This window comes from Roseinatronobacter monicus (assembly GCF_006716865.1).
In the GTDB taxonomy this organism is placed as follows: Bacteria; Pseudomonadota; Alphaproteobacteria; order Rhodobacterales; family Rhodobacteraceae; genus Roseinatronobacter; species Roseinatronobacter monicus.
Genome location: NZ_VFPT01000001.1, coordinates 2,659,417 through 2,717,087, shown reverse-complemented (window position 1 = coordinate 2,717,087; position 57,671 = coordinate 2,659,417). Strand labels below are relative to the sequence as shown.

49 protein-coding genes and 1 pseudogene (2 of these 50 only partly in view) are annotated in these 57,671 nt (G+C 62.6%); 35 read left to right on the top strand and 15 right to left on the bottom strand.

Annotation, left to right across the window (positions count from 1 at the left end):
• The 3 genes and pseudogenes from BD293_RS12940 to BD293_RS12930 form a co-directional block, all read left to right on the top strand.
• Positions 1 to 676 (top strand): annotated as a pseudogene (locus BD293_RS12940) (response regulator) (its annotated part extends 50 nt beyond the left edge of the window); the annotation flags it as partial.
• A 156-nt stretch (positions 677 to 832) separates the two neighbouring features.
• Positions 833 to 1,006 carry a DUF1328 domain-containing protein gene (locus BD293_RS12935; protein WP_142084574.1) on the top strand — a complete coding sequence of 58 codons (174 nt, stop codon included), beginning with the start codon at positions 833 to 835 and terminating at the stop codon, positions 1,004 to 1,006.
• 63 nt (positions 1,007 to 1,069) lie between these two features.
• The gene (locus tag BD293_RS12930) at positions 1,070 to 1,576 is read left to right on the top strand and encodes a DUF2383 domain-containing protein (protein ID WP_142082379.1); all 507 of its coding nucleotides are present in this window, start codon (positions 1,070 to 1,072) and stop codon (positions 1,574 to 1,576) included.
• Between the two features lie 32 nt (positions 1,577 to 1,608).
• Here BD293_RS12930 and copM read toward each other — a convergent pair whose 3' ends face one another.
• The gene (gene copM / locus BD293_RS12925) at positions 1,609 to 2,016 is read right to left on the bottom strand and encodes a CopM family metallochaperone (RefSeq protein ID WP_170207134.1); all 408 of its coding nucleotides are present in this window, start codon (positions 2,014 to 2,016) and stop codon (positions 1,609 to 1,611) included.
• A 212-nt stretch (positions 2,017 to 2,228) separates the two neighbouring features.
• Here copM and BD293_RS12920 point away from each other — a divergent pair, with 212 nt between their 5' ends.
• Positions 2,229 to 2,435, top strand: a complete 207-nt coding sequence (locus BD293_RS12920; protein ID WP_142082377.1) for a YgaP family membrane protein — start codon at positions 2,229 to 2,231, stop codon at positions 2,433 to 2,435.
• A gap of 88 nt (positions 2,436 to 2,523) precedes the next feature.
• Here BD293_RS12920 and metK read toward each other — a convergent pair whose 3' ends face one another.
• Together metK and BD293_RS12910 are read right to left on the bottom strand one after the other, a co-directional pair.
• Positions 2,524 to 3,690, bottom strand: a complete 1,167-nt coding sequence (gene metK, locus BD293_RS12915; RefSeq protein ID WP_142082374.1) for a methionine adenosyltransferase — start codon at positions 3,688 to 3,690, stop codon at positions 2,524 to 2,526.
• A gap of 125 nt (positions 3,691 to 3,815) precedes the next feature.
• Positions 3,816 to 4,454: an arylesterase gene (locus tag BD293_RS12910; protein WP_142082371.1), complete on the bottom strand. Its 639-nt coding sequence runs from the start codon at positions 4,452 to 4,454 to the stop codon at positions 3,816 to 3,818.
• 79 nt (positions 4,455 to 4,533) lie between these two features.
• Between BD293_RS12910 and BD293_RS12905 the strand changes: the two genes are divergently transcribed.
• Genes BD293_RS12905 through mnmH form a run of 3 tightly spaced genes read left to right on the top strand, consistent with a single transcriptional unit; the run spans position 4,534 to position 8,891 of the window.
• Positions 4,534 to 5,235 (top strand): ABC transporter ATP-binding protein, encoded by a 702-nt coding sequence (locus tag BD293_RS12905; protein ID WP_142082369.1) that lies wholly within the window; start codon positions 4,534 to 4,536, stop codon positions 5,233 to 5,235.
• A complete protein-coding gene (locus BD293_RS12900) occupies positions 5,235 to 7,763 on the top strand; it encodes an ABC transporter permease (protein WP_142084570.1) in 2,529 nt (842 codons plus the stop codon). Before BD293_RS12905 ends, BD293_RS12900 begins: the two co-directional genes overlap by 1 nt.
• Before the next feature lie 42 nt (positions 7,764 to 7,805).
• Entirely contained in the window at positions 7,806 to 8,891 is a 1,086-nt protein-coding gene (gene mnmH, locus BD293_RS12895; RefSeq protein ID WP_142082366.1) for a tRNA 2-selenouridine(34) synthase MnmH, read from the top strand.
• On the opposite strand, the gene selD is transcribed toward mnmH, so the two are convergent.
• The gene (gene selD / locus BD293_RS12890; protein WP_211841025.1) at positions 8,878 to 11,046 is read right to left on the bottom strand and encodes a selenide, water dikinase SelD; all 2,169 of its coding nucleotides are present in this window, start codon (positions 11,044 to 11,046) and stop codon (positions 8,878 to 8,880) included. The two genes, mnmH and selD, sit on opposite strands and share 14 nt — an antisense overlap.
• Before the next feature lie 205 nt (positions 11,047 to 11,251).
• Here selD and BD293_RS12885 point away from each other — a divergent pair, with 205 nt between their 5' ends.
• The 11 genes from BD293_RS12885 (at position 11,252) to tpiA (ending at position 24,271) form a co-directional block, all read left to right on the top strand.
• Positions 11,252 to 12,904: a cytochrome-c peroxidase gene (locus BD293_RS12885; RefSeq protein WP_246086293.1), complete on the top strand. Its 1,653-nt coding sequence runs from the start codon at positions 11,252 to 11,254 to the stop codon at positions 12,902 to 12,904.
• Positions 12,905 to 12,959: 55 nt separating this feature from the next.
• Positions 12,960 to 13,463, top strand: coding sequence for a tRNA (adenosine(37)-N6)-threonylcarbamoyltransferase complex ATPase subunit type 1 TsaE (gene tsaE, locus BD293_RS12880; RefSeq protein WP_142082363.1), 504 nt, complete (start codon positions 12,960 to 12,962; stop codon positions 13,461 to 13,463).
• 11 nt (positions 13,464 to 13,474) lie between these two features.
• Positions 13,475 to 16,405, top strand: a complete 2,931-nt coding sequence (gene addB, locus BD293_RS12875) for a double-strand break repair protein AddB (RefSeq protein ID WP_142082360.1) — start codon at positions 13,475 to 13,477, stop codon at positions 16,403 to 16,405.
• Positions 16,389 to 19,748 carry a double-strand break repair helicase AddA gene (addA, locus tag BD293_RS12870; protein WP_425467931.1) on the top strand — a complete coding sequence of 1,120 codons (3,360 nt, stop codon included), beginning with the start codon at positions 16,389 to 16,391 and terminating at the stop codon, positions 19,746 to 19,748. The genes addB and addA overlap by 17 nt, the downstream gene beginning before the upstream one ends.
• A gap of 36 nt (positions 19,749 to 19,784) precedes the next feature.
• Positions 19,785 to 20,105, top strand: coding sequence for a thioredoxin (trxA, locus tag BD293_RS12865; RefSeq protein WP_142082353.1), 321 nt, complete (start codon positions 19,785 to 19,787; stop codon positions 20,103 to 20,105).
• A 104-nt stretch (positions 20,106 to 20,209) separates the two neighbouring features.
• Positions 20,210 to 20,761 (top strand): ATP-dependent protease subunit HslV, encoded by a 552-nt coding sequence (gene hslV / locus BD293_RS12860; protein ID WP_142082349.1) that lies wholly within the window; start codon positions 20,210 to 20,212, stop codon positions 20,759 to 20,761.
• Positions 20,758 to 22,062 carry an ATP-dependent protease ATPase subunit HslU gene (hslU, locus tag BD293_RS12855; protein WP_142082346.1) on the top strand — a complete coding sequence of 435 codons (1,305 nt, stop codon included), beginning with the start codon at positions 20,758 to 20,760 and terminating at the stop codon, positions 22,060 to 22,062. The genes hslV and hslU overlap by 4 nt, the downstream gene beginning before the upstream one ends.
• Positions 22,063 to 22,162: 100 nt before the next feature.
• Complete coding sequence (locus BD293_RS12850) at positions 22,163 to 22,519, top strand: SUF system Fe-S cluster assembly protein (RefSeq protein WP_142082342.1); 357 nt, start codon at positions 22,163 to 22,165, stop codon at positions 22,517 to 22,519.
• A gap of 29 nt (positions 22,520 to 22,548) precedes the next feature.
• Entirely contained in the window at positions 22,549 to 23,088 is a 540-nt protein-coding gene (locus tag BD293_RS12845; protein WP_142084564.1) for a sugar O-acetyltransferase, read from the top strand.
• A 4-nt stretch (positions 23,089 to 23,092) separates the two neighbouring features.
• The gene (locus BD293_RS12840) at positions 23,093 to 23,485 is read left to right on the top strand and encodes a HesB/IscA family protein (protein WP_142082338.1); all 393 of its coding nucleotides are present in this window, start codon (positions 23,093 to 23,095) and stop codon (positions 23,483 to 23,485) included.
• Positions 23,486 to 23,536: 51 nt separating this feature from the next.
• A complete protein-coding gene (tpiA, locus tag BD293_RS12835; RefSeq protein ID WP_142082335.1) occupies positions 23,537 to 24,271 on the top strand; it encodes a triose-phosphate isomerase in 735 nt (244 codons plus the stop codon).
• A 2-nt stretch (positions 24,272 to 24,273) separates the two neighbouring features.
• Here the strand turns inward: tpiA and BD293_RS12830 are convergent, their stop codons facing one another.
• On the bottom strand, positions 24,274 to 25,011 hold the full coding sequence (locus BD293_RS12830; RefSeq protein ID WP_170207133.1) for a rhomboid family intramembrane serine protease: 738 nt from the start codon (positions 25,009 to 25,011) through the stop codon (positions 24,274 to 24,276).
• 350 nt (positions 25,012 to 25,361) lie between these two features.
• The gene (locus BD293_RS12825) at positions 25,362 to 25,790 is read right to left on the bottom strand and encodes a VOC family protein (RefSeq protein WP_142082330.1); all 429 of its coding nucleotides are present in this window, start codon (positions 25,788 to 25,790) and stop codon (positions 25,362 to 25,364) included.
• Positions 25,791 to 25,903: 113 nt separating this feature from the next.
• On the opposite strand from BD293_RS12825, the gene BD293_RS12820 reads away from it, so the two are divergent.
• The 12 genes from BD293_RS12820 (at position 25,904) to BD293_RS12765 (ending at position 39,471) form a co-directional block, all read left to right on the top strand.
• Entirely contained in the window at positions 25,904 to 26,683 is a 780-nt protein-coding gene (locus tag BD293_RS12820; RefSeq protein WP_142082328.1) for a thymidylate synthase, read from the top strand.
• A 4-nt stretch (positions 26,684 to 26,687) separates the two neighbouring features.
• Positions 26,688 to 27,170, top strand: coding sequence for a dihydrofolate reductase (locus BD293_RS12815; protein ID WP_142082324.1), 483 nt, complete (start codon positions 26,688 to 26,690; stop codon positions 27,168 to 27,170).
• A gap of 70 nt (positions 27,171 to 27,240) precedes the next feature.
• Positions 27,241 to 27,558 (top strand): HPF/RaiA family ribosome-associated protein, encoded by a 318-nt coding sequence (locus BD293_RS12810; RefSeq protein WP_142082322.1) that lies wholly within the window; start codon positions 27,241 to 27,243, stop codon positions 27,556 to 27,558.
• A gap of 556 nt (positions 27,559 to 28,114) precedes the next feature.
• Entirely contained in the window at positions 28,115 to 28,660 is a 546-nt protein-coding gene (locus BD293_RS12805; RefSeq protein ID WP_142082319.1) for a hypothetical protein, read from the top strand.
• 18 nt (positions 28,661 to 28,678) lie between these two features.
• On the top strand, positions 28,679 to 31,111 hold the full coding sequence (bcsA, locus tag BD293_RS12800; RefSeq protein WP_142082316.1) for a UDP-forming cellulose synthase catalytic subunit: 2,433 nt from the start codon (positions 28,679 to 28,681) through the stop codon (positions 31,109 to 31,111).
• Positions 31,108 to 33,405 (top strand): cellulose biosynthesis cyclic di-GMP-binding regulatory protein BcsB, encoded by a 2,298-nt coding sequence (locus BD293_RS12795; RefSeq protein ID WP_142082314.1) that lies wholly within the window; start codon positions 31,108 to 31,110, stop codon positions 33,403 to 33,405. The genes bcsA and BD293_RS12795 overlap by 4 nt, the downstream gene beginning before the upstream one ends.
• Positions 33,402 to 34,478: a family 8 glycosyl hydrolase gene (locus BD293_RS12790; RefSeq protein ID WP_142082311.1), complete on the top strand. Its 1,077-nt coding sequence runs from the start codon at positions 33,402 to 33,404 to the stop codon at positions 34,476 to 34,478. Before BD293_RS12795 ends, BD293_RS12790 begins: the two co-directional genes overlap by 4 nt.
• Positions 34,475 to 35,905 (top strand): outer membrane protein assembly factor BamD, encoded by a 1,431-nt coding sequence (locus BD293_RS12785; protein ID WP_142082309.1) that lies wholly within the window; start codon positions 34,475 to 34,477, stop codon positions 35,903 to 35,905. Before BD293_RS12790 ends, BD293_RS12785 begins: the two co-directional genes overlap by 4 nt.
• A gap of 347 nt (positions 35,906 to 36,252) precedes the next feature.
• Positions 36,253 to 36,696, top strand: a complete 444-nt coding sequence (locus tag BD293_RS12780; protein WP_142082307.1) for a curlin-associated protein — start codon at positions 36,253 to 36,255, stop codon at positions 36,694 to 36,696.
• A 59-nt stretch (positions 36,697 to 36,755) separates the two neighbouring features.
• The gene (csgH, locus tag BD293_RS12775) at positions 36,756 to 37,142 is read left to right on the top strand and encodes a curli-like amyloid fiber formation chaperone CsgH (RefSeq protein ID WP_142082304.1); all 387 of its coding nucleotides are present in this window, start codon (positions 36,756 to 36,758) and stop codon (positions 37,140 to 37,142) included.
• A 38-nt stretch (positions 37,143 to 37,180) separates the two neighbouring features.
• Positions 37,181 to 37,600 carry a hypothetical protein gene (locus tag BD293_RS12770; RefSeq protein WP_142082301.1) on the top strand — a complete coding sequence of 140 codons (420 nt, stop codon included), beginning with the start codon at positions 37,181 to 37,183 and terminating at the stop codon, positions 37,598 to 37,600.
• 74 nt (positions 37,601 to 37,674) lie between these two features.
• Complete coding sequence (locus BD293_RS12765; protein WP_246086292.1) at positions 37,675 to 39,471, top strand: ABC transporter ATP-binding protein; 1,797 nt, start codon at positions 37,675 to 37,677, stop codon at positions 39,469 to 39,471.
• Here the strand turns inward: BD293_RS12765 and BD293_RS12760 are convergent.
• The gene (locus BD293_RS12760) at positions 39,453 to 40,925 is read right to left on the bottom strand and encodes a Y-family DNA polymerase (protein WP_142082299.1); all 1,473 of its coding nucleotides are present in this window, start codon (positions 40,923 to 40,925) and stop codon (positions 39,453 to 39,455) included. The genes BD293_RS12765 and BD293_RS12760 overlap by 19 nt on opposite strands.
• A gap of 128 nt (positions 40,926 to 41,053) precedes the next feature.
• On the opposite strand from BD293_RS12760, the gene BD293_RS12755 reads away from it, so the two are divergent.
• Both BD293_RS12755 and BD293_RS12750 read left to right on the top strand, forming a co-directional pair.
• On the top strand, positions 41,054 to 42,013 hold the full coding sequence (locus BD293_RS12755) for an acetyl-CoA carboxylase carboxyltransferase subunit alpha (RefSeq protein ID WP_142082298.1): 960 nt from the start codon (positions 41,054 to 41,056) through the stop codon (positions 42,011 to 42,013).
• Between the two features lie 88 nt (positions 42,014 to 42,101).
• Positions 42,102 to 42,443 carry a hypothetical protein gene (locus BD293_RS12750; RefSeq protein ID WP_142082296.1) on the top strand — a complete coding sequence of 114 codons (342 nt, stop codon included), beginning with the start codon at positions 42,102 to 42,104 and terminating at the stop codon, positions 42,441 to 42,443.
• A gap of 480 nt (positions 42,444 to 42,923) precedes the next feature.
• Here the strand turns inward: BD293_RS12750 and acuI are convergent, their stop codons facing one another.
• Complete coding sequence (gene acuI / locus BD293_RS12745) at positions 42,924 to 43,916, bottom strand: acryloyl-CoA reductase (protein WP_142082293.1); 993 nt, start codon at positions 43,914 to 43,916, stop codon at positions 42,924 to 42,926.
• Between the two features lie 135 nt (positions 43,917 to 44,051).
• Between acuI and BD293_RS12740 the strand changes: the two genes are divergently transcribed.
• The 3 genes from BD293_RS12740 to BD293_RS12730 are packed head-to-tail and all read left to right on the top strand — an operon-like array spanning position 44,052 to position 47,448.
• Entirely contained in the window at positions 44,052 to 44,804 is a 753-nt protein-coding gene (locus BD293_RS12740; RefSeq protein WP_142082292.1) for a FadR/GntR family transcriptional regulator, read from the top strand.
• A gap of 57 nt (positions 44,805 to 44,861) precedes the next feature.
• A complete protein-coding gene (locus BD293_RS12735; protein WP_170207132.1) occupies positions 44,862 to 46,223 on the top strand; it encodes a DUF1800 domain-containing protein in 1,362 nt (453 codons plus the stop codon).
• A 13-nt stretch (positions 46,224 to 46,236) separates the two neighbouring features.
• Positions 46,237 to 47,448 carry a DUF1501 domain-containing protein gene (locus BD293_RS12730; RefSeq protein WP_142082288.1) on the top strand — a complete coding sequence of 404 codons (1,212 nt, stop codon included), beginning with the start codon at positions 46,237 to 46,239 and terminating at the stop codon, positions 47,446 to 47,448.
• On the opposite strand, the gene BD293_RS12725 is transcribed toward BD293_RS12730, so the two are convergent.
• The 7 genes from BD293_RS12725 to BD293_RS12695 all read right to left on the bottom strand — a co-directional run.
• A complete protein-coding gene (locus tag BD293_RS12725; RefSeq protein ID WP_142082286.1) occupies positions 47,443 to 50,844 on the bottom strand; it encodes an AAA family ATPase in 3,402 nt (1,133 codons plus the stop codon). The genes BD293_RS12730 and BD293_RS12725 overlap by 6 nt on opposite strands.
• Positions 50,844 to 52,058 (bottom strand): metallophosphoesterase family protein, encoded by a 1,215-nt coding sequence (locus BD293_RS12720; RefSeq protein WP_211841024.1) that lies wholly within the window; start codon positions 52,056 to 52,058, stop codon positions 50,844 to 50,846. The genes BD293_RS12725 and BD293_RS12720 overlap by 1 nt, the downstream gene beginning before the upstream one ends.
• A 305-nt stretch (positions 52,059 to 52,363) precedes the next feature.
• Positions 52,364 to 53,065, bottom strand: coding sequence for an NAD-dependent deacylase (locus BD293_RS12715; RefSeq protein ID WP_142082285.1), 702 nt, complete (start codon positions 53,063 to 53,065; stop codon positions 52,364 to 52,366).
• A gap of 5 nt (positions 53,066 to 53,070) precedes the next feature.
• On the bottom strand, positions 53,071 to 54,951 hold the full coding sequence (gene uvrC, locus BD293_RS12710) for an excinuclease ABC subunit UvrC (RefSeq protein ID WP_142082283.1): 1,881 nt from the start codon (positions 54,949 to 54,951) through the stop codon (positions 53,071 to 53,073).
• 291 nt (positions 54,952 to 55,242) lie between these two features.
• A complete protein-coding gene (locus BD293_RS12705) occupies positions 55,243 to 56,031 on the bottom strand; it encodes an SDR family oxidoreductase (RefSeq protein ID WP_142082281.1) in 789 nt (262 codons plus the stop codon).
• A 3-nt stretch (positions 56,032 to 56,034) separates the two neighbouring features.
• A complete protein-coding gene (locus tag BD293_RS12700; RefSeq protein ID WP_142082280.1) occupies positions 56,035 to 56,976 on the bottom strand; it encodes a calcium/sodium antiporter in 942 nt (313 codons plus the stop codon).
• A 198-nt stretch (positions 56,977 to 57,174) separates the two neighbouring features.
• Positions 57,175 to 57,671 carry the 3' portion of a S49 family peptidase gene (locus BD293_RS12695; RefSeq protein ID WP_142082277.1) on the bottom strand. Its footprint extends 304 nt past the window's final position, so only the last 497 of its 801 coding nucleotides appear in the window; its start codon lies off the right edge, out of view; its stop codon occupies positions 57,175 to 57,177.

The following is a 57,671-nucleotide window of genomic DNA, read 5'->3' as shown; positions in this document are numbered from 1 at the left end:
GCAAGATCGAAGCTTGCTGAACGATGCCCTTTCACCAAAGCTGGCATTGTTTCAGGCGTTTCATTCGGTTTGGCAGACAACGGGGGCGCCTGTCGGTGTCGACCCGGTCGAGGGCATTGAAGCGCGCGCGCAAAGTTTGCTGGCAGATCTGACACCGAACACGCGCGAGGCGCTTTTGCTGCGGTCGCTGGAAGAATTTTCATATGACCAGATTGCCCGGATCATTCAGGTGCCCGAAGCCGAGGCACAGGAACTGATCGCCATCGCATATCATGAAATGTCGAAATCGGTGCAGGGTCGCATCCAGATCATTGAGGACGAACCTCTGATCGCGCTGGATGTCAAAAGCATTGCCACCGATATGGGGCACGAGGTCACGGGCATTGCGCGCACGCACAAAGAGGCCGTTGCCTTGGGCAAGCGCGAACGCCCCGACCTGATTCTGGCCGACATTCACCTTGCCGACGATTCCTCCGGGGTTGAGGCCGTGACCGAGTTGCTGACGGAATACCCCGAGATTCCGGTGATCTTCATCACCGCCTACCCTGAGCGTTTGCTGACAGGTGACAAGCCAGAGCCGGCCTTCCTGATCACCAAGCCCTTTGAGGAAGAGCAGGTGCGCTCTGCGGTATCGCAGGCCATGTTCTTTGCATCGACACAAACGCTAAAGGCCTGATTGCCCGCATAGCGACGACCAAGACCCGGCCCAGCCGGGTCTTTTTTTATTTCGATCACAAATCATGTGCATTCACTTGCAAAACGGAACCGAGCTATGCGCCGTTCGTTCTCTTTCTAATGGTCGCATTTGCGACGCTGAATGAAAGGAAACACAATGCTAGGCTGGGCTCTTACTTTTCTGATCGTTGTTCTTGTTGCTGCGGCACTTGGATTTTCAGGTATCGCGGGTGCAGCATCATCGATTGCACAGATCCTCTTTGTCATATTCCTTGTGCTGTTTGTTGTTGCGCTGATCGCGCGTGCAGTACGAGGGCAACCCCCATTGTGACAAGGCTACAAAAGCCGGTTCATCAGAATCGGCTTTTGCCCTTGGTCACGGAAAGGCAGTTTCATGGACCCCAAGGATATCAAACATCTGAACCCGAAACTGGCGCCCGGCGCGTCTGATCCGATCGAGACCGTGCCGGAACCAGAACTGCACCCCGGCGATGACCCGCTCGACAAGATCGCCGAGGTGCACACCCGCGTGCTCGACACGATCGCAGGATTTGAGAAACTGTCCGAAAAGGCAGAACCCGAATTCAAGCCAGTGGCCGATGCCTTCCTGACAACGCATCAGAAACACGAAGCGGAACTGGCAGGCTATCTGCGCAAGATGGGGCGTGACCCCAATGACGACGGGTCGTTTTTCGGCGCAGTGAACAGCTCGCTCATCGAAATCCGGTCGTGGTTTGAAGACGTGACCGCGGATGTCATGGATCGCGTCAAAGAAGGGGAAAAGCACGTCTTTGAAGCATATGAGCAAGCGCGCGACACCGGCCAGACGATAGAGGCAAATGCGATGCTGTCCTATCACATGGAACAGTTAAACGCGCTGCTGCGCGCGCACGCTGTCTGAAAGCAGGGGCGGTGTGACCCGCCCCGCCAATATTACTGGCCGCGTTCTGCCAGCCATGCGCGCATCCAGTCGATTTCCTCGTTCTGGGCGGCGATTATCTCGCGGGCAAGATTGGCAACTTCGGGATCAGTGCCATGTTCCAGAACAATCTCGGCCATCACGACCGCACCCTCATGATGCGGGATCATCCCTAGGATGAAATCGGCATCCGCATCGCCTGTAAACTCGATCATCATGTCGGCATGCATGGCGTCATTCGCATCCATATAGGCGCGGGTCGAGGCGGGCAGGTCGGAGCGGTCGCTGCTATGGTCTGCATGGTCGCCATGCCCACCATGATCGCCGTGATTCATATGCCCGTGGTTTGATGCAATGGCATAGCCACCTGCACCCACTGCGGCGGCAAAAACAAGGCTGGCGGCAAGATTAACGGGTTTCATCAAATTCTCCTGCTGTGATGTCTGAGGTCTGTTAGCGCGCTCCAGTAACTGGAAGGAAAGTCACGAGCGCGTGATGGTTTTGTCGCGCGAAAGGGTGCCAGCAATGCCCAAGGTGGACGCGCAAGTTGGTCAATCAAATTAAAACATGCATATACTTGAATTACATATTGCGATATGCGATTATGAAGAGAATCTATATTGGAGTATTTGCTATGACAGTCGATCGTGCAGTTCTTGCTTTTGCGGGCGTAATGGTTCTGATCAGCGTGTTGCTGACCGCCTTTGTCTCGCCCATGTTCATCTGGTTCACAGTGCTGATTGCGCTGAACATGTTTCAATCGGCGTTCACGGGCTTTTGCCCTGCCGCGATGGTGTTCCGCAAACTGGGCCTGAAGGGCAGCACCACCGCCCGCGCGTAAGCTCGGAAGATTTGCGCACCCATCTGATCTGAAAAAGCGCAAGGCCCGCGGCCTTGCGCTTTATATTTTGCGGCGCCCAGCGCGGCGTTCAGACCGCTTTCTTCAGCGCCTCGATCAGATCGGTGCGCTCCCATGAAAAGCCGCCATCCGATTCCGGTGCGCGCCCGAAATGGCCATAGGCCGCTGTGCGTGCATAGATGGGCCGGTTCAGGCCCAGATGTTCACGAATACCGCGCGGTGTCAGGTCCATGACCTTTGCCACGGCGCGCTCGATAGCTTCGTCATCGACCAACCCTGTGCCATGCGTATCCACATAGATGGACAGCGGCCTTGCAACACCAATCGCATAGGAAATCTGCAAGGTGCAGCGTTTGGCCATGCCTGCGGCCACCACATTCTTGGCCAGATAGCGCGCAGCATATGCGGCAGAGCGGTCCACCTTGGTCGGGTCTTTGCCCGAGAATGCACCGCCCCCATGCGGGGCAGACCCGCCATAGGTGTCAACAATGATCTTGCGCCCCGTCAGACCGGCATCCCCATCCGGGCCACCAATCACAAAGGTGCCTGTCGGGTTGACCCACCATTCGGTTTTCTCGGTCAGCCAGTCGGCGGGCAGCACTTCGCGGATATAGGGTTCGACAATCGCGCGAATGTCATCGGGTTTCTGGTCGGCGCTTGCGTGCTGGGTTGACAGGACCAGCTGCGTGACCTCGACCGGGCGCCCCCCCTCATAGCGCAGCGACAACTGCGTTTTGGCATCGGGGCGCAAGGTCGGCTCTACGCCGGATTTGCGCACTTCCGCCAACCGCTTGAGGATCTGATGCGCATATTGAATGGGGGCGGGCATCAATTCAGGTGTCTCATCCACGGCATAGCCGAACATGATCCCCTGATCGCCCGCGCCATCCTGTGACACGCCCTGCCAGATATGGGCCGATTGCTCATGCAGGAAATTCAGCACATGGCAGGTGTTCCAGTGGAACTTGTCCTGTTCATAGCCGATATCCTTGATGCAATCGCGCGCGATCTGCGGGATGCGCCCCATGTAATCTTTCAGCCGCTCGGGGTCGGACAGGCCCACTTCGCCACCGATCACCACCAGCGAGGATGTGGCGAAGGTTTCGCACGCGACGCGCGCGGTTTCTTCTTCGGCGAGTAGTGCATCCAGTACCGCATCCGAGATGCGGTCACAAACCTTGTCGGGGTGCCCCTCGGACACAGATTCCGAGGTGAAAATGTAATTGTCTCTTGCCATGGTCATCCGCCTGCTGGTGCCGCCGTGGCTTTTGGATCGCCGCGGCCAGCCTGTCATATGGTCATTGTCAGTTATGGCCCATAGCAAGAAGCGTCAGGGGCCACAACTCTCAGCAGGGAAGCAACCTAGGACGGTTGTGCATCAAGCCCACGCAAGAATTCAAGTAATTCCGGGCCGAGCCCCTCGACGATCAGGGCCACACCTTCGGCATTGGGGTGGATGTGATCGTCCTGCATCAGATCGGCAAAGCTGACACCTTCATCCGCCTTGTCGGTCATGGGCTGCATGAAATTGGGGTAAAGCGGCACGTCATACATGCCCGCAAGGTCAACATACATGCGCTCGAATGCCAGTTGAAATTCAGGCCCGTAATTGCCCGGCGCAGGCAGGCCAGCCAATATGGCAGGGATGCCCTCGCGCTCCAGCCGCGCCAAAATACCGCTCAGGTTTTCCTTGCTCGAGGCAGGGTTCAGACCGCGCAACAGGTCATTGCCACCCAGCGCGATCAACATCGCGTCAACAGGTTCGTCCAGCGTCCAGTCCATCCGCGCCAGCCCGCCCGCTGTGGTATCACCAGACACACCGGCATTGATGACCTCAACCTCAACCCCCTGCGCATCCAGCCAGGCTTGCAATTGCGGCACAAACCCCTCATCGGTTGGCAGGCCGTAGCCTTGGGTCAGGCTGTCGCCCAAGGCGACAAGCCGGATGGGCGTTTCCGCAGCAGTGGCGACGGAGCTGCCCGCCACAAGCGTGAAAGACATGATTGCCGCAGCGCAGCAGTTGCCGAATGAGGACGCAACCCCATATGCAGGTGAATGGTTTTTTAAAAGGAAAGTCTGGATGAAGGACATGGTACTCTCGTTCAGGGATGTGGACTTGACCTTGCAGGGAAATGCGGGGCCAGTGAACATATTGCGGTCAATCACTCTGGATGTCACGCGCGGCGAAACCGTGGGTTTGATCGGGCCATCTGGGTCGGGCAAATCATCACTCCTCATGCTCATGGGCGGGTTGGAGCGTGCAACATCCGGGGCAGTGTCGGCGCTTGGCCATGATCTGACTGCCCTTGGCGAAGATGCGCTTGCCCGGTTCCGCAGGGAACATATGGGTGTGGTGTTCCAGTCTTTCCACCTGATTCCGACAATGACCGCGCTCGAGAACGTTGCGACCCCGCTGGAACTGGCAGGCCGGCGCGATGCGTTTGACCGCGCCGAGGAAGAATTGCGCGCGGTCGGCCTTGGCCACCGGCTGGACCATTACCCCGCCCAGTTGTCGGGCGGCGAGCAGCAGCGCGTGGCCCTTGCCCGCGCCGCAGCACCGCGCCCTGATATTTTGCTGGCCGATGAACCGACCGGCAATCTGGACGGCCCCAATGGCGAGGCGATCATGGACCTTCTGTTCGGCCTGCGCGACCGCCACGGTGCAACCTTGGTGCTGGTGACCCATGCGCCTGAACTGGCCGCGCGGTGCGACCGGGTCATCACGCTGGCCGATGGCCGGATATCAGGTGTCGAGACACACCGCAAAGAGGCCGCTGAATGATCTCTGTCGCATGGAAGATCGCACGCCGCGAATTGCGCGGCGGCTTGCGCGGGTTCTGGGTGTTTCTGGCCTGTCTGGCCTTGGGCGTCGGGGCCATCGCGGCGGTCGGGTCCGTGCGCGGGGCGATTGATGACGGGCTGGCGCGCGAAGGGGCGACACTTTTGGGCGGGGACGCCGAATTGCGCATGACCTACCGCTTCGCCACCCCGGAGGAACGCGACTGGCTGGACGGTTTCGCCGCGCAAGTCTCGGAAATCGTCGATTTCCGGTCCATGGCCGTGACCGGCACAGGCGACACAGCCGAACGTTCGGTCACGCAGGTCAAGGGCGTAGATGCGGCCTATCCGCTGGTGGGCAGCATCGGGCTTGACCCGCCCATTCCGCTGGAACAGGCGTTGGAGGTGCAAGACGGTCTGCCCGGCGGCGTGATGGAGCGCATCTTGGCCGAGCGCTTGGGGCTGGAGATGGGCGATACATTCCGCCTTGGCGTTCAGGAATTCACCTTGCGCGCCCACATCACCCGCGAACCCGACGGGCTGGGTGCAAATTTCGGCTTTGGCCCGCGCACGCTGGTGCGCAGCGACGCGTTGGAGAGTGCCGAATTGCTGGGGCCGGGCACGCTATACGAAGTGAACTACCGCCTGCTTTTGCCCGACCTGTCGCTGGATCAGGCGCGCGGCATCGTCACCACGCAGTTTGACGGCGCAGGCGTGCGCTGGCGCGACAGCCGCAACGCAGCCCCCCAAATCCGCAATGTGATTGACCGCGTGTCGTCTTTCCTTGTGCTGGTTGGCCTTGCGGGGCTTGCTGTGGGCGGGGTCGGTGTGTCTGCCGCTGTGCGCACCTATCTCGATGGCAAGACCAATGTGATTGCCACACTCAAGACCCTTGGTGCCGAAAGCCGCACGATCTTTGCCGTGTACCTGATGCAGATCGGCGTGCTGACGGTCATCGGCCTTGCGCTGGGGCTGGCGCTGGGGGCAGTGGTGCCCTTTGCCGTGGCCCCCTTGGTGGTTGATCAGATTCCGGTGGATCTTGAAATCACCGTGCAATCGCGCGCGCTGATCGAGGCTGCACTTTATGGCGCACTGACAGCGCTTATCTTCACCCTCTGGCCGCTGGCACGCACTGAACATGTGCGCGCCGCGACCATCTTTCGCGGTGTCGCTGAATCGTCCAAGGGCTGGCCGCGCTGGCCCTATCTGCTGGTCACGCTGGCGCTGGTTGTGGGGCTGGTGCTGGTCGCTGCGGCCTTCGCGGCTGTCCCGTATCTGGCCTATGCCACGGCGGGCGGGGTGATCGGGGCGCTGGCGGTCTTGTCGCTGGCCGCCCTTGGTGTGCGGTTTCTGGCCCGCAGGCTGGCGCGGGCGCGCGCGCTGCGCGGGCGCACCGCGCTGCGCATGGCGATGGGGGCGATTGGCAATCCGCGCGAAGGGGCGACCGCTGTGATCCTGTCCTTGGGTCTTGGCCTGACCGTGCTGGCGGCTGTCGGCCAGATTGACAGCAACCTGCGCCGCGCCATCACGATGGATTTGCCCGACCGCGCGCCCAGCTATTTCTTCCTCGATATCCAGAACACCCAGATTGACGGGTTTCTGGAGCGGCTGGGCGAGGATGAAAATGTCGACCGCGTGGAAACAGCCCCCATGCTGCGCGGCGTGGTGTCTGAGATAAACGGCATTCCTTCGCGTGAGCATCCCAATGCCGGGCATTGGGTGCTGCGCGGGGATCGTGGCATCAGCTATTCCGCGACCATCCCAGACGGCACGCGCCTGATTGCAGGCGACTGGTGGGCGGAGGATTATTCCGGCCCGCCGCTGGTCAGTTTCGGGGCAGAGCAAGCCGCCGATCTGGGGCTTGGCGTGGGCGATAATGTCACCGTCAATATACTGGGCCGCAACATCACCGCCGAGATTGCCAATCTGCGCGAGGTTGATTTCTCGACCGGGGGCATTGGCTTTGTCATGGTAATGTCGCCCGAACCGATGCGCTCCGCGCCGCATACCCACATCGCCACCGTCTACGCGCTGGAAGCGGCTGAGGGCGCGATCCTGCGCGATCTGTCCAACATGTTCCCCAATATCACCGCCATTCGTGTGCGCGAAGCGGCGGAACGCGTGACCGAAGCCCTGTCCACTATGGCGACCGCCACCAGCTATGCCGCCCTTGCCACGCTTCTGACCGGCTTTGTTGTGCTGATCGGTGCGGCAGCGGCAGGCGAGCGTGCGCGGGTCTATGAGGCGGCCGTGATGAAAACGCTGGGGGCGTCACGCGCGGGCATTCTGGCCAGTTTCGCGCTGCGCTCTGTCCTGATGGGGGCGGCGGCAGGGCTTGTAGCGCTGGCGGCAGCGGCGCTGGCATCCTGGGCCGTCATGCGCTTTGTGATGGAGTCGAGTTACCAGTTCGAGCCTGTCTCGGCGATTGCCATTGTCGTGGGGGGTATCTTGGCCACGCTGCTGGCCGGACTGGCCTTTGCGCTGCGCCCGCTGGCCGTGCGCCCCGCGCAGACATTGCGCGCGCAGGATTGACCTTTTGACCTGCCGCGGCCATGGCTGCGGCAGGGGGTGCCCATGAATTTTGTTCTGAACACATTGCAACATCTGCAAACCGCGCGCTTCGATACAGTCATCGACGCGCGCGCCCCTGCCGAATTTGCCGAAGATCATCTGCCGGGGGCTATCAACCTGCCGGTTTTGGATGATGACGAGCGCGCCCGCGTAGGCACCATCTACAAACAGGACAGCCCCTTTACCGCGCGCAAACTGGGTGCAGCACTGGTGGCGCAGAATGCCGCGCACCACCTGCTGGGCGCATTGGCGGACAAACCCGGCGACTGGCAACCGCTTTTGTATTGCTGGCGCGGTGGGCAGCGGTCAGGCTCTTTTGCGACGATCCTGCGCCAGATCGGCTGGCGCGCGGAAGTGCTGGAGGGTGGGTATAAAAGCTACCGCAAACTGGTGCAAACGCTGCTCTATGACGGCACGTTTCCGGCCCCGATCCTGCTGATTGATGGCGGCACAGGCAGCGCCAAAACCGAAATCCTTGCACGTGTTGCCGCGCGGGGCGGGCAGGTGATTGATCTCGAAGGGCTGGCCGTGCATCGCGGGTCGCTGTTTGGCGGGCTGACGCCGCAACCCTCGCAAAAAATGTTCGAGACGCATCTGGCGCAGGCGATCTGCGCGCTGGACCCCACCCGCCCGGTCCTGATTGAGGCAGAGTCCAACCGCATCGGCGATATCCGCCTGCCGCCCGCGCTGTGGCGCGCCATGCAAGCGGCCCCGCGTGTGCAAATCGACGCGCCGGTGGCCGCGCGTGCGGCCTATTCTCTGCGCGCCTATAGCGAGTTTGCCGAACAGCCTGACAAGCTGGGTGCGGTGATTGAGGGCTTGCGCCCCTATCAGCCCGCCGCCCAGATAGAGGCATGGCGCGCGCTGGCCGCAACTGGTGATTTCGCAACATTGGCCGAAAGCCTGATTGCCGCGCATTACGACCCAAGCTATCAGCGTATGCGCAAGGGGCAGCAGGCTGTCTTGCGCATCGCGCTGGACGATTTATCGGAAAAGTCACAGGAAATCGCAGCAGACCGCGTTTTTCAACAGATGATTCATCGGGAATCTGAAAGCGCCACATTCGCTGGCCCGCTCACTCCGCGATAATTTGCAGCCCGTTCTGGCCTGTGACCTCCCCGACAATGGCAGCAGTGAAACCCATCTCTTGCAGTTTTGCGACAATCGCTACTGCTTGCGCGGGGGCAACAGCGGCCAGCAAACCGCCTGCCGTCTGCGGGTCCACCAGCAATGCCGCGCGCGCTGTATCGGGCGCGTCCAACACCCCCGCGAGTGCCGCGCGATTGTCTGCGGCGATGCTGGAATAATACCCCGCCGCGACCAGCGCTTCGGCTCCGTCCAGCACCGGCAGCGCGCCAAGGTCCAGCCGCGCTGACAAGCCGTCCTGCGCCAGCATTTCCGCCAGATGCCCGGCCAGCCCAAAACCCGTTACATCGGTCATCGCATGTGCCACAGGGGCCAGCAACTCTGCCGCGCGGCCCTGTGATTGCACCATCGCATGCAATGCCCCTGCGACCGCCCCACCCGGTGCGGCCCACTGCATTTCAGCGGCCATGATGACCCCTGTCCCCAAGGGTTTGGTCAGGATCAGCACATCGCCGGGCTGCGCGCCGGCTTTGGTGGTGGCAGCCCCGTCAAGCAGGCCAGTGACAGTAAAGCCCAACTGCATTTCGGCCCCCATCGCGCTATGCCCGCCGACCAGCGCCACGCCTGCCGGTTCCAGTACCGATTGTGCGCCTGCCATCACCTCGCGCAGGGTGCGGGTCTGCAATTCGGGGGCCATGCGCGGCAAGGTCACTTGCGCCAGTGCGGCTTGCGGGCGCGCACCCATTGCCCATATGTCACCCAGCGCATGGGTGGCGGCAATGCGGGCCATCATCCATGGGTCATCTGTCAATGCGCGCAGATGGTCGGTTGCGATCACCTGCCGCATATCACCCATACGCAAGATCGCGGCGTCATCCCCGATCCCGGCCTCAACATCGGCGCGCGTCACATCCGGCAAGGCGGTGCGCAGGGTTTGCGCCCCCATCTTGGCCCCGCACCCGCCGCATAGGGGTTTGTCGCCCAGCATCTCTGCCAGCCCATCGGCATATGCAGGCGGCAGCGCAGGCGGCATGGGGCGCGGGTCGCGGAACTGGCCCATGAATTTGGCGTCGATCCGGTCTTTCAGCCCCCAAAGCCAGCGCCCTTCCAGCGGCAGTGACCATTTGTCAGCCAGCGCGGTCTTGTCGCCCAGCGATACCAGTTTCAGATAATCGCGCTGCGGCTTGTAGGCGCGCAGCCGCCCGACCCCGAGGGCCGCGCGCAGATTGTCGAACAGATAGGGCGCTTGGCGCACAGCATAGACCCCCGCTTTCGCGCGTGGGGCATGGGCCATATGCGCGCAATCGCCGACCGCAAAGATGGCAGGGTCGGTGACAGAGCGCAGATAAGGGTCCACTGTGACAAACCCGTCTGCCAACTCCAGCCCTGTATCTTGCAACCAGTCTTGCGGGCGCGAGCCTGCCGCCCCCAGCACCAGACTGGCCGCGATCTGCGTGCCATCGGCCAAAGTCACGCCCTGCGGGGTTACGTCCGTGACCTTGGCCTGCTCAACGATTGTGACCGAAAACCGCTCCAGATGGCCGATAAGCCGCTTGCGCGCCTGTGCGCCGATATTGGGCAACAGCGCGCCAGATTGTAGGATGGTGATCTGTGGCGCGTGCGGTTGCAGCCGGTAAGCCATCGCCAGCGCCAGCTCCACCCCCGCGACACCGCCGCCGATCACGGCGATACGTGCGGCCACCGCCCCCGTCTTCAGCCTTGCGCACCAGTCTTGCCATTGCTGCGCATAGCGCCCCAGTGGTTTTGCTGAAACCGCATGATCGCCATAGCCGGGTATCATCGGCAGATCAGATGTGATGCCTATGTCAATTGCAGCCAGATCATAGGCAATGGGGGGGCGGCCCTGCACATGCACCAGCTTTTCAGCGCGGTCTAATCCACTGGCCTTGCCCATCACCAGCCGCGCGCCTGCGCGCCGTGCAAGGCGCACAAGGTCTATATCCAACTCTTCGCGCCTGTAATGCCCTGCAATAAAGCCGGGCAACATGCCGGTATAGGGCGCAACCGGGTCGGGGTTTATCACGGTGACACGCACGCCGGGCAGGGGGTGCATGGCCCAGCGATGCAACACCAGCGCATGCGTGTGCCCGCCACCGATCAACACCAGATCGCGGGTCAGGGGCAGGGGCATATGCATCAGATGGCTCCGGTTGAGGGGTGTGGGCTGCTTAGCGCAGCTTCCCCCCAAAGACGAGGGGGCACACCCTGCGGCACATTGTGCAGCCCTGTCACTTTGGCGTGCAAAATTGTCCATGCACCCGCAACCTTGGGCGGAATACATTTGTCAAACCCGGCAGGGGCGGTAAACTGGGCTGCATTGCCCGATCAGTGATTGTGATGAAATGAAAATACTCTGCCTGTCAAACACGGGTGCGCGTCTATGCGCGGCGGCGCTTGTGGCCAGTCTGGCTGCGGGTTTTGGTGTCAAACTGGCGCAGGGGCAAACGCTGAACCAAGGCTATGCCGCCATGCAGCAGGGCGATTTCTTCACCGCCTTCACCGCCCTGCGCAGGTTGGAGCAAGCAGGCGACCCAGAGGCCAGCCGCCTGCTGCAAGATTTGTTTCTGACCCCGTCCGCGCCCGAGGTCGCACACCCTGTCGCCGCCCCGCGGGCGCGCGCTGTGCCGGCACCGCGACAAGGGGCGGCCCCCAGCCATGCCCCTTTGCGCGCCCCGCGACCTGCAACGCGGCCCATCACCCAAGACGTGTTGCACCGCCAGAGTAAGGGGCTGCCAGACCCGTTGACCGACCAGAGTTACCGCGAGGTGGATGACACGCTGGCCCGCATTGGCCATCTGTTGTTCTTTGACCCGATCCTGTCGGGCAATAAAGATATCGCTTGCGCCACATGCCACCATCCCCGCCTTGCTGCGGGCGATGGGGTTTCGCTGGGTCTGGGCACAGGCGCGCAAGGTTTGGGAGAGGCGCGCACACCCGAAGGGCCACATGCAGCGGTGCGGCGCATTCCGCGCAATGCGCCCGCCCTCTGGAACCTTGGGGCGCGGGATGTGCGGACCCTGTTTCACGATGGCCGGGTTGAGATGCCCCCCGATACCCCCGGCAGGTTTCTGACCCCGCAAGGCCCGCTTGACTACATGGCGCTCGACTCGCTTCTGGCGGCGCAGGCGATGTTTCCTGTGTTGTCACCAGAAGAAATGGCAGGTCGCCCCGGTGATAACCCGATTGCCGACGCCGTTGCGGCAGAGCGTATTCATGGTGATGACGGCGCATGGGCGCTGCTGGCCGCGCGGGTGGATGGGCTGTCAGCCTACCGCGCTGCGTTTGCTGCGTGGCGCGGGCACAGCGCCCCTGTCACGATGGACGAGATTGCGAATGCGCTTGCGGCCTTTATCGAGGTGGAGTTTCGCGCCGATAAGACCCCTTTCGACCAGTATCTGCGCGAGGTTGCGGCCCTGTCGGCGCAAGCTGGCGAAGGGATGCGCCTGTTTTACGGGCGCGCGAATTGTGCATCCTGCCATTCCGGCCCTTTGCTGAGTGACCAGAAATTCCACGCCATGGGCCAGCCCCCGATCGGGCCGGGCAAGGAGCGTGACGCGGATGGCTATACCCGCGATATCGGGCGCGCGGCTGTAACGCTGGACCCGGCGGATGCGTATGCCTTTCGCACACCCATGCTGCGCAATGTGCTGCAAACCGGCCCTTGGGGCCATGCAGGGGCCTTTGCCGACTTGCGCGCCTTTTTGCGCCATCATCTGGACCCGGTCGCAGGGCTTGCTGCCTATCAGCCGCAGGCCGTTCTGCCTGATCTGGGGCAAGATGCGGATGATTACGCCGCCACGCGCGATGCCCACCAGCGCGAATTGATCACATCGGCCGCCGCCCGCGCAATGGCGCAGCGCCCGCTTGTCATCTTGCAAGACGATGAAATTTCGCTGCTGATTTCCTTTCTGGAAACGCTCGACGACCCCGTCGCGCTGCAAGGGCGGTTTGGTGTGCCGGATGCGGTGCCCAGCGGGTTGGATATTCCCGATTAGACCGGGCAAGCATTCAGGTCTGGCAGTGGTCCGGCAGACATGGCAGAACCCTCTGATGAGTGATGATTGCACCCTTCACCTGACCAGTTCCGCGCCAGAGCAAACCGCCGCGATTGCCGCGCGGCTGGCGCGGGGGCTTGTGGCTGGTGATGTGGTTTTGCTGTCCGGTCCTGTGGGTGCAGGCAAAAGCCTGTTTGCCCGTGCGCTGATACAGGCGCGGCTGGCAGAGCTTGGGCGCTATGAAGATGTGCCCTCGCCCAGTTTTACGCTGGTGCAGACGTATGATCTGGACGCGGTCGAGTTGTGGCATGCCGACCTCTACCGCCTGTCAGACCCGTATGATGCGTTGGAACTGGGGTTGGAACAGGCCTTTGATGAAGCGATCTGCCTTGTCGAGTGGCCCGAACGGCTGGGCACATATCGCCCTGCATCGGCGCTGCATCTGACGCTGGAACCCGGCGTTGACCCTGACGCCCGCGCGCTGCACTTCGCGGCCACTGACCCGCGCTGGTCTGATCTGCTGCGCGCGCTTGCAACTGCCCATAGCGGCCCCGCCTGACAGGAGTGGCAATGTTTCAAGATGATCCCCGCCACGCACATCTGTTTGCCTTGCCCGCAGGCGTGGACTTCCCGCGCGCACTTGCCGACGGGTTGCAAGCCCGCCTGACCCCCTTGACCCCTGAGGCCCGCGCGCGCGTCACGCTGCTGGTGAACTCTGCGCGTATGCGGACCCGTGTCCGAGAGGCGTTGGTGGCGCAAGGGCCGGGGCTGTTGCCGCGCATCCGCCTTATCAGCGCACCGCTGTTGTTTGAGGGAGCAAGCCTGTTGCCGCCGCCCATGCCGCCCCTGCGCAGACGGTTGGAACTGGCGCAACTGATCGACAAGTTGCTGCGCAGCGCCCCCGATCTGGCCCCGCGCAGCGCGATCTATGATCTGGCCGACAGCTTGGCGCGGTTATTCGCCGAAATGCAGGCCGAAGGCGTGCCGCCGCAGGTGTTGCGCGATCTGGATGTCAGCCGCCATTCCGGCCATTGGGCACGCAGTCTGGCCTTTATCAATCTGGCCGAACAGGTGGTGCAGGCAGATGCGCCCGATGCCGAAGGGCGTATCCGCGCACAGGCCGAGGCGTTGATTGCCCATTGGCAGACCCATCCGCCCGCAGACCCGGTCATCATCGCAGGCTCAACCGGCTCGCGCGGCACAACCGCGCTGCTGATGCAGGCAGTGGCGAAATTGCCGCAAGGGGCTGTGGTTTTGCCGGGGTTTGATTTCGACATGCCCGCCGCGACATGGGACGATCTGGCCAAAGGGGCCGCCCCCGAGGATCATCCGCAATACCGCTTTCTCAGCCTGTGCAATGCGCTGGACAGCGCGCCAGAACAGGTGCGCCCGTGGCACGATGCCCCCGCCCCTGCGCCCGCGCGCAACCGGCTTGTGTCGCTGGCCCTGCGCCCCGCCCCTGTCACCGATCAATGGATGCAGGACGGACCAAACCTGCAAGGCATTGCCGAAGGGTGTGCGGGCCTGACCCTGATCGAAGCCCCGTCGCCGCGCATGGAAGCGCAGGCCATCGCTTTGCGCCTGCGCCACGCGGCCGAGGCAGGCCAGCGCGCCGCCCTGATTACCCCTGACCGCGACCTGACGCGACAGGTCAGCGCGGCACTGGATTACTGGCGCATCACCCCTGATGACAGCGCAGGCCGCCCGCTGGCCATGTCCGCGCCGGGGCGATTTTTGCGCCATATCGCAGGCATCATGCGCCGCAAGCTGGACGGGCAGGCGCTGTTGACCCTGCTCAAACACCCGCTGACCCATAGCGCGGGCGGGCGGGGCGATCATCTGCTGCACACGCGCGATCTGGAATTGCGCATTCGCCGCAAGGGTGTGGCCTTTCCCGATGCCGATTTCTTGCGCGGCTTTGGTGTCGCGGCCAAATGTGCCGATTGGGCAGAATGGTTGATTGCCACCTTGCCCCCCATGCCCGACCCCGCCGCGCGGCCCTTGGCCGACCATGTCGCCACACATCTGGCTTTGGCCGAAGCGCTGGCAGGGGGCCCGCAAGGGGGCACCGGCGAATTGTGGCGCGCCGCCGCAGGCGAGCAGGCCCACCGCGCGATGGCGGAGTTGTCGCGCGAGGCAGGACATGGCGGCGCGCTTGACCCCGCCGATTATGACGCTTTCCTTACCAGCTATCTGCAAGGGTTCGAGGTGCGCGAACCTGTCAGCGCCCACCCCGGCATCATGATCTGGGGCACGCTGGAGGCGCGCGTGCAAGGCGCGGATCTGGTCATTCTGGCAGGGTTGAATGAGGGGGTCTGGCCGAAAGCGCCCGATCCCGACCCTTGGCTGAACCGCCGGATGCGTGCGGATGCGGGGCTATTGTTGCCCGAACGCCAGATCGGCCTTGCGGCGCATGACTTTCAGCAAGCCATCGCGGCGCGCGAAGTTATCCTTAGCCGCGCCGTGCGCAATTCCGAGGCGCAGACCGTGCCTTCGCGCTGGCTCAACCGGCTGACCAACCTGCTGGACGGGTTGCCAGACGCGGGGAAGCCTGCCTTGCAGCAGATGCGCGCGCGCGGTCAGGCATGGCTGGACATGGCGCAGGGCTTTGACGCCGATTTTCGCACCATCCCGGCGGATATGCGCGCCCCGCGCCCCGCCCCCGCCCCGCCTGTCAGTGCGCGCCCGCGCCAGTTGCCGGTGACAGCCATCAACCGGCTGATCCGTGACCCTTATGAAACCTATGCGAAATATGTGCTTGGCTTGCGCAAGCTGAACCCGCTGCACCCGTCGCCCGATGCCCTGTTGCGCGGCACAGTGTTGCACAAGGTGCTAGAGGATTTCACCCGCGCCGCGCTCGAACATGACCCCTTTGCGCAACTGACACGCATGGCCGAGAACGTTTTGGCGCGCGAGGTGCCTTGGCCGGCCGCGCGCATTCTGTGGCAGGCGCGCATGTCGCGGGCAGCGGCTGCGTTCTTGCAATTCCATCTGGCGCAGCCGGGGCGCGTGCTGATGCTGGAAGAGGGCGGCGCGCTGGTCTTGAATGACCCCGCCTTTACCCTGACCGCCAAGCCCGACCGCATTGATGAATGGCCCGACGGGCGCATCCATATCATCGACTACAAAACCGGACAGGCCCCCACCAAGAAGATGCAGGAACATTTCGACAAGCAGCTTTTGTTGCAGGCGATGATGGCTGATGCTGGCGCGTTTGAGGCGCTGGGCCTGCGCGAGGTCGCCCAGATCACCTATCTGGGTCTCGGCTCCAGCCCCAAGCCGGAAATGACCGAGATCACGCCCGCGATCATCGCCCAAACCCGTGCACAGTTCGAAGACCTGATCCGCGCCTATCTGGAACCGAAAAAGGGGTTTCCCGCGCGGCGCATGTTGCTGCATGAACGCGAGGTGTCGGACTATGACCACCTGTCGCGCTTTGGCGAATGGGTGATGCAGGACGCGCCTGTTGTCGTGCCTGTGGGGGATGAAGATGCAGTTTGACGAAGCAACCCTTGCGCAGAACCGCGCCTCCAGTCCGTTGGATTCGACTTGGTTGTCGGCCAATGCGGGCTCCGGCAAGACCAAGGTTTTGACCGACCGCGTGGCGCGCCTGCTGCTGCGCGGGGTAGAGCCGCAGCGCATTTTGTGCCTGACCTACACCAAGGCCGCCGCGTCCGAGATGCAAAACCGCCTGTTCGGCCTGTTGGGCAAATGGGCCATGCTGCCTGAGGGGGATTTGCGCGCCGCCCTTGCCCGCATTAACGAAGAACCGGGCGACAGTCTGGCCGATGCCCGCCGCCTGTTCGCCCGCGCGATCGAAGCGCCGGGCGGGCTGAAAATCCAGACCATCCATTCCTTCTGCGCAGCACTTTTGCGCCGCTTTCCGCTGGAAGCGGGGCTGTCGCCGGCCTTTACCGAAATGGACGACCGCTCTGCCCATGCGCTGCGTTCGGATGTGCTGGACGCGCTGGCCGAAGGGCCGGGGCAGGCCGCGTTAGGCGGTCTGGCAGCTGTGTTCACCGGCGCGGAACTGGATGATCTGCTGCGCGAAATATGCAGCCATCCACGCAGCTTTGACGGCGACGTGCCGGAAGCCGCGTTGCGCGCAGCACTTGATCTGCCGCCCGCCTATGACGAGAGCCAGCTTCTGGCCGAGGTGTGTCTGGGCAGTGAAGCGGCGCTGATGGATGAGGTTCTGCCCTATCTGGATATGGGCAGCACAAACGACACCAAGGCCGCCGCCAAGTTGCGCCAGATCGCCTTTGGCAGTCCCGATCTGGCCACCCTGACTGCGCTGGAAGGGGTTTTTCTGACGGGGGCGGGCGCGAAAGAGCCCTTCACCGCCAAGATCGGCAGTTTCCCCACCAAAGCCACGCAAAAGGCCTTGGGCGCGCTGATTGATCCGCTAAACCAGTTGATGGCGCGGGTTGAAGGGGCGCGTACCCGCCGCCTTGGGCTGGTGGCCTATACGCGCGCCATCGCGCTGCACCGCTTTGCGCGCGCCTTTCTGCCCGCCTATGCGCAGGCCAAAGCGGCGCGCGCATGGCTGGATTTTGACGATCTGATTGCCCGCGCGGGCCAGTTGCTGACCGATCCATCGGTGGCGCAATGGGTGCTGTTCAAACTCGATGGCGGGGTTGATCATATTCTGGTGGATGAAGCGCAAGACACCTCGCCCGGTCAATGGCATGTGGTTGAACAACTGGCGCAGGAATTCACCGCAGGCATCGGCGCACGTGACGCCAGCCGGACCTTGTTCGTGGTGGGCGACAAGAAACAGTCGATCTATTCCTTTCAAGGGGCCGATCTGGCCGTGTTTGACCAGATGCAGGCGCAATTCCGCGAAAAGCTGGCCCATGTCGATTTGCGCTTGAATGAGGCGCTTCTGGCGCATTCCTTTCGCTCGTCCGATGCGATTTTGCGCACCGTCGATGCCACATTCCACCCGCCGCGTGATACAGGGCTGGGCGGCCCGCCGCAGCATATTGCCTTCAACGCCAGCCAGCCCGGACGGGTTGATCTGTGGCCGGTGATCGCGCGGCCCGATGCGCCAGAAAAGCCTGACTGGTTCGACCCGGTCGATGTGCTGCCCGAAGAACACCACCACCGCCAACTGGCCCGCAAGATCGCGGTTGAGTTGCGCACCATGATTGATGCGCGCATAGCCGTGCCGGAAAAAGGCGGCGCGCGGCCCCTCTCGGAAGGGGATGTGCTGATCCTTGTGCGCCGCCGCAACGCGCTGTTCCACGAGATTATTGCCGCGTGCAAGGCCGAAGGGCTGGAAATTGCGGGCGCTGACCGGTTGCGGCTGGGCGGCGAGATGGCCGTGCGCGACCTGACCGCATTTCTGGCCTTTCTCGCCACCCCGGAAGATGACCTGTCGCTCGCCGCCTGCCTGCGCGCCCCCCTGCTGGGCTGGTCCGAGGATGCGCTGTTCCGGCTGGCGCAGGGGCGCGGGGGCGCGCATTTGTGGACCAAACTGCGCGAAAGCGGCGATGCCGCAACACTGGACGTGCTCAATGACATGCGCAGCCAGACAGATTTCCTGCGCCCCTATGACCTGATCGAGCGCTTGCTGACCCGCCATGAAGGCCGCCGCCGCCTGATCGCGCGTCTGGGGAATGAGGCAGAGGACGGAATCGACGCCTTTTTGGCGCAGGCATTGGCCTATGAACGCCTCGAGGTTCCCAGCCTGACCGGCTTTCTTGCATGGCTGGATCATGGCGATGTGCAGATCAAACGCGAGCTGGACGCCGCAGGCGGGCGGTTGCGGGTGATGACTGTGCATGGTGCCAAGGGGCTGGAAGCACCCGTGGTCATTCTGCCCGACACCGCCGATTATTCCGCAACCGAACGGCGACAGTTTTACGATCTTGGCGGGGCATTGGGCTGGCGCGGCAGCAAGGATGACACGCCGCCCAGCTTGCAAGCCGCCATTGACGCGGCCGCCGATTTGCGCGCGCAGGAAGATGCGCGCCTGCTCTATGTCGCGATGACGCGGGCGGAAAGCTGGCTGATTGTGGCGGGGGCGGGCACTGTGAAAGCGCCCGAATGCTGGTACAATCGCATTGCCGACGGGCTGGGCCATGTCGGCGCTGTCGCGTGTGACTTTCCGACAGGGACAGGCCTGCGCCATCAGCATCTGGACTGGCCGCTTGCTGCGGACCACGCAAAAGACCAGCAATCCGCATCGCGTGACGCGGTGCCAGCACTGCTATGGGACCGCGCAGCGCCCCCCGCACCCGGCCCGCGCGTGCTGTCGCCGTCGAACCTTGGCGGTGCCAAAGCCTTGTCGGGCGAGGCGGGTGAGGTCAGCGAACTGGCCCTTGCACGCGGCGCGCAACTGCATGTGTTGCTGGAACATCTGCCGCTCTGGCCGCGCGACCGGTGGGAGCAGGCCGCGCGCGATCTTCTTGCCAACACAGAAGAGGGGGTGCCAGCCGATCTGGCCGATCTGATGCTCGAAGTTGCAAATGTGCTGGACACCCCCGCCAATGCGCCGCTTTTTGCGCCCGGAACACTGGCAGAGGTTGAAATAACCGCAGAACTGGCGGGCCAACTCCTGTTTGGCATCATTGACCGGATGGTGGTGAATGACGGGCATGTGCTGGCGGTTGATTACAAATCCAACCGGCTTGTGCCGGACCGCGCGCAGGATGTCCCCGAGGGGCTGTTGCGCCAGATGGGCGCGTATCGGCAGGCCTTGGCGCAGGTTTTTGCCGGCCGCGAGATCCGCGTGGCGCTGCTCTGGACCACGACGGGAGAGGTGATGGACCTGCCCGCCCCCCTCACCGATGCCGCCCTTGCGCGGGCAGCGCTTGAATCCGCTGCGCGCGAGGCATAGTTAGACCATGAACCCAAACCCAGATTGGAGAGGCCGATGCCCACAATAGCTGTTACCGATGCCACCTTTGATGCCGAAGTGCGCCAGTCCGACATTCCCGTCGTGGTGGATTTCTGGGCCGAATGGTGCGGCCCCTGCAAGCAGATCGGCCCGGCACTGGAAGAACTCGCCGCCGAATTTGACGGCCGCATCAAGATCGCCAAGGTGAATGTGGACGAAAACCCCAACACCGCCGCCTCGATGGGCATTCGCGGCATTCCGGCGCTGTTTTTGTTCAAGGACGGGCAGGTTGTGTCGAACAAGACAGGCGCTGCCCCCAAATCCGCACTGCAAAGCTGGATCGAAGGCGCAGTGTAAGCCTGACAGGGCGCGGCCCCGGTCGCGCCCAAATCCCCAGTGGGGGTGCATGCTGAAAGATGCGCCTCCGGCGGGAGTATTTCTGGCAAGAAAATGAGGGCGCGATGAGCGAATTTCCCGGATGGCACGGCACAACCATCATTGCTGTGCGCCGTGGCGGCGAAGTTGTGGTGGCAGGGGACGGGCAGGTCAGTCTGGGCCAGACTGTCATCAAAGGGTCTGCGCGCAAGGTGCGCAGGCTGTCGCCCGGCGGATCTGATGTTGTCGCAGGCTTTGCAGGCTCGACCGCCGATGCGTTCACGCTGCTGGAGCGGCTGGAAGCGAAGCTGGAATCCACCCCCGGCCAGTTGGCGCGGGCCAGCGTTGAGTTGGCGAAAGACTGGCGCACCGACAAATATCTGCAAAAGCTGGAAGCGATGCTGATTGTCAGCGACGGGCGCGACATGTTCGTGATCACCGGCGCAGGCGATGTGCTGGAACCGGAACATGATGTCGCAGCCATTGGATCGGGCGGGAATTTCGCGCTGGCCGCCGCACGCGGCTTGATGGAAACAGAGTTTTCTGCCGAGGATGTGGCGCGGCGCGCAATGGCGATTGCGGCGGATATCTGTGTCTACACCAATGGCAACCTGACAGTGGAGAAGATCAGCGCATGACCGACCTGACCCCGCGCGAGATAGTCTCGGAGCTTGACCGTTTCATCATCGGCCAGAAGGACGCCAAGCGCGCCGTGGCGGTGGCCCTGCGCAACCGTTGGCGGCGCAAGCAATTGCCTGCCGATTTGCAGGAAGAGGTTTACCCAAAGAACATCCTGATGATCGGCCCCACAGGTGTGGGCAAGACCGAAATCAGCCGCCGTCTGGCAAAGCTGGCGCGCGCGCCGTTTCTGAAGGTTGAGGCCACGAAATTCACTGAAGTGGGCTATGTCGGCCGCGATGTCGAGCAGATCATCCGCGATCTGGTGGACAGCTCCATCGTGATGACCCGCGCGCAGATGCGCGAGGATGTGAAAGCCCGCGCGCTACAAGCCGCCGAAGACCGAGTGATTGCGGCCATCGCAGGCGAGGGCGCGCGCGAAGGCACGCGCGAGATGTTCCGCCGCAAGCTGCTGGCGGGCGAGTTGGACGATACGGTGATCGAGATCGAGATTGCAGATACCTCCAACCCGATGGGGGCCATGTTCGACATGCCCGGCCAGCAGGGCGGGCAGATGATGAATCTGGGCGAGTTATTCGGCAAGGCGATGGGCGGGCGCACCATGCGCAAGAAGGTCACCGTGCAGGAAAGCCATGATCTGCTGGTGGCCGAGGAAGCTGACAAGCTGCTGGATGATGAGGCCGTCAAGGCTGCCGCCCTAGAGGCGGTCGAGCAAAACGGCATCGTCTTTCTGGACGAGATCGACAAGGTCTGTGCCCGGTCCGAAATGCGGGGCGGGGATGTCAGCCGCGAAGGGGTGCAGCGCGATCTGCTGCCGCTGATCGAGGGCACGACCGTCAGCACCAAACATGGGCCGGTCAAGACCGATCATATTCTGTTCATCGCAAGCGGTGCCTTTCATATTGCCAAACCTTCGGACCTTTTGCCCGAATTGCAGGGCCGTTTGCCCATTCGCGTGGAATTGCGCGCCCTGACCGAGGGGGATTTCGTGCGCATCCTGACCGAGACGGACAACGCACTGACACGCCAATACACGGCCCTGCTGGGGACCGAGGGGCTGGAGGTCAGCTTTACCGAAGACGGAATCGCCGCCCTCGCCAAGATCGCCGCCGATGTGAACCAGTCGGTCGAGAACATTGGCGCGCGCAGGCTTTATACCGTGATGGAGCGCGTGTTCGAGGAATTGTCGTTTCATGCGCCAGACCGAAGCGGCGAGACGGTTGTCGTCGATGCAGATTATGTCGAGACGAACTTGGGCGATCTGTCACGATCTGCTGACCTGAGCCGCTACGTGTTGTAACCAAGCGACTGGACTGGACGCGCGCCGATCTTTTCTTATATAACTGGTCAGGTATAGCGGGAACCTAAGCCCCGCGCCCATTTATGCGGAAGGGGTGCGCATGAGCACTGAACAAAACGAAGGCGATCTGCTGATCAAGCCCTCCAGCACGGAGCACCCGCTGTACGAGCCGCTGGTCGAGGCGTGCAAGACTGTCTATGACCCTGAAATCCCGGTGAATATCTATGATCTGGGCCTGATCTACACGATCACCGTGGAAGATGAGGGCAAGGTCAATGTCATCATGACGCTGACAGCCCCTGGCTGCCCTGTCGCGGGCGAAATGCCGGGCTGGGTGTCGGATGCCATGAGTGCGGTGCCCGGTGTGCAATCGGTGGATGTTGAAATGACCTTTGACCCGCAATGGGGCATGGACATGATGTCGGACGAAGCACGGCTGGAACTGGGGTTCATGTAATGGATGGCCGCGTGTCGGAGCGCGACAAGATGCTTGCAGGCGCGCCCTATGATCCGGGCGCGGCTGAACTGGTCACGATCCGGCGCCGCGCACAGCGTCTGATGCGGGCCTATAACCAGACGATTGACGGCGAGGATGTGCGCGCAGAGTTGATGCGCGAGTTGTTGGGCACATGGAATGACGCCATCATCCGCGCCCCCTTTCATGTCGATTATGGCAAGCATATTCATTTCGACGCGGGCTGTTTTGTGAATTTCAACTGCGTGATCCTCGATGTTTGCGAGGTGCGCATCGGTGCACGCACCCAGATCGGACCGAATGTGCAGATCCTGACTGCGGATCATCCGCGCGACCCGGCCCGCCGCGCATTGGGCGAAGAGTGGGGGCGCGCGATCACCATTGGCGCAGATGTCTGGATCGGTGGTGGTGCGATCATACTACCCGGTGTCACCATCGGTGACGGCGCGATCATTGCGGCGGGGGCGGTTGTCACCCGCGATGTGGGCGTAGGCGCAACAGTTGCGGGCACCCCTGCGCGCATGTTGCCAAAGACTGACGGACAAGGATAAGATAATGTTTGGAATACCCGGAAAATCCCCTGTGACACTGACGCCGGCTGCCGTGCGCCAGATCCGCCGCCTGATGGAGCGCGAGGGCGCGAAGGGATTACGCGTGGGTGTCAAGAAAGGCGGCTGTGCGGGCATGGAATACACCATGGAGACCGCGCAGGAGGTGCAGGAGCATGAAGAACTGGTGGTGCAGGACGATGCCTGCGTCATCATCGCGCCAATGGCGCAGATGTTCCTGTTCGGCACCGAAATTGATTATGAAATGGGATTGATCGAAAGTGCCTTCAAATTCCGCAACCCGAACGTGACCGAAGCCTGCGGATGCGGCGAATCCATCAAGTTTGATGATGTCGAGACATTGACGGCCCGTATGGGCCAGGCCAAGGCAACCGGCTGATTGCATCGCGCGCGCAGGGCGCGTATCTCTGGTTAAAAAGGAGATATTGCCATGTCGCATGCTTGCAAACTCGCTACCGGAAACTGGAAAATGAACGGTCTGCGCGCCGATCTTGATGAAGCGCGCGCCTTGGCAGCCGGTTTTCCTGACGCCAAATGCGGTATCCTTCTGTGTCCCCCGGCCACGCTCGTATGCGCTATGGCCGACGCGCTAAGCGGCAGTGCCGTGATGGTTGGCGGGCAGGACTGCCATGCGCAGACCACAGGCGCACATACAGGCGACATTTCTGCGCAAATGCTGGCCGATGCAGGCGCGCGACAAGTTATTCTGGGCCATTCCGAACGCCGCGCCGACCATGCCGAGACGTCAGCGCAGGTGGCCGCGAAGGCCGCCGCCGCCCACGCAGCAGGGCTTGTCGCCATCATCTGCATAGGCGAGACTGAATCCCAGCGCGACGCGGGCCAGACGCTGGATGTGGTGCTCAGCCAACTGGCGCAATCCCTGCCCGACGAGGCCACCTCGGCCAATACCGTTATTGCGTATGAGCCTGTCTGGGCCATTGGCACAGGGCGCACGCCGACGCTGGAACAGATCACCGAAGTGCATGATGCCTTGCGCGCGAACCTGCCGGATCAGGCGATCTCGTTGCTCTATGGGGGGTCGGTCAAGCCCGGCAATGCCGCCGAGATATTCGCCATTGCCAATGTCGATGGTGCGCTGGTTGGCGGGGCATCGCTGAAAGCGGTGGATTTCGGCGCGATCATCGCCGCGTTGGAGGCGGCCTGACCCTAGACCCGGTAGCGCAGGCTTGGGGTGACGATGGCCGCAAACAGTACACCGGCCACAAAGCCACCAAGATGCGCTTCCCATGCCAGCAGACCGGACAAAGCCAGCCATAAGACAAGGTTCAGCAACACCAGCCCCAGCATGAATTGCCACAGGGGCCGCATGGGGCTGCCAAGATGCTGGCGCATCTGCCATTCCCAGAACTTCCAAGCGCCGATCAACCCAAAGACCGCACCGGACGCGCCCACCATTGGCGTCTCGCTGTTTGACAGCAAGGCAAACCCGACGCCGCCACCGATGGCCGAGATGGCGTAAAGCAGGATAAACCCTTTTTGCCCGATCCGCGCCACGGCAATGCCGCCAAGGGCCAGCACCGCCACCATATTGCCGATCAGATGCAACAATCCGCCATGCAGCAGGGCATAAGTGACAAACATAGCCTCGCGCTGGAACGGATACATAGGCTCCCAGCCTGCCAACAGCCCGTTCCAGAACGCGCCGTGCAACAGGAATGTGCGCCGCAACGCCAGCCCGCCCAAACCCGCCGCTTCGGCCAGCGTCAGCACAACCTCTGCAAGGCATGTCAGCCCAACGACCCAGATGACGGCCCGCGCGTTGGCGTGTGTTGGCAAGGTAATATGTCGTGGCCCCATGAATGCGGCTTTGACACTCTCGTCAACCTGATGCAAGTGCTTCGGGCTTGCTGGAGTGCTGCTCTTGCGGCGTGAGACAAGTTTCATAAGGGGGCAATCCGTCCTTTGAATGGTCTTTGCCGGCGTGACTTCAGCCGCATACAGTCGGGTGTCGCTCTCAATCGCAAAAAGTCTGGCGAATAAAAGCTTCGATAAATTTACATAAAAACCATGATGAAAATAGATGGCAGCATCTTTATGGACCATGTCAAACCATTGCCGCTTTCCTGACAATTTTTCCCAGTTTTTGTCCTGCGTTTGGAAACAATGCACGGCGCGGCATGTTTTGTTTCCAACGTGCGCAGTAAAGGCGTGACTGTCACGCACAGTCACGCCCCATTTGCACCGCGCCGCGCGAATCGGTGTTTTAGCCAGTCAGCGTCAAATGCGGCGCGGGCTCACCAATGTCCGGTGCTCTCCATACTTGCCCAAGGCTCTTGCGGGGGAAGGGCATCACCGGCTTGCAGCAGCTCGATCGAGATATTGTCAGGCGAGCGCACAAAGGCCATACGCCCGTCCCGCGGGGGCCGGTTGATGGTGACGCCTGCGGCCTGCAATTCCGCACATTTCGCGTAAATGTCATCGACAGCATAGGCCAGATGCCCGAAATGGCGGCTGTCAGATGGCAGTCCATCATCACCGTCCCAGTTATAGGTCAACTCAACCGGGCATTCCGGCTGGTCTGGCGGGGCCATGAACACCAGCGTGAACCGGCCCGCCTTGGACTCGTTGCGGCGTATCTCGGTCAGGCCGAGCAGTTTGTAGAATGCGATCGAGGTGTCCAGATCCTTGACCCGAACCATTGTGTGCAGATAGCGCATGTTCAATCTCCCTTTTCACATGAAGATAACAGTCCCCCCGCGCGGTGCAATGGGGGTTTCAGAATCAATCCTATCCAGCTTATGCTGCGCCCCACTTCATCTGGTAGGTTAAGGGCGCAATGAAACAGTATCTGGACGGATTGCAGCATATTCTGGATCACGGAGTGCCGTCAGATGACCGCACCGGCACCGGCACCCTGTCGGTGTTCGGGATGCAGATGCGCTATGATCTGGCCGACGGGTTCCCGCTTGTCACCACCAAACGCGTGCATCTGAAATCCATCATCCATGAATTGCTGTGGTTTCTGTCGGGTGACACGAATATCCGGTATCTACAGGAAAATGGCGTCTCGATCTGGAACGAATGGGCCGATGCAGAGGGCGATCTTGGTCCGGTTTACGGGCGTCAGTGGCGCGATTTCGGCGGTGTTGACCAGATTTCCGAACTCCTGCGCCAGATCACTGACAGCCCCGACAGCCGCCGCATGATCGTGTCGGCATGGAACCCGCCCGATGTGCCCGATATGGCGCTGCCGCCCTGTCACACCTTGTGGCAAGTGCGCGTGTTGGGCGGCAAGCTGCATCTGCAACTCTATCAGCGGTCTGCCGATATGTTCCTCGGGGTGCCTTTTAACATCGCCTCTTATGCGCTGCTGCAACTGATGCTGGCCAAGGTGACAGGGCTGGTGCCGGGCACATTCGTGCACACGTTGGGCGATGCGCATATCTATTCCAACCACATGGATCAGGTCCGCACCCAACTTGCCCGCGCCCCCATGCCGCTGCCGCACATGCAGATCCTGCGCGATGTCGATAGCATTTTCGATTTCCGGTTTGAGGATTTCCGCATCGACGGCTACGATCCGCATCCCGCGATAAAAGCCCCGGTCGCGGTATAGCGCCATGATAACAGTGATTGTGGCGCGCGCGCGCAATGGCGCTATTGGCATGAACAACACCATTCCGTGGCACGCCCCCGAAGATCTGGCCTTTTTCCAGCGCGAAACCCTTGGCGGTGCCATCATCATGGGGCGCAACACATGGGACAGCCTGCCCAAACGGCCATTGCCGCGCCGGTTGAACATTGTAGTGACCTCGCGCCCTGCAGATGACGGCACCGACGCGCTGTTCCTGCCGCTGGAGGGGGCGGTCGCACAAGCGCGTGCAACAGGGTATCTGCGCCATTATGCGATTGGCGGCGCAGGCATATACCGCGCTTTTCTGCCATTGGCGCACAGGCTTCTGATTACCGAGGTTGATCTGGACGTGCCCGGTGCCGATACGTTCTTTCCCGAATTTGACCCCGCCCAGTGGCACCTGAACACCCGCCTGCCTGTTCGGGACGCGGGCCCCCGCTGTGTCATTCACGAATTTCTGCGCAAGTAAGCGCCAAGTGATTGCAGCCATGCGTCTGAATGCATAAATCCAGTTCAGACACTATGAAAGGACAGACACCATGCAGATTCAGGTCAACACCGACAACACCATCGCGGGGCGCGAAGACGTCGTACGCTTCGTCGAAACCGTGCTGGAGTCGAAGCTCGGTGCCGTCTCTGGGCCGATCACGCGGATCGAAGTGCATCTGCAAGACCAGAATGCAGAAAAGAGCGGCCCTGATGACAAGCGCTGCATGGTCGAAGCCCGCCTTGAAGGGCGTCAGCCCGTCACCGCCACGGCCACGGCCGACACGATCCAGTCCGCAGTGACCGCTGCCGTTGACAAGATGCGCAACATTCTGGACCGCGAGCTGGGCAAACAGCGCGCGCGGCGCTAAGCCATCGGTTGAAACGCGAGGCTTTGTTGCTGTTGCGCAACACAGCCTCGCCACCGGAAAATCACAGGTATCTTGTAGTTGGCCTATTTATGCGACCTATATGTGGTAATGATGTTTAAGGCACACTATAGGAGCGTGTGATGGCTCACAGATGGGTCGCGGTAGGGTTGTGAGCCATTCTTGCCCCCGTACTCTCTTCGCCGCACCCTCCTAAGAAGATTGCTTAATCTTGAGACGATATGTATTATCGTTCGTGTAGAAATACGATTTTTGGACATAAAATAAAGCTGTGATCCACCGCAAAGAGTGGGCTCGGAACAGAGGCAGAGGCAAGGAACAGGCGTGGTCTTCAGACCATAGCTGACCAAGGGCGCGCGTGTGGGCTTGGCCCAGTCGCGCAGCGTCAACAGGTCTGCATCCTGTCGGACAGGTCATGATAGAAAACAATACGTTTGCGAAATCGGATTCAACGGTAACGCGGCACAAACACACAGCGCGTGGTATTGCAGCGGCAGGGGCATTGCTTCTGACCGTCACTGCATTCTCTGGATGTCAGATGACATCATCAGGCAGCAATTCCAGCCCGACAGAACTGGCCGAGGCGCTGAACGAATATCGCATCGTTCCGCCATCGCGTGCCTATATCAATGTCCCCACAGCGATGCTTGTCATGGAACGTGATCTTGGCACAGCGACCGAGCAGCGCGTCACCTTGCCAAATACGACGTCCTTTGCCGGAGAGAACACAATACTGCTGCGCGCCCAAACAACGCGCAGCGCAAGCGGCACGCGTCTGGTGCTCAGAGATGTGCTGGCGCAATTTGGCGGCACACCCAGCCCTTTTTCCAATATCACCGACAGCGCGCTGACTGCACGGTCCGATCAGTATGGCGACATCACATATACTGTCGCGCGTCCGGGCGGCGATATCACCTGTGTCCTTGCTTTCAGGCGCGCTCAAACGGGCGGGCGCGCATTGCCGCGCGGGGCGTCCGCGCTCGACCTGATGATGCGCAACTGCGTTTCCGGGTCAGTTGATACGGCATTGGCACCTTTGGGGCCAACGGCCTTCGGGCTTGGACTGCCAAGGGTGGGTGGTTAATCAAATGGTAGGTTTTGTATGAGTTTATTAATTGCCAACCGGAAATTGAATCTGACCGAGGTGTTGCTGGCACTCGCGTGGTTTGCGCTTGTGGTGCCGATTGCGATACTGGCAAGCATCCCCACTTCGACGGCGGTGCAGGGCGCGTTAGGGGTGTTCGCCGTACTTGCGGTTGCCGCGCTCAAGCCCTTCACCTCGAAGAAAATTGTAGCGCGCTTCTTGCTGCTGGCCATCGCCAGTGCGGTTGTCATGCGCTATTGGTTCTGGCGCGTCACTGAAACGCTGCCGCCCTTGGATATGCCGGTCTCCTTCACCATTGCGATGGCGCTGTTCATCGTTGAAACCTATGCAATTTTTGTCTTTTTTATCAGCTCGTTCATCTCGGCAGATCCGGTAGAACGCTCGCTTCCGCCCAAGGTTGCTGCGGCCAATCTGCCGACCGTCGATATTCTGGTGCCCAGCTATAACGAGCCGACCGAGATGCTGGCCGTCACCTTGTCTGCGGCCAAGAACATGCATTATCCTGCGCAAAAGCGCACCGTCGTTTTGTGCGACGATGGCGGCACGGACCAGCGCTGCAACAGTGAAGACCCTGAACTTGCGCGGGCCTCGCGCCAGCGCCGCGCCGATCTGCAAGAGCTATGCGCCCAGTTGGGTGTGGTGTATTCTACCCGCCCGAAAAACGAGAATGCAAAGGCCGGCAACATGTCCGCCGCGCTGGAGCGGCTGGACGGCGATCTGGTGGTGGTGTTTGACGCAGACCATGTGCCGTCACGCGATTTTCTGGCGCGGACCGTCGGGTATTTTGTCGAAGACCCGAAGCTGTTTTTGGTACAGACGCCGCATTTCTTTCTCAACCCCGACCCGATCGAGCGTAATATCGGGCTGCGTGCCGATTGCCCGCCCGAAAACGAGATGTTCTATCATTTAGGCCATCGCGGCCTTGACCGCTGGGGGGGCGCGTTTTTCTGTGGCTCTGCCTCGGTTTTGCGGCGCGCAGCTCTGGATGACGTGGGCGGCTTTGCGGGCGAAACGATCACTGAAGACGCTGAAACCGCACTGGAAATTCACTCGCGCGGCTGGAAAAGCATCTATGTCGATCATGCCATGATTGCCGGGTTGCAGCCGGAAACCTTTGTCAGCCTTATCCAGCAGCGCGGGCGCTGGGCGGCGGGCATGATGCAGCTTCTGATGCTGAAAAATCCGCTGCGGCGCAAAGGCATGAGCCTGACCCAACGCCTGTGCTACCTCAATTCGATGACCTTCTGGCTGTTCCCGCTGGTGCGGATGACCTTTATCCTTGCGCCGTTGGCCTATCTGTTTTTCGGCCTGCAAATCTTCGTCGCCACCATTCAGGAAGTGCTGGTCTATATGGGCGGCTACATGGCGGTCAGCTTTATGGTACAAAACGCGCTTTATGCCCGTGTCAGATGGTCGCTTGTGTCTGAATTGTATGAAACGGCGCAGGCACCCTATCTGTCCGGTGTCGTCATAAAAATCCTGTTCAAGCCGCGCGGCGCGAAGTTCAATGTGACCGCCAAGGATGAAGTGCTGGAAGAAGATTTCATCTCGCCCATGTTCAAGCCACTGCTGGTGCTATGGGCGGTTGCGGGGCTAGGGGTGTTGGCGGCTGCGGTGCGCTGGGTTCTGTTCCCGGGCGATCACACAATCTTGTCGATTGTTGGCGGCTGGGCCGTGTTCAACTTCATCATTGTCTCTGCCGCGCTGCGTGCCATTTCCGAGCGCCAGCAACGCCGCGGTGTTCCACGGTTCGAGACACAGGCCCCTGCGGTGGCAGCCTTTGGCCGGGATGGCCAGTTCAGCTTTTCGGCGGCAACAATCCTCGACTCGTCAACCAGCGGTGCGCGGATCAAACTGCTGCCGGGGCCAGATACCGATCTGGCCGAAATGACAGCGATCACGCCGGGCTATGTGTTTTACTTCACACCTGAATTCCCAAAATCGCCCCATCTGGAAAATGCGATCCGCGTTCAGGTTAAAAATATCGAACGCACCAATTCGGGCCTTATTCTGGGCGTGCGCTTCGACCCTGACCAACCGATGATCGTACGCGAGACGATTGCCTATCTGATCTTTGGTGACAGCGCCGTGTGGGAACGTGTGCGCGAAAGCAAGAACAAGCCGATGCCCATGCTCAAGGGTATGGCCTATATCGTCATGCTTGCCTTCACCTCGGTTTATCACACAATGCATGCCCTTGCGGCAGAACCGGCACGGCGGCGCGCCGCACATGAGCGTGCGCGCATGGGCGAGATAGGGGCCGCGCAACCCGCCCATCTGCTGGCATTCGGAGAGGCGTTTGACCCCGCCATAACCAATCCCGAATTTGCCGCCAACATGGGCGGGGGCGCGCGTGGCATGATGGGCAGTGGCGCAATCGGCCATCGCCAGATGCAAACCCTGACGCGTGGCATGGAGCAGCAGCCATGAGCGCTGCCATCACGCCCCGTATTCCGATCCGGCGCGCGGGCCTTGTTGCGGGCATGGCGGCGGCGCTATCTCTGCTGGGCCTTTTGACACAAGCGCCTGCCCATGCGCAAAGCGCTGAGGGCGCTCAGATCATTATGCCAGAAGATGGCACACCGGGCCTGCCGCAAGCTGTCGACGCCGCAGATATAGGTGCAAGGGTTGATCCCACGCGCCGTCAGGTGCGCACGGATGAGGATGCACAGGGCAGTGCCGCGCCGCACTGGATTTCAGCCCTGCGCCTGACCGATCTGCGCTATCCTGTCCAAAATGGCGTCGCCCGCATCACCGGAGAGCGTGAATGGGTTAATTTCGACCTCTATTCTGTCGGAAGTGACCGCGAGGCAGTGTTGCAGATCGCCACTGTTTCGGGGATCAATAATTTGCCTGAACGCTCGCGTATGCGGCTAAGTGTAAACGGGCAAGAGGTCGGCACCCAGAATCTGACCCATCTCGAAGCAATCGGGGTTGACCGGTTCACAATCCCGGAAGGTCTGCTGCAATCCGGCCGCAACCGTGTCCAGATCGAGTTTCGCCAGCAGCATCGCATCTTCTGCGGGCCGGAAGCGTCTTTCGATCTGTGGACCGATCTCGACCTGTCGCGCAGTGGTCTTGTGGTGCGGTCAGATTCCGATTCCATCCGCGCGAACCTGATGGGCATTGACGGGTTCATGATGGCGCTTGCCGCGCAGTCATCCGGCGGGCGTTCCGTTGAAATTCGCGGGATTGAAACCTTGGGCTCGGAGGCCGAAATCTGGCGCGATTTTCTGGTCGCACGCTTCAATCAGGCGCTAACCGGAACCCCGTTGCTGTTCAGCTTTACCGATTACTGGACCACGCAACCTGCCGCCCGCGATCATGCCCGCATCACCATCCTTCCTGCGTCTGAAAGCCGGATAAGGTTCGTCCTTGCCGGTGACGGGGCGGTGGTCATGGTTCTGGAAGTTGCGCAAGGCACCCAGCCAGAGCAGCTTTTGTCCGGCATTCACGCGGTCGAGGCACAGCAACAAGACATGCGCCCGCCCCAGATCATGACCGAGGTCAACGTTCCCTTCTCTGATTTCGGGGTGGAAACCGAAAGCTTCTCGCAGCGCTATGCGATCCGTGACCACGCGTTCCGTCTGCCAGATGACTGGCTTGTTCTGACAGCCGCCAAAGCGCGGATCTATCTGGATTACGCCTATGCAACGGACCTTCCCCAAGGTGCTATGCTGCTTCTCAAAATCAACGGAACTTCGGTGCGCCTGCTTCCCTTGCGGGGCGAAGGCGGCGTGCAGATTTCGCGCTTTCCCGTCGATTTCGAGGCACGCCTGATGCATCCGGGCACGAATGTTCTCAGCTTCGAGATGTTTGTGCCGGGCAATCCGCCGACACTGCCCTGCGCCGTGAATGAAGCCCCCATTTTGCAGATCAGTGACAGCTCAACGCTGTATGTGCCCTACAGCCCCTCAATGTATATTCCTGATATGGATCTTGCTTTCGCGGCCCTGTCGCCGGACAGCCTAAGCCTGAATGAAATGAGCGGGCGCGCGTATTCGCAGATGGATGTTCTGACCCTCAAGGCCGCGCTTGCGCGCACGCGCGCCGCCATCCGCCCATCAAAACTGCATCTGATTTCGTTGGATGATCTGGGGTCTATCCCGACAGGCCACTACAATGCGGACCGGCGCTTGCTGGAAGATGCGGTGCTGTTGCCAGAAGAAAGCAGCGCGCTTGTGGCAGAGCTTGGCGCACAGGGGCAGGGCGACCCGTTCCAGATACGCCGCAGCGAGCAGCGCAGCCTGTCTCTTGCCTTTAGCGCGGGTGTGGACGCGGTTCTGGAGCAGGGCAGATGGATGTTCGAGCGCGTCTTTCCCCGCAGCGGCGATCAGTTGAACACATGGCTGATGCAACAACGCGGCAAGGCGGTCTTGTTTCAACTCGATGCGGCGCGGCCCGATGAAATCTGGATGCTGCGCGGCCCTGACAGCGATATGCACGCGATTGCACATGCCGTTGCCAATGCCCGCGCCAATGGCGGTGGCCCGCGTGGGCAAGTCGCGGTTCTGACCCATGAGGGGCATTGGGAAAGCTGGCTTGCGCCAGATCGCAGGCCCCTTCTGCTAGAGCCGTGGTCGCGCCAGAACTTCCGGTCCGCAATGGGCAATATCGTGTCTGCGCGGCCAATTTTCTTCACCATCCTGATCCTTGGCCTCGCGAGTCTGTCTGCCGTGGTTGCCTTGCGGCTGGTCATATCGACAAGGGAACACAAGACATGAACCGACGCATGTTTCTGGCGGCCAGCACCTCTCTCGGGGCGGCACTCATGACGGGGCATTCCGGGGCTTTGGGGCAGGGCGCTTCTGCTTTTCCCGCGCGCCCGATCTGGGACAGTTGGAAATCCGCGTTTCTGCGGTCGGATGGCCGTGTCGTTGACACGCTGCAACAACAGGCCAGCCATTCCGAGGGGCAGGGCTACGGCATGCTTGCCGCCACCATGTTCGATGACGAAGCCGCGTTTCGCCAGATGTTGCGCTGGACCGAACAGCAGCTTGCCGTGCGTCCTGATGCGTTGCTGGCGTGGCGGTGGTTGCCGGAACAGGCCAACCCCGTTCCCGACCGCAACAACGCCTCGGATGGGGATTTGTTCTATGCTTGGGCGCTGGTGCGCGGCGCGGCGCGTTTCAATGACCGCAGCCTGCTGAACCGGGCCGCTGAGATCGCGCAAGCGCTGGCGGCAAGCTGCATGAAACCGATGCCCGGTGCCAGCGACAAACTGGTTTTCCTGCCTGCCGCCTTTGGGTTTGAGCATGACACCCATCTGTCGGTGAACCCGTCTTACTACATGCCGCTGGCCATGCGCGATCTGGCCGCCGCGACCGGCGTGACAGCTTTGGCCGCCTGTGCGCAGCATGGCGAGGTATTGTTGAATGACATTGCCACGAACGGTCTGGTGCCCGATTGGGTCGATATCTCGGCGCAGGGCATCGGCGCGTCCGAGACATTGTCGCAAAACACCGGCTATGAGGCGATGCGCGTGCCGCTGTTTCTGATCTGGTCGGGGTTGCAGCAGCATATGGCCGTGCGGCGCATGGCCTCTGTCTATGAACGCACATCACAACCCGGTCTGGGTGTGCCGACTGTGGTCGAACCGCTGTCAGGTGTCGTTCTCGAATCCAGCACCGAGCCGGGCTATCAGGCCTTGGCAGGGTTGGTCATCTGTACGTCACAGCGCAGCCTTGGCGCGCTGATCCCTCCCTTTTCGGCAGATCAGGCCTATTACCCCGCCACGTTGCAATTGTTTTCGATGTTTGCCGCAAATGAGGCGATGCCAGAATGTGTGCCATTATGACACCCCGCACCCCGCACCCCCGCCTGTGTGCCATCACTGCCGTGCTGCTGGCACTCGCCAGCGCTCCGGTATTCGCGCAGACAGCCGGTTTTGATGATCTGCGCGCCTTGCGGTACTATCTGCAACAAAATGACACGGCCTCGACTCAGGCCGAATTGCGCAGGCTCAGAATCGCCTTTCCCGATTGGCAGCCCCCGTCAGACCTGAACGCAGTGCTGGCCCCGAATGTGCAGGCCAGTGTCGATGAAGGCGCGATCTGGCGGCAGATCGAACGGCGCGACTACAACGCCGCGCGTCAGTTGATCGAACAGGGGCGGCAGGCCGGTGCTGGCTGGTCCCCTTCGGCCGAAATGCTGCGCGTGCTGGAAACGAATGAAGCGCAGGAGAATTTTGACACCGCCGTCACCGCGCGCAATGCCAGCAATGCGATTGCCATTGCGCGCCGGTCCCCCTCTCTGATGACATGCGAGCGGATAAACAACGCATGGCTTCTGGCCGATATGTATGTGCTCGCCGACCAGAAACCGGCGGCCATGACCACCTATCGCAACACGCTACAATCATGCCAGAGCTATGCGCAGATGCAGCCCACGCTGGAGAAATCCAGCGCCATTGCCACGCGCACCGAGTTGCAGGAATTGTTTGGCGTCGCGCGCCGGTCCAATCCGGGGGCCGCGTCCCAGCTTGACCAGCTTGAAACCCGCTTGCTGGGGGGAGCGGCACCTGCGCAATCAACCCCTATGGCCGCCGCCGCGACACCGCCACCCGCTGCCCCGTCGCAGCCCAGTGCAGCGCCAGTTGCCTCTGCCCCGGCCCGCGCGCCCGTACAAGCCGCCCCCAATGCGGGGGCCTTGCCCTTGCGCGGCGATGGGCGTCTTGCCCAAACGCGCCGCCTGAAGGAACAGGAACAATTCGCCAGTTGTCTGGCCGCCTCTACCGCGCCACGCTCGCTGGATGTGCTGTATGAACGCTCTTGGTGCGCCTATAGCCATGATCGCCCGACCGAAGCGCTGATTGGGTTTCAGGCGGCGGCACGGGCAGGCGATGCTTTGGGCCCCAATGTGCGCCGCGATGCGCATTTCGGTCTGGCGCTGTCCTATCTGTCGATGAACATGACCGAGCAAGCGGCGCACACGGCCTCGCAGGTGCGCTTGTCCGACACGCAGCACCGCGAACTGGAAGGCATCGTTCCGGATCAGCGCGGCGTGCGGGCTTATCGCGCAGGTGACTTCCGACAGGCGATTGGACATTTCGATGCGCTGGAAACCCTAAGCGGTGCGCTGCGCCGTGATCTGGCGATGCTGCGCGCCTATGCCTATCTGAATTCAGGCCAGCGCCCACGTGCGCGCGCCGAGTTCGAGCGGCTGCATTCCCAACTCGCCACCGCCGAAACCCGCGAGGGCCTGAACGCGACCCAAGGCCCGTAACCTGCGCGCCGCAATAGCTGTGCGGCAGATGCGGCAGGGCTGCGGCCCCAATCCGTGACACCACCCTCATCACGCGCGCCAGATATTGGCGCGCGTTTTGCGTTGCCCGGCATGGGGCGCAGGGCCGACGCCGCAAGCGGCTGGAATAGAACACCTTTTCGGCGATTTCACGGCGCATCCCCCCGCGCCGCTATGGCATAGCACTGCGGGTGTTATCAGCTAACGGGCGCGCGATATTGCCCGTCATCTGGTCTTGGCGGCAGGTTCGGGTCAGCGGATCAACCGCGCTTTGAACCGCTGCGGCAGCGACCCGCAGCATTCCAGACACATGCTCAGGAGTTACCTTCATGACCTTCACATTCACATCCAAAATCGCCGGTTCTGCTCTTGCTTTCGCCATCGCCCTGACGGCCTTGCCCGCCGATGCCGGCTCGAACCGTGTCAGCGTCGATCAATGGGGGCGTGACAATGCTATCGCCACATCACAAACCGGCGTGCGCCAGCGGGTCACGATCACGCAGCGCGGGCGCAGCAACCTGTCGCTCAACACCCAAGACGGCGCGCGCAACCGCGTGGTTGTCGGGCAATCCGGCTGCAACAATGTCGCCGACACGGCCCAGAGCGGTCGGCGCAATATTGCTGGTGTTGCGCAGATGGGGTGCCACAATGATGCAACTGTCAATCAGGGCGGCAACCGCAACGCGGTCGGCGTGATCCAGACAGGGCGCGGCAACACCGCCAACGCAACCCAGCACGGCAATGGCAATGTGGTGCTGATCATTCAGGAGTGATCTGCAAACGCGCCGGGGGCGGTCTGCCCCTGGCCTGCACGCAAAAAAGGAGAATCCCCATGTCCGCGATACCATATTCGATTGCAGCGCTTGTCATCACAGGTGCGGCCTGCACAGCCTCTCTGGCGACCTCTCAAGCTGGCAGCACCAAACCCCCCGAAGCACTGGTCTGCGCGTTGGAACTGTCGGAAAGCAACCGTCAGGTCACGATCACAGCGACAGCACAGGCCGCGCAAGCGGTGCGCGGCACGTATCAGCTGGAGATAGACCAGCGCAGCGCCGGTGGCCGCTCCACCATCCGTCAGGGTGGCGAATTCGATCTGAAATCAGGCGAGAAAGCCACATTGGGCGAGGCCCGCTTCAGCGGCAAGGCGCAAGAGTTTCAGGCCGAAATGACCGTCAAGGCCAATGGGCAAAGCAAAACCTGCCGCTCTGCCGGGTTGTAGGATCAGCGTAAAACCCCCGCTATGAAAGGATACCGCTTATGTTTACCCGTATCTCATCTCACATCCTGCCGCGCGGTGCCGTAGTTGCCGCGCTGGCCATCGTGCTGGGCTTGCCCGCAACGGGTGCGCTGGCCAAATCCCCCTCGCTGGCGCAAATTGCCTGCATGGCGCGCGACAGTCCCAGTCTGCGCGGCTCTCGCGCCACGCTCTCGACGCTGTGCGCGCTGCGCCGTGGCGCGCCGAATGCTGCAAGGGGGCGCAACAACACCGCGCAGGTCCAGCAGAACGGGGCCAATAACAGCGCGGAAATTCACCAAAGGGGCAGTGGTCACAGTGCCAATCTGGTGCAGGATGGCGACAACAATCACCAGACGATCCTGCAATTCGGGCGCGGCACGCAAGCGGATATTCACCAGACCGGCGGGCAATCCGGCGTTCTGATCCAGTTTGGCTGGTAAAGAGCAGGGCTTTTCCCTGCTCGCCAAAGCCGTTATGCCAAGCTCTGGATGCAGCAGCACGATAGGCAGACCCCTTGTCACACCGCCCCGAGTCCGCACGAAAACAGCGCGCGCGCGCCGATGGGGTCGTGGCGCGCTGGCTTTGGCACAGTTTCGTCCGTCACAGGCTGCATTTCATCGGGCTTGCTGTGGTTTTCATGGTGCTTGAGGCGCTGACACTGGGCGCATTCAGCTACCTTATTCAGCCTATGTTTGACGAAGTGTTCATCGCAGGCGACCGCGAAAGTGTGTTTCTGGTCGCATTGGCTATGGCGCTGGTGTTCTTTGGCCGTGGCCTTGCACGGCTGGCACATAAGGCGGTCATGACCTGGCAGTCCGAGGCTGCGACAGCAGAGTTGCAATCCATCTTGCTGGCGCATCTGATCCGCCTGGATCAGGGCTTTTTCAAACGCAATGCGCCGGGCATCCTGATCGAGCGCGTGCGCGGCGATTCTGCGGCGCTGCGCCGCGTGTTCTCGTCGCTGATTACGGGCTTTGGCCGCGATGGGGCCGGGGTGATCGTGCTGTTCAGCGTCGCCCTCTGGACAGATTGGCAATGGACGCTGATTGCCCTGTTGGGCCTGCCCTTGCTGGGCTTGCCGCTGATAGCGATCCAGCGTCTGATCCGGCGGCGCAGCACCGAGGCGCGACTGGCCGCTGCCGAAAGCTCCAACCGGCTGGACGAGACATTTCACGGTATCGCCACGCTGCAACTGACCGGATCGGAAGGGCGCGAAATCGGGCGCTTCCGCGAGATCATGCGCGGCTTTGTGCGCAAAGCCACGCGCGCGGCGATCGGGCAGGCGGCGGTGCCCACGGTCATGGATTTTGGCGCGGCCATCGGCTTTGGTCTGGTGCTGATCTATGGCGGGATGCAGATCATTGACGGCACGCGCACGGTCGGGCAGTTCATGTCCTTCTTCACGGCGCTGGGTCTGTTGTTCGACCCGTTGCGCCGATTCACGGCCCTGACCGCCGAGTGGCAGAATATCCTTGCCTCGCTGGAACGCACACATGCGCTGTTGCAGGTTCAGGCCAAGGTCACCAACCCGCCCCCGCCACATCTGCCTGTGCCCGACCGCCGCCATGCCTCGGTCGAGTTGCGCGGCGTCAGCTTCGCCTATGAGGCCGAGCCTGTGCTGAATGATTTGTCCTTTGTCGCGCCCGCAGGCAAGACCACGGCGATTGTCGGCCCGTCCGGCGCGGGCAAAACGACTGTGTTTACCTTGCTGACACGGCTGGCCGATGTCGACGCGGGCGAGGTGCTGATTGGTGGGCAGGATGTGCGCGGCATGGATCTGGTCGCCTTGCGCCGCCTGTTTGCGGTGGTCAGTCAGGACACCGCCCTGTTTGACGAGACGATCCGCGACAACATTCTGATGGGCGTCGAGGGGGTGTCCGAGACGGCCTTGGACAGCGCACTCAGCGCGGCCCATGTCGATGATTTCCTGCCGCTTCTGTCTGATGGGCTGGACACATTGGCCGGTCCGCGCGGCTCTAGCCTGTCGGGGGGGCAGCGCCAGCGCGTGGCGATTGCGCGCGCGCTGTTGCGCGATGCGCCGATCCTGCTGCTGGACGAAGCAACCAGTGCGCTGGATGCCAAATCCGAAGCTTTCGTTCAGGATGCCTTGGACCGTCTGGCCGAAGGGCGCACAACGCTGGTGATCGCACACAGGCTGTCCACAGTGCGCCGCGCCGATCAGATCATCGTCATGGATCGCGGGCGCGTGGTCGAGCGCGGCACGCATGAGGAATTGCTGGGCGTGGGCGGGGTTTATGCGCGGCTCTATGCGTTGCAATTCGGTGAACAGGATCAGGCAAATTCGCCCTGAACACACCAGCCATCGCGCTGGGGGGTGTGAAACAGCCATAATCGCGCGCCCCGGTCGGTCTGCACGCGCCAGTAATCGCGCAGACCCGTGCGCCATGCCGGGTCATCCAGCCACCATTCCGGGCTGATCCTCTCAGGGCCGGTGGCCGCAACCACCCCCCACCACACACCCCGCCATTTGAACCGGCGCGGCACAGCGCGCCCTGTGCCCGCAATCGGTTCGGGCGGGAACATCATCAGCGGGCGCGGCGGGGCCCTGTTGTGCCAGTCGCGCGCTGCCGTGCTATAGGCGGCAGGTGCGATGCTGAAGGCTTTTTCGGGAATATGGCTGTCCGCAGGCAAATAGCGCAGCACATGGTCAAACCCCACACGATTGCACAGACGGGTCAGCAGATCATCCAGATCATCCTGTGCTTTCGCCCCTGTGGTGGTGATCTGCTGGACCGCCAGCGCCTCAACCGCGACGGCACTCAGGCGCATCCGCTCTATGCCAAAGCCCGCATCCATTCCGTCCAGCGCGCGGGCGAACAGTTGCGCCATGGGGGCGGGGTCGCGCATGGGGCGGGCCAGACCGATTTCCAGCCGCACCGCCTGCCCATCCACGCGCGACAGTTCCAGCAACAACCGCCGCGCCCCCTTTTCGGCACCGCGCAGATGCGTGCACAGCCGTTCCAGCAACCGGTCCAGCCCGGCCTGAATATCCCCCATCAGGCCAATCGGTTCCGGCAGCGACAGGCGCACCGCGAAAACCGGCTGCTCCGGTGCAGGGGCCACAGGCTCTGGCACATCGCCCAATGCCTGATCCAGCCGCAGCAGCGGGGCCGTGCCGAACCGTCGCACCAGACTTGCGCGCGGCACTTGGCTCAGGTCGCGGATGATGCGCAAGCCCAGCCGCTCCAGCCCCTCGACCGATGCCGCGTCCAGCCGCAGCGCGGCCAGTGGCAAGGGCATCAGCCTGCGCGCGGTTGCCCCTTGCGGCACAATCCCGCCTTGCCCGTACCGCCCCACCGCCCAAGCCGCGCCGCGCGTATCGGCAATCGCGGCGCGGCACCCGAAACCCATGCGTGCAAGGCGCGCGGTCAGATCATCCAGAAGGGCCGCCTCGCCGCCGATCAGATGTGCGGCCCCTGTAATGTCCATCACCAGCCCGTCCACCCCCTCGACCGCGACCCAAGGGCAATAGCGCGTGGCCCAGCGGCGCAAGCTGTCCATCGCGTGACGCTCGCCTCTCGGGTCGGCAGGGCGGGTCAGCAGGTCGGGCATAAGCGCGCGGGCATCCGCCAGCCCCATGCCCCGCGTCAGCCCGCGCGCCTCTGCGATAGCGTTCAGACAGACCAACCGGTCTGCGCCTCGCTCCTTGGCCACCAGCGCAAAGCCGCCCGCCGCAGGTCGGCGGCGCAGCGACAGGCTGGACGCGAAACGGGGCAGCCAGAGCGACAGGATGCGGCGGGGCATGTTCTCACCATATGTTCACGTATTGTTCAAATTAGCCCGCCACAGGTTCCGAGTCGAGTCCGCGCCTTCCAGATTGCAAATCCCGGCAGTCTGCCGCATAACCGCGCCAAACCGTGCCGGAGGCCCTGATGAATTATCTTGAATTTGAAAAGCCATTGGCTGAAATCGAAGGCAAGGCCGCCGAATTGCGCGCCATGGGGGCGGCCAATCCCGATATGGATGTCGAACGCGAAGCATCTGCCCTTGATGTGAAAGGGCAGAAACTTCTGGTCGATCTTTATCGCAACCTGTCGCCATGGCGCAAATGTCAGGTCGCGCGCCACCCCGACCGGCCCCATTGCCGCGAGTATATCGAAGCGCTGTTTGACGAACTCACGCCCCTTGCAGGGGATCGCGGCTTTGCCGAGGATGAGGCCGTGATCGGCGGCTTGGGGCGGTTGAAAGACCGCGCCGTGGTCGTGCTCGGGCAGGAAAAGGGCCATGATACCCAATCACGCCTGCGCCGCAATTTCGGCATGGCCCGCCCCGAAGGGTACCGCAAGGCGATCCGGCTGATGGATCTTGCAAACCGGTTCGGCCTGCCGGTTGTCACGCTGGTCGACACACCCGGTGCCTATCCGGGCAAGGGGGCCGAAGAACGCGGTCAGGCCGAGGCGATTGCGCGCTGCACACAAAAATGCCTGTCGCTGGGCGTGCCTATGGTCTCGGTGATTATTGGCGAGGGGGGGTCTGGTGGGGCTGTGGCCTTTGCCACCGCCAACCGCATCGCCATGCTGGAACATGCAGTCTATTCCGTCATCTCGCCCGAAGGCTGCGCCTCGATCCTGTGGAAAGATTCCGACAAGATGCGCGAAGCCGCCGAAGCATTGCGCCTGACGGCGCAAGACCTCAAAAAACTGGATGTCATCGACCGCATCATACCTGAACCGCTTGGCGGCGCACAGCGCGACCGCGCGGCCATGATCAAGGCCGTCGGCGCGGCATTGGGCGCGATGCTCAAGGACATGGACGGCAAATCGCCCAAAGAATTGCGCCAGCACCGGCGGCAGAAATTCCTTCAAATGGGCTCAAAAGGATTGGCCGCCTAAGGGCAAGCCCCCTCTCCTGACAGGCGCGCCTGTCGCAAATCATCTGGACAAGATCGCGGCGTCATGCTTAGCGTAAAGCTGTGTCCTGATGGTCCTGCATCCCATGCGCCCTGTCCTTTACCTACTGATCATTTTCATGACCTTAAGCGGGCTGTCGCAGGGCGATCTGCGCCCCGCGACCGAGCTTGCGCAGACCAAGACCCACAGCGCGCCGCTTGCTGTGCTGGGACCGGATTTCCCGACCCGCGACGCCGAACGCAGCAGGGCCGCGCCAGCCTTCGGGCCTGATGACGCGGCCTGCCTTGCTGCGGTCGGGGCCTGTGCGCCGCACCACAGGGCAGCACCGCGTTGCCCCAAGACATTCCAGCCGGGCCGCCGCACAGGCCATTGCGGCAGCAATCCGGCCCGCGCCCCCCCGCGCCTTGCATGACCAGAGCAGCCTGCCTGCTCAGAGATACGCTGTAATCATTCCATCCTGAAAAAAGGAGTGCGCAGATGGATACGCTGCGTTTGTGGCTTGTGCTGGGGTTTTTCGTCGGAACGGCGGTCTATACCGTCACCTACATGATCCTGTACACGGCCTGACCAAAGGACCACCGCGGGGCGCAGGCGACATGGCCTGCCCCTGCGGACTGTCTCCAAGCGCGGAATCAAGGGCGTCAGCCCGCCGCGCATCGCCGGGCCGCCCACGGGCACGGCGATTTGACTGCCACCAGCACAACGCTCTGCTCTTGCTCGGATGTGGCTGGCATAAAGTGCTTTAACTTCAATTGCGGATCGCCAGACCGCGGCCCGACGCTGCGCGGCTTTGCACCCGGAAACGCAATGTCCGCCCAGCAAACCTTCGTCCCTGATGGCCGCAGAGCACGGAAATCTTTTGCCCGGCAGCCATCACCAGTTCGCGCGGCCCTCAGCCGTTCACATCGACCACCACACGGCCCTTGACCTGACCTTTCAGGATATCCGCGCCCAGTTGCGGCAGATCGGCCAGGGTTGCGGGCTGGATCATGGCGTCCAGCTTGTCCATCGGCAAATCGCGTGCGATCCGGTCCCATGCACGCAGCCGGTTCTCATAGGGCTGCATCACCGAATCGATCCCCAGCAGGTTCACGCCGCGCAGCAGGAACGGCACCACTGTCGCAGGCAGCCCAGCCCCGCCCGCAAGCCCCACCGCCGAGGCGGACGCGCCGTATTTCATCTGCCCCAGCACCCGCGCCAGCATGGCCCCGCCAACAGCATCAACGCAGCCTGCCCACAGCTCGGATTCCAAGGGGCGCTTTACAGTTTCATTGATCATCTCGCGCGGGACAATCTGGCTTGCCCCCAGATCCCGCAGATAGCTTTCGGTTTCGGGGCGTCCGGTGACCGCCGCCACCTCATGCCCCAATGCGGACAGCAGCGCCACTGCGACAGACCCGACACCGCCCGCCGCCCCTGTGACCAGCACAGGCCCGTTGCCAAGGCGCAAGCCGTGGTCTTCCAGCGCCATCACGGCCAGCATCGCGGTAAAGCCTGCGGTGCCCACAGCCATGGCCTGACGCGTGCTCAGCCCGTCGGGCAGGGGCACCAGCCAATCGGCCTTGACGCGCGCCTTTTGGGAATAGCCGCCCCAATGTGCCTCGCCCACGCGCCAGCCGGTCAGCACCACTTTGTCGCCGGGTTTGTAGCGCGCATCCTCCGACGCCTCGACCGTGCCGGCAAAGTCGATGCCCGGCACATGCGGGTAATTGCGCACAAGCCCGCCGCCGGGGCCAATACACAGCCCGTCCTTGTAATTGACGGTCGAGTAGTCCACCGCGACAGTCACCTCACCTGCGGGCAACTGGTCGTCTGTCAGGTTTTGCACACTGGCCGAGGTTTTGCCCTCGGCGTCCTTTTCAACAATCAATGCCTTGAAACCCATCTTCGCTCTCCCTTGCTTGATGCCGCCCTGCGCTGTCCTGCCTTGGCGGATCGTCAAAATTCCTATATGTCTTACATATCAGGGGACCAATTGTCTTACAATTAAGATTTCATCGGGCCAATATCAGGGATATGCATGAAAACCGCCCTTAACAGTGACCGCGATTATTCGCAGCAAATCGCGCAAACGATCCGCGATGCCATTCTGAACGGCGATCTGCCCGCCGATGGGCGCTTGCCGTCCGAGGCGGAACTGGCCACGCGTTTCAGCGTGTCGCGCCCCACTGTGCGCGAGGCGTTGAAGCGGTTGGCAGCACAAAACCTGATCCGCACCCAGCGCGGCGCGACAGGGGGCGCATTCGTCAACCGCCTTAGCTTTGCGCAGGCGCAAGAGCATCTGACCACAACGGCCATGCTGCTGTTGTCCATGAACCGCGTCGATTTTGAAACCGCCTGCGAGGCGCGTTTCGCGCTGCAACGCGCCTGCCTGCCGATGGCCGTGCAGCGCCGCAGCCCTGCCCATCTGGCCGCCATGCAGGCCGAGATTGCGCGCCAATCCAGCGACGGGCTGAGTGACGAGGGGTTTTGCGCCTCTGACGTGGCCTTTCACCGTGCGCTGATTGATGCGGCGGGCAATCCGGTGCTGTCATGGCATCTGGCTGGCGCGGTTGAGGCGATGCAACCGCTGATGAACATGATTACCTTCTCGGCACGATCGCGCGCGCGTATTATCACGCTGCATCAGGCCCTTGTCGCGGCCTTGCAGGCACACAGCCTGCCCGATGCGCAATCCGGCCTTGATGCCTTGGCCGCCTACACGCTGGAACTTGGCGGCCAGATAAGGGCGCATCGCGCCTTGCAGGCCAGTGGGTCGGCGGCTCAATTGTGATTTGCGCCAGCGCGCCCCGACTGTATGCTGCATTGCATTGATGACGGGCCAGATAAAATGATTTCGACACATACGCTTGCTGCAATCCGGTTTGGCACTGGCCTTGGGCCTGTAGGTCGGACAGCACTGGATGGCGCAATCCTCTGGGACAGTCTGCAACCCGAAAGCGGCGGGCATGATCCCTCTATCATCCCATGGGACACCCGCCGCGCCCGCGCGCTGGAACGGCGCGACGTGCAGCGCGCATTGCGCGACGCCGAAGACCCGGCCCTGTCGGCGCGCCTGCAAGAACTGAACCGCAAGGATCGGGACGACACCTTTACCGAATTGCGCACCAATATGGCGCGCCTTGCCTTTGCGCCGGTCGGGTTTTTTGAACGGCTTGTGCGGTTCTGGGCCAATCACTTTGCTGCCCAGTCGCGCGGCGGCGTCTTGCGCGCAGGCCGCGCCACCCAGATCGAGGAGGCGATCCGCCCCAATATCACGGGCAGTTTTCAACAGATGCTGCGCGCCGCAGCCCTGCATCCGGTGATGCTGCTCTATCTCGACCAGAACGCCTCGGTCGGGCCGTTCAGCCGTGTGGGGCGCAGGCGGGGGCGGGGCTTGAATGAAAATCTGGCGCGCGAATTGCTGGAACTGCATACATTGGGCGCGTCTGGCGGCTATACACAGGACGATGTGACACAAGTGGCGCGCCTGTTGACCGGGCTGGCCGTGTCGCTGGAAGACGGGTTCACATTCGAGCCGCGCATCGCAGAACCGGGTCTTCTCGAAATTTTCGGCAAGCGCTATGGCGGCAGGCCCATGACGCTGGATCACATCATAGAGTTGCTGGATGATCTGGCGCTGCGCCCCGAAACCGCGCAACATCTGGCCAGCAAGCTGGCGCAGCATTTCGTCTCTGACAGCCCCGACCCGCAACTGGTGGCGCATATGTCGGCCAGCTATCTGCACAGCGGCGGCGATCTGATGGTGCTCTACCGCGCGATGCTGGAACATCCGGGCGCATGGGACGCGCCCTTGTCCAAAACCCGCGCCCCGTCCGAGATGATGGCCGCCGCCATCCGCGCAATGGATGTGCCGCGCGACATGGTCACGGACCTGACCTCGCGCCAGACCCGCTTTTTCCTTGCCCACCCGATGGAAGCGATGGGAGAGCCGTTCGAGCAGGTGCCAAGCCCCGCAGGCTATGGCGAGAGCGCGGCCTTCTGGGTCACGCCGCAAGGGCTGGCTGCGCGGATCGACTGGGCGATGGATCTGGCGCAGCGCGTGCCAGAGGCACCAGACCCCCGCGAATTTGTCGATATTGCGATGGCAGACGCGGCCAGCGACACGCTGCGCCGCGCCGCCAGCGGGGCCGAGACTCGCGCCCAAGGCGTCGGGTTGATCCTGTCCGCGCCAGAGTTCAACCGCAGATAATGAAAGGCAGGCCATGACCCACACGCAGACCCGCCGTGCCTTTGTCACGCGCAGCCTTGCGCTGGGGTGTTCGCTGGCCGCAAGCCCGCTGATTACCCCCATCGCCCTTGCTGGCGGGCCGGGCGAGAACCGCCTTGTCGTCATCATCCTGCGCGGTGCGATGGACGGGCTGGATGTGCTGCGCCCTGTCGGTGACCGCCATCTGGCCGCGCTGCGACCGGGCCTGTTTGGCGCAGATGCCGCAGGGCCGACGCTGGCGCTGGACGATTTTTTCACGCTGCATCCCGCGCTGGACGGGCTGTTGCCGCTGTGGCAGGCGGGCGAGTTGGCCTTTGTTCCCGCCACCTCGACCCCGTACCGCGACCGGCGCAGCCATTTCGACGGACAAGACCATCTGGAAGCAGGAACCGCAGGCCAGATGCCGCCCGCGCTGTCGCGCGATGGCTGGCTGAACCGCCTGCTGACGCTGCTGCCGGGTGTCGATGCGCGCACGGCCTTTGCGGTGGGGCGCGAACGGATGCTGATCCTCGAAGGCGCTGCCCCCATGACCCAGTGGGAACCGGGCACCGACCTGAACCTCAGCCCGCAAAGCCGCCTGTTGCTGGGGCATCTGTTTCAGGCCGATCCGCTGTTTGCCGAACCGGGGCGCACGGCGCTGGACATGACAGGTGCCACCCTCGCCGATCTGCCCGAGGACGAGATGGCGGGCATGATGGCGCAGACATCGGCGGGTGATGCCGACGGTCTGGCCGCCTATGTCGCCCAGCAAATGCGCGGCGAGACGCGCATCGCCAGCTTCTCGCTGTCGGGCTGGGACACGCATCAGGCCCAGTCCCGCGCCATATTGCCCGCCCTTGCGCGCCTGCAAGCGGCCATTCTGACGCTGCGCACGGGGCTGGGGCCGCTCTGGGGGCAGACCACGGTTCTGGCCATGACAGAATTTGGCCGCACCATGCGCGAGAACGGCTCGCGCGGGACAGATCACGGCACGGGCGGTGCAATGCTGCTGGCGGGCGGGGCGATCCGGGGCAAACGCATGATCGGCGGCTGGCCGGGGCTGGCAGAGGCCGACATGTATGCAGGCCGCGACCTGATGCCCCTGCGCGACATCCGCGCCTATTCCGCTTGGGCCATGCGCGATTTGTTCGGCCTGCGCGCGTCTGATGTGGCGGCAACCGTATTTCCGGGGCTGGACATGGGCGAGACGCCGGATTTGCTGCTATAGCGCGCGCAAATCATGCAGTTGCACGTCAGGGCAGGCTTTGCGCGCAATTTCGCACAGATGCGCGTGATGGGTCAGATAGATCACCTGCCCATGCCCCGCCATCTGCGCCAGCAAGCGAAACGCCGCCTCGGCGCGGGTGTCATCAAAGGTTTCCATGATGTCATCGGCAATAAAGGGCACACAGGGCCGCGTTGTCGCCAGTTCCAGATACCCCGCCGCCCGCAGCGCCAGATACAACTGAAACCGCGTGCCCTTGGACAAGGTGTCCACCGGCTTGGTCGCCCCGCCCGCCTGCTGCGCGATCAGGATTTCGCCGCGCCCGTCGGGTTGTGTGGACAGGCCGGTATAGCGGCCAGCGGTCAGCAGCGCGAAAGCATCCGCCGCACGCGCCATCATGGTCGAGCGGTGGGTATCGCGGTAAAGCCGCAGCGCCTGTTCCACAGCAATCACGCCGGCTTGCCGCGCCATGAACTGCGCCGCCTCATCCTCGATCTGCAACAGCAGGGTCTGGCGCTCTGCCTCCAGCCGTGCGGCGGCCCCGTCATGGCCTGTGCCCTCCAAGGCCTTCTCGGCCTCGGCCAGATCGGCATAGGCTGTTCGCAAGGCGTCATCCTGCGCGGCCAGTGTTGCGGTCAAGGTTTCAGCCTCGGCGCGGGCCTGATCGACATCCAGCGCGTCCAGTCGCGCGAATTCAGGGGCCGGATCGGACACGCGCAGATGGGCGGCCAGATCGTGGTGCAGGCTGGCGTATTCCGCGCTCAGCTCGGTCGCGCGGGCGATGGCGTCGATCTGTCGCGCAATTTCGGCCAGTGAGTCGGTGCCGAAATGCGCCTGTAGCGGCGCTATCGCAGCGCGCAACCGCTCGTGACGCAGCTCCAGTGCATCCAGCCGCTCTTGCGCCCGCGTGCCCTCAGTCTGCAAGCGGGTGCGCTCATCCTGTGTGGCCTGTGCCTGTTTCAGCCGCTGGCGCAGTTGTGGCCACAGGCTGTCGATCTGCGGCGCGGGGGGCAGGTTCAGGGTCTGGGCCAGATGCGTCAGCGTGGCGGTGAAACTGTCGATATCTTCTTCAATCCGGGCAATACGGCGCATCATCGTGTCGGCTTGCGGCGCAAGGCGGGCAAGCTCGGCTACAATGGCAAGGCGCGCGCGCATGTCGCGGGCGTTAGGGGCGGGTGTGCCGATCCATGTCGCAGCGCACAGCCTGTCCCACTCCTGTTGCCAGTCAGCGCGGGCCTGCTGCGCCTGTGTCACCGCCAGTGCGCGCGCGTCCAGATCCGCGCGCAGCCGTGCGGTCTGGCGCAGCCCTTCTGCGGTCGCAAGCAGGGCCTCTGCTTCGGCGAGAGATGTCGCGTAATCAGCACTTGGCAGGGGGCGACCCAAGGCCGCCAGCGCCGCGCCAAGCGATTTTGCGGCCCCTTCCAGACGGTCCGCCAGCGCGTGCTGTGCCGCTGTGCATTCGTGCAGCCGGGCCTGTGCCTCCAGCGCGCTGTCGCGCCGTGCCAGCCAGTCGATCAGGTCTGCAAGGTGGCGTCCCTGTCCCTCAACGCCAAGCAGTGCCCAATGCGCGCTGACCTGCGCTTGCACCTGCGCGACCAGTCGTGTGGCGGCACCTTGCCGCGCCAGTGCAAGGTCCAGTGCCGCTTGTTCCTGTGCGACAACGCGCAGCCGTTCAGCCAGCCCTGCCTGTTCCAGCCGCGCCGCACTGACCGCGTCATCGGCCTGCATCGCGGCTGCGAAAGCCTCAGCGCTCTGGCGGGTCAGATCACCCAGATGCGCGGTCCATGCCGCATCGCGCGCCGTGCGGGCGGCAGCGGCCTCAGTCGCGCTGACAGGTTGCGCCGCGCAGGTATCCGCGCGCAGCCGCGCCACTGCGTCTTGCAGGCGGTCACATTCGCCCTGTGCCGCGCGCGCATCCTGCACCGCCTGCGTCAGCGTCCGGTCAATTGCGCGCAGGCTGTCAGGGCTGGGCAGGTCCAGCGCGGACAGTTCAGCGTCAGTGCCCTGCCAAGGCGCAAGGGCGGCAAAGGCTTGCGCCCGCGCCGCCTGTGCTGCCTCCAGCTTTTCCGCCGCATCCGCGCTGTGGCGCAACAGATCCGCGCGGCGCAACTCCTCGACCAGCGGGGCCAGCCGTGCCAGCGCGGCCCCTTCCGGCGGTGGGGTGTCTGGCCTGTCTTGCAAGGCGCGCTGCGCCTTGTCCAACTCTTGCTGCGCTGTCGCCTCGGCGCTGCGCAGCACCGCGTCGGCCTCGATCAGGTCTGCCAAGCCTTGGGCAATTGTGGGCGCAAGGATCGCATCGGCAGGTGTCAGACCGGGCCGCTCCAGCCGGTCAACAAGCCGCGTCATCTGGTCTTGCAGCTCGGCCAGTTCCTCGCGCCGTTTCGGCAAATCTGCCTGCTGGCGCGCGATGGCACCGAACTGCCCCTCCAGCCCTTCCAGCCGGGGCAGAACTGCCAGCGCGTCGGGGTCGTCATGCAGAGTGTCCAGCGCACGCGCGCACTCCGCCTGTGCGCCGCGCGCTTCTGGCAGCAAGGCCGCCAGTTCCGCCTCTTCGCGCATCCAGTCGGGCAGCGCGCGGCCCCAGTCGGCGGGCAAGGGCTGGGGTTCGGGCAACTCTGCCAGCCGCGCTTGCAGGGCGTTCAGCCGTTGCAGCATTGGCAGCGCATCCAGATCGCGGCGCAGCTGTTCCGCGCGGGTCTGCGTTTCAGACCGGCGCGCGCGTGCGGCCAGATAGCTTGCTTCAGCCTGCGCGCGTGTCTGGGACAGCTTGCGCCATGCGCTGACTTGCAGATCAACCGCCTTGCGCTCTGCGACCAGCTCTGCCAGCCGCGTCTTATGCGCCGACAGTTGGAATTTGCGCCCTGTGGGGCGGAACCACGCGGCCCCTTCCTCATGCAGGCCGCGCAACGCCTCGCTCAGATCAGCAAGCCCGGCACTGGCCGAAAACAGCAATTGCCCCAGATCGCCCTTGCTGTCGAGAATGCTCTCGCCGCCCGATTCCAGCGTGTCATCATCCAGCGAGAACATGGTGGTATAGGCGTCCCGGTCCAGCCCGCCAAGGGCCGCCCCCAGCGCGGCTTCTGGCAGCGGCGCATCTGTCGCGCGGTCCCGCAGCGTGTTGGTGTTGCCCTTCAGCCGCGCCAGCGCCAAACCCCCGCTGGCCGAAGAAATCTCAGCCTCGATCCGCAAGGCGCGGTTGTCATGCAGAAAATTATACGCCGTGCGCGTCGGAATGCCAAACAGCAGGTCCAGCCATGCCGAAAACAGGGTCGATTTGCCCGCTTCATTGGGGCCATAGATCACATGCAGGTCCGGGGCCGTGCCCGCAGGGCGCGGGAAGCGCACCGCCGCATCGGTGAAATGCCCGTAGCGCACAAGTCCCAACTGCTCCAGCCGCATCAGCCCTGACCCCGCAACCGTGCCAGAACCTCGCGCAGGCCCGCGTCCAGCGCCGCAGGCTCCAGCGTTTTGATGGCATTGCGCGCCTCTGGGGGCAGGGCAGATTCCAGATCCTGCCGCAGCGATTCAACGGCTTGGGCATAGGCCGGGCTGGGCAGGATGTCGCCCTCGATCAGCCCCGCCAATGCGCCCAAGGCCCCCGCCACCGGCGCGCGCGCGCTCAGGTCCAGAACCAGCTTCTCCACCCAGACCCCGCCCATCGCCTTGGCGTTTTCCTGCGCTTCGGCCTCGGCCAGATCGCGGTCGCGCAGCAAGCGTTGGGCCAGCGGCGTGTCGCCCACAAGCCGCAACCGCGCCACCAGATGCGGGCAGGGCAGGCGGGCAGCGTCCAATGTGCGCTCAATGGCGCGGTGCAGCGCACGCCACTCTTCCAGCCCCGTCACATCAACCGTGACATGCGCAAAGCCTGCAACGGCCACAACGCGCGCCTCATGGGTGATCTGGCCCGCATCATCAATCTGCACCAGCGTCACACTGCCCGCCCCCGGCTCGCCTATGTCGCGGCCCTGCGGAATGCCGGGCATGACCACATGCGCCGCGCCAGAATATTCGGCGCGCTTGTGGATATGCCCCAGCGCCCAATAGTCGAACCCGCTGGCCTGCAAATCCGACAGCGCGCAAGGGGCATAAGGGTCATGCCCTGCCGCCCCGTTGAGCGAGGTATGCATCAGCCCGATATTGATCGCATCCGCTTCAGGCGGGCGGTATTTCGGCAGCAGGCTTTCGGGGGCATGCGGGTCGCGGAAACTGAGGCCGTGAATGGCCACAAGCTGCGCCCCTTTCGTCATTATCTCAACCCCCGCGCGCCCTTCATAGACATGCGTGCTGGGGGGCGGCGTCAGCTCACGGCTGATCTGGGACATGGCATCATGATTGCCCCGAATGATAAAGGCGCAAATACCCGCTCGGTCCAGCCGCGCCAGTTCCGCCGCCAGAAAACGCGCGGTCTTCATGCTGGTCTGGCTGCCATCATAGAGATCACCTGCAATCAGCAGTGCATCCACCTGCTCGGACAGGCACAGATCAATGATCTTGCGAAAACTCAGCCGCGAGGCATCCGCGATCAATTCCGCCAAATCAGGGTCGCGCAACGCAAGAGAGCGCAGCGGGCTGTCCAGATGCAGATCGGCTGTGTGAATGAAACGAAATCCCATGGCGCAACAGTGCATTGCGCAGGCAGGCACCGCAAGGGGGAAGCGCACACCCTATGGCTGCGGGTGGTGAGATGGGGCGGCTATGCGGGACAAACTGACACAGACCATTCCACGTGCAAAGCCGCGCAGCGTCGGGCCGCGATGCGGCGATCCTCAGTTAGACCTATAGAGCTTTATGGCAGCCAAATCCGAGCAAGTTTTGAGCTTCGCGTATGTGGCAGCCAAATCGCCGTGCCCGGGGGCGGCCCGGCGATGCGCGGCGGCCTGCGGCCTTGACTCCGCGCGAGTGAAGGTCCGCAAGGTCCTCACCGCACACTTTCGCCCAGCACCTCATCCACCCATTCCGGCACCAACTGGCTTGCAGGGCCAAGGCGGGCCTCGTCGAACAGCCCCGATGTGGCCGAGGCTTCGAGGTTCAGCTCCAGCGTGCGCGCGCCTGCAAAACCCGCTTGCTGCACGAAGCCTGCCGCCGGATACACATTGCCTGACGTGCCGATGGCCACGAACAGGTCGGCCTGTGCGAGTGCTGTGTCGATCTGCTCCATGTGATAGGGTATTTCCCCGAACCACACGATATCAGGCCGCGTGGACGCGGTACCGCAGGCAGGGCAGGGGTCATCCACCCCCATCACATCCGGTGCGGCCCAGCGGTGGCCGCACGCCCCGCATAGCGCGCGGGTCAACTCCCCGTGCATATGGATGACCGAGGCCGCACCCGCGCGCTCCAACAGGTCATCGACATTCTGCGTCACCAGCGTCACGCGGTCCGGCAGGGCGGCTTGCAAGCGCGCAAGGGCGGCATGGGCGGGGTTGGGCGTGGCACCCCGACAATTTGCGCGCCGCGCGTTGTAGAACTCATGCACCAATGCGGGGTTGCGGGCAAAGCCCTCTGGGGTCGCCACCTCCTCAAGGTCGTATTTTGTCCACAGCCCGCCCACATCGCGGAATGTGCCCAGCCCGCTTTCGGCAGACAGCCCTGCGCCGGTCAGAATGACGATGCGGTCCATGCGCTTCACCTCTCGTTCAGATGGTCGTGGATGACCTGCGCCAGTGCTTCGGAAATGCCGTCTACGGCCTGCAAATCCGTCACCCCCGCCCGCGCCACCGCCTTGGCCGAACCGAAATGCGCCAGCAGCGCGCGCTTACGGCCCGGACCTACGCCTGCAATATCATCCAAGGGCGAGGCGCTGACCGATTTCGCCCGTTTCGCGCGGTGCGTGCCAATGGCAAAGCGGTGCGCCTCATCGCGCAGGCGCTGGACGAAATACAGCACAGGGTCATTGTGGCGCAGCGCAAAGGGGCGCGTGCCGGGGCGGTGAAATTCCTCTTTGCCCGCGTCGCGGTCAATCCCCTTGGCCACCCCCACCACCGGAATGTCATCAACGCCCAGATCGGCCATGATCCCGGCCACAGCGCTGATCTGGCCCGCGCCCCCGTCGATCAGCAGCAGGTCGGGCCATGTCTCGCCTTGCCTGTCCGGGTCTTCCTTCAGCAGGCGCTCAAAGCGGCGGGTCAGAACCTCTTTCATCATGCCGAAATCATCGCCCGGTGTCAGCCCTTCGCCGCGAATGTTGAATTTGCGATACTGGCTTTTCAGGAACCCGTCCGCGCCGGCCACGATCATCGCGCCCACGGCATCGGTGCCCTGAATATGGCTGTTGTCATAGACTTCGACCCGCGCAGGCGGGGCGTCCAGCCCGAACGCCTCGGCCAGCCCTTCCAGCATGCGGCCTTGTGCGGCATTCTGGGCCATGCGGCGTGCAAGGCTCTCGCGGGCGTTGCGCAGCGCGTTTTCCACCAATTCGGCCTTTTCGCCGCGTTGGGGCACGGCGATTTCCACCTTGCGCCCCGCACGCTCGGCCAGGGCCGCACCCATCAGGTCGGTATTCTCGATCTCATGCGACAAAAGCAGCAGGCGCGGCGGTTCCTTGCTGTCATAGAACTGGCCCAGAAACGCTTCCAGAATCTCCGGCTCCTCGGCCCCGGCCCCTGTGGCGGGGTAGAAGTCGCGGTTGCCCCAGCTTTGATTGGCGCGGATGAAAAACACCTGCACGCAGGCCTGCCCCTTTTCCAGATGCACGGCGATGACATCGGCCTCGGTCACGGTCTTGGGGTTGATCCCTTGTGATTGCTGCACATTGGTCAGCGCGCGGATGCGGTCACGCAGGGCGGCAGCGCGCTCGAACTCCATCGCCTCCGAGGCTTTTGCCATCTCTTCCGCCAGTTGCCCCTGTATCTTCGTGCTTTTGCCCGACAGGAAGCGTTCGGCATCGGCCACCAGCCCGGCATAATCGCCCTCGGAAATATACCCCACGCAAGGCGCAGAACAGCGCTTGATCTGATACAGAAGGCACGGGCGCGTGCGGCTGTTGAACACGGAATCCGTGCAGTTGCGCAGCAAGAACACCCGCTGCAACTGGTTCAGCGTGCGGTTCACCGCCCCCGCGCTGGCAAAAGGGCCGAAATAACTGCCCTTGGTCGCCCGCCGCCCCCGATGCTTGCGCAACTGCGGAAAGGCGTGATCTTTCGGCAGCAGGATGTAGGGAAAGCTTTTATCGTCGCGCAGCAGCACATTGTAGCGCGGCTTGAGCTGCTTGATCAGGTTCTGCTCCAGCAGGAGCGCTTCGGTTTCCGTGCGCGTGGTCAGGAACATCATGCTGGCCGTTTCCGAGATCATCCGCGCGATCCGCGCCGAATGGCCCGAAGGGCGGGCATAATTCGACACCCGCGCCCGCAGGTTCCGTGCCTTGCCGACATAGAGCACTTCGGATTTCTCGTTCAGCATCCGGTAGACGCCGGGCGATTTGTCGAGCGTGTCCAGATAGGACTGAATACAGGCATGGCCCCGCGTTTCGGGGTCTGTTCCTGCGATATGATCGGAATGCTCAGCCATTACCTTCGGTCTTGCGTGATTCTGCGGCGCTCTGCAATGTTTTCACCCGTGCTACAACCTGAATCCTGTCCACTGAACCTGTGGATATCTCTGTGGGGAAATTCTGGATTGCAGCGTTTTTCCCTTGATTCAACGGCTAATTCCAGAAATGCCTAAAAAAAAGGCAATATGTTAAGCACATGAAATCAAGCGATATTATTTTTGCAATTCGCAAGCCTATGAAAATCATGATGTTTTTATCTCAATCTTGTGACAGGACTGTGAACAGTGCACAACTTGGGGCGCATCGGGTCAGAAACGCGGCTCTGTGCCTGCACTTTCCGCCGATTTCCAGATCAGATGCTCGCCCCCATCGACACATAAAATCTGCCCTGTAACCGCCGGGGCATCAAGGAAAAAGCCAAGTGCAGCTGTAATGTCGGCGGGGTTCGCACCGCGCCCCAGAACGGTCGCCTCGCGGCTGCGCAGATACGCATCACGCGGCTGATCCGCTGCCTGCAAGGTCGGGCCGGGGCCGATGGCATTGACCCGGATCGCAGGCCCCAATTCTTGTGCTGCCATGCGGGTAAAGGCCCATAGCCCCATCTTGGCAATTGAATAGCTCATATGCTGCGGCGTCAGCTTGCGCACTTTTTGGTCAATCATGTTCACAACCAGCCCCTGCGCCACCGGCTCGCCTTCTGCGTCCATCTGCGGCGCGGGGCATTGCGCGGCGAAGGCTTGGCTCAGCACAAACGGCGCGCGCAGGTTTGACATCATGTGCCGGTCCCAGCTCTCAAGCGTTGCGGTGGCAAGCGTATCCTCTTCAAAGATCGAGGCGTTGTTCACCAGCAGCGTCAGCGGCCCGCCAAGGGCACGGCCCGCCTCTGGCACCAGCGGCGCAAGTGCTGCCTCTTGCAGCAGGTCGGCGCGCAGGCACACGGCCCGGCGCCCCATCCCCTCTATCTCATGGGCCAGGTCTTCTGCCGCTTGTGCCGATGTGGCGTAATGAATCGCAACATCATGCCCGCGTTTGGCCAGATATAGCGCCATCGCACGCCCCAGCCGATGCGCGGCACCCGTGACCAATGCCTTGCCCAAACCCTACCCTCCGTTAAGAAACAGAAACCACAAATAGCCCCCATAAGTCAAAAGCAAGGCAGCCCCGAAAATACGCCCGACGGGCCGGCCGGTCCAGATGAACGGTGCGAGCACCAGCGCCGCACCCAGCATCACCCACAAGTCCAGCCGCAACATTTCCGGCGGCACGGTCATCGGCCCGATCACACCTGCAACCCCAAGGATCAGCAGCAGATTAAACAGGTTAGAGCCAAGAATATTGCCCAGCGCCACCCCCCCTTCGCGCCGCACCGCCGCCATAAGCGTTGTCGCCAGTTCCGGCAGAGAGGTGCCGATGGCCACAATCGTCAGCCCGATCACCACATCCGACACGCCCAAGGTTTCGGCAATATCGACAGCACCTGACACCAGCATATGTGCCCCGATTGGCAGGCCGATCAGCCCAAGCGCCAGATAAACCCCGATCTTTGGCCCGCGCAGGTTCGGGTCGGCCCCCTCCAACTCTTCCACCGCGATGCGCGCCTTGCGGCCCCGGATGATGCTGTCGGCCATGAACAGGCCAAAGGCAGCCAGCAGCACAAGGGCTTGCCACAGCCCGATCACACCCGTGTAGGCCAGCGCCATGAACAGCAGCGTGGCCCCGATCATGATTCCGTAATCGCGCAGGTTTTCGCGGCCCAGCAGAACCGGGGCGATCAGCGCAGGTGCGCCCATGACCAACAGGATATTGGCAATGTTTGACCCGACGACATTGCCCAGCGCCAGCCCCCCGGCACCGGCCAGAACCGCCTGAACCGAGACCAGCAATTCGGGCGCAGAGGTGCCGAAGGCCACCACGGTCATCCCCACCATAAAGGCCGGAATGCCCAAGCGCAGCGACAGGTTCACGGCACCGCGCACCAGAAAATCGCCTGCAACCAAAAGCAGGACAAGCCCCCCTGCCACCAGCAGAAGATCGATCAACATGTATTACTTTTCCTTGCAATCACACGCTTCGCTGCGCAGCATATATTTGCCGCAGCGGGTGCATTTACGGGGACGGGGAAGTTTCGCGGACCTCAATTTGTCCAAGGGAGTCTTGTGTTTCGGGTTCAAAAATTTCTGAATCGCGCCCATCACAATCATAAAGACCAGAAATGCGGCAACGATCTTGATAATCACGGGCTACACTCCGAACCGGGCATACAGCGCACGTTCTTCAGCCAGCGCCATGGTGTCGGACAGCAGCGACAACCCCAGACGCGACAGGAACGGGCGGCGCATGCCATAGGTGCGAAAGCGCACTTTTTCGCCGTAGCGGTTCTGCATCATCGGCACCAGATGGCCCAGACCATCGGCCAGCCCCAATTCGACTGCGCGCCCGCCCAGCCAGAACTCGCCAGTGAACAGGCTGTCATCCTCGACCAGTTTTGCACCGCGCCGCTCTGTCACTTGTGCGATGAAATTCTGATGCACCTGATCCTGCAAGCCCCGCAGCCGCGCCACATCTTCGGGGTTTTCAGGGCTGAACGGGTCCAACTGCGATTTTGACTTGCCCGAAGTATAGACGCGCCGTTCCACGCCGTAGCGGTTCAGCAATTCATGCAGCCCGAACCCCGCCGAAATGACCCCGATCGAGCCGACGATCGAGTTGCCATCGACATGAATATCATCCGCCGCCG

Coding starts and splice junctions, on each gene's coding strand:
- csgH (WP_142082304.1), top strand. CDS start 36,756: ATGTCCGCGATACCATATTCGATTGCAGCGCTTGTCATCACAGGTGCG.
- tpiA (WP_142082335.1), top strand. CDS start 23,537: ATGTCGCATGCTTGCAAACTCGCTACCGGAAACTGGAAAATGAACGGT.
- hslU (WP_142082346.1), top strand. CDS start 20,758: ATGACCGACCTGACCCCGCGCGAGATAGTCTCGGAGCTTGACCGTTTC.
- BD293_RS12820 (WP_142082328.1), top strand. CDS start 25,904: ATGAAACAGTATCTGGACGGATTGCAGCATATTCTGGATCACGGAGTG.
- BD293_RS12740 (WP_142082292.1), top strand. CDS start 44,052: ATGAAAACCGCCCTTAACAGTGACCGCGATTATTCGCAGCAAATCGCG.
- uvrC (WP_142082283.1), bottom strand. CDS start 54,951: ATGGCTGAGCATTCCGATCATATCGCAGGAACAGACCCCGAAACGCGG.
- BD293_RS12805 (WP_142082319.1), top strand. CDS start 28,115: ATGACATCATCAGGCAGCAATTCCAGCCCGACAGAACTGGCCGAGGCG.
- BD293_RS12755 (WP_142082298.1), top strand. CDS start 41,054: ATGAATTATCTTGAATTTGAAAAGCCATTGGCTGAAATCGAAGGCAAG.
- BD293_RS12730 (WP_142082288.1), top strand. CDS start 46,237: ATGACCCACACGCAGACCCGCCGTGCCTTTGTCACGCGCAGCCTTGCG.
- BD293_RS12700 (WP_142082280.1), bottom strand. CDS start 56,976: ATGTTGATCGATCTTCTGCTGGTGGCAGGGGGGCTTGTCCTGCTTTTG.
- BD293_RS12790 (WP_142082311.1), top strand. CDS start 33,402: ATGAACCGACGCATGTTTCTGGCGGCCAGCACCTCTCTCGGGGCGGCA.
- BD293_RS12750 (WP_142082296.1), top strand. CDS start 42,102: ATGGTCCTGCATCCCATGCGCCCTGTCCTTTACCTACTGATCATTTTC.
- copM (WP_170207134.1), bottom strand. CDS start 2,016: ATGAAACCCGTTAATCTTGCCGCCAGCCTTGTTTTTGCCGCCGCAGTG.
- BD293_RS12840 (WP_142082338.1), top strand. CDS start 23,093: ATGTTTGGAATACCCGGAAAATCCCCTGTGACACTGACGCCGGCTGCC.
- hslV (WP_142082349.1), top strand. CDS start 20,210: ATGAGCGAATTTCCCGGATGGCACGGCACAACCATCATTGCTGTGCGC.
- tsaE (WP_142082363.1), top strand. CDS start 12,960: ATGAGTGATGATTGCACCCTTCACCTGACCAGTTCCGCGCCAGAGCAA.
- BD293_RS12720 (WP_211841024.1), bottom strand. CDS start 52,058: ATGGGATTTCGTTTCATTCACACAGCCGATCTGCATCTGGACAGCCCG.
- acuI (WP_142082293.1), bottom strand. CDS start 43,916: ATGGGTTTCAAGGCATTGATTGTTGAAAAGGACGCCGAGGGCAAAACC.
- mnmH (WP_142082366.1), top strand. CDS start 7,806: ATGAATTTTGTTCTGAACACATTGCAACATCTGCAAACCGCGCGCTTC.
- BD293_RS12845 (WP_142084564.1), top strand. CDS start 22,549: ATGCTTGCAGGCGCGCCCTATGATCCGGGCGCGGCTGAACTGGTCACG.
- addB (WP_142082360.1), top strand. CDS start 13,475: ATGTTTCAAGATGATCCCCGCCACGCACATCTGTTTGCCTTGCCCGCA.
- BD293_RS12815 (WP_142082324.1), top strand. CDS start 26,688: ATGATAACAGTGATTGTGGCGCGCGCGCGCAATGGCGCTATTGGCATG.
- BD293_RS12885 (WP_246086293.1), top strand. CDS start 11,252: ATGAAAATACTCTGCCTGTCAAACACGGGTGCGCGTCTATGCGCGGCG.
- metK (WP_142082374.1), bottom strand. CDS start 3,690: ATGGCAAGAGACAATTACATTTTCACCTCGGAATCTGTGTCCGAGGGG.
- BD293_RS12830 (WP_170207133.1), bottom strand. CDS start 25,011: ATGAAACTTGTCTCACGCCGCAAGAGCAGCACTCCAGCAAGCCCGAAG.
- bcsA (WP_142082316.1), top strand. CDS start 28,679: ATGAGTTTATTAATTGCCAACCGGAAATTGAATCTGACCGAGGTGTTG.
- BD293_RS12735 (WP_170207132.1), top strand. CDS start 44,862: ATGATTTCGACACATACGCTTGCTGCAATCCGGTTTGGCACTGGCCTT.
- BD293_RS12930 (WP_142082379.1), top strand. CDS start 1,070: ATGGACCCCAAGGATATCAAACATCTGAACCCGAAACTGGCGCCCGGC.
- BD293_RS12850 (WP_142082342.1), top strand. CDS start 22,163: ATGAGCACTGAACAAAACGAAGGCGATCTGCTGATCAAGCCCTCCAGC.
- BD293_RS12760 (WP_142082299.1), bottom strand. CDS start 40,925: ATGCCCCGCCGCATCCTGTCGCTCTGGCTGCCCCGTTTCGCGTCCAGC.
- BD293_RS12905 (WP_142082369.1), top strand. CDS start 4,534: ATGAAGGACATGGTACTCTCGTTCAGGGATGTGGACTTGACCTTGCAG.
- BD293_RS12920 (WP_142082377.1), top strand. CDS start 2,229: ATGACAGTCGATCGTGCAGTTCTTGCTTTTGCGGGCGTAATGGTTCTG.
- BD293_RS12785 (WP_142082309.1), top strand. CDS start 34,475: ATGACACCCCGCACCCCGCACCCCCGCCTGTGTGCCATCACTGCCGTG.
- BD293_RS12780 (WP_142082307.1), top strand. CDS start 36,253: ATGACCTTCACATTCACATCCAAAATCGCCGGTTCTGCTCTTGCTTTC.
- BD293_RS12770 (WP_142082301.1), top strand. CDS start 37,181: ATGTTTACCCGTATCTCATCTCACATCCTGCCGCGCGGTGCCGTAGTT.
- BD293_RS12935 (WP_142084574.1), top strand. CDS start 833: ATGCTAGGCTGGGCTCTTACTTTTCTGATCGTTGTTCTTGTTGCTGCG.
- BD293_RS12810 (WP_142082322.1), top strand. CDS start 27,241: ATGCAGATTCAGGTCAACACCGACAACACCATCGCGGGGCGCGAAGAC.
- BD293_RS12795 (WP_142082314.1), top strand. CDS start 31,108: ATGAGCGCTGCCATCACGCCCCGTATTCCGATCCGGCGCGCGGGCCTT.
- BD293_RS12725 (WP_142082286.1), bottom strand. CDS start 50,844: ATGCGGCTGGAGCAGTTGGGACTTGTGCGCTACGGGCATTTCACCGAT.
- BD293_RS12910 (WP_142082371.1), bottom strand. CDS start 4,454: ATGTCTTTCACGCTTGTGGCGGGCAGCTCCGTCGCCACTGCTGCGGAA.
- selD (WP_211841025.1), bottom strand. CDS start 11,046: ATGCATATGCCCCTGCCCCTGACCCGCGATCTGGTGTTGATCGGTGGC.
- addA (WP_425467931.1), top strand. CDS start 16,389: ATGAAGATGCAGTTTGACGAAGCAACCCTTGCGCAGAACCGCGCCTCC.
- trxA (WP_142082353.1), top strand. CDS start 19,785: ATGCCCACAATAGCTGTTACCGATGCCACCTTTGATGCCGAAGTGCGC.
- BD293_RS12715 (WP_142082285.1), bottom strand. CDS start 53,065: ATGGACCGCATCGTCATTCTGACCGGCGCAGGGCTGTCTGCCGAAAGC.